Origin of the sequence: Pseudomonas sp. FEN, assembly GCF_904067045.1 — a bacterium.
Classification (GTDB): Bacteria; Pseudomonadota; Gammaproteobacteria; order Pseudomonadales; family Pseudomonadaceae; genus Aquipseudomonas.
In genome coordinates this window covers 265,001-322,671 of record NZ_CAJFDC010000036.1, presented here as the reverse complement: position 1 = coordinate 322,671, position 57,671 = coordinate 265,001, and the positions used below count along the sequence as shown (strand labels likewise).

Annotated in this window: 40 protein-coding genes, 2 tRNA genes, 3 rRNA genes and 1 pseudogene (1 of these 46 cut by a window edge); 15 read left to right on the top strand and 31 right to left on the bottom strand. The window is 61.5% G+C overall.

The genetic code is table 11. From position 1 onward, the window contains the following. Both PFEN_RS25105 and PFEN_RS25100 read right to left on the bottom strand, forming a co-directional pair. Window positions 1-1,843, bottom strand: the 5' portion of a protein-coding gene (locus tag PFEN_RS25105) for a CHASE2 domain-containing protein (protein ID WP_191489315.1). 464 nt of this gene lie to the left of the window's left edge; only the first 1,843 of its 2,307 coding nucleotides appear in the window; its start codon is at window positions 1,841-1,843; its stop codon lies beyond the left edge, outside the window. An 18-nt stretch (window positions 1,844-1,861) separates the two neighbouring features. Next, window positions 1,862-2,791, bottom strand: a complete 930-nt coding sequence (locus PFEN_RS25100) for a FecR domain-containing protein (protein ID WP_191490252.1) — start codon at window positions 2,789-2,791, stop codon at window positions 1,862-1,864. Between the two features lie 474 nt (window positions 2,792-3,265). Here PFEN_RS25100 and PFEN_RS25095 point away from each other — a divergent pair, with 474 nt between their 5' ends. Next, entirely contained in the window at window positions 3,266-3,979 is a 714-nt protein-coding gene (locus PFEN_RS25095) for a response regulator transcription factor (protein WP_191489314.1), read from the top strand. 9 nt (window positions 3,980-3,988) lie between these two features. Here the strand turns inward: PFEN_RS25095 and PFEN_RS25090 are convergent, their stop codons facing one another. From PFEN_RS25090 to PFEN_RS25045, 10 genes and pseudogenes are all read right to left on the bottom strand, one after another. Then, window positions 3,989-5,503, bottom strand: a complete 1,515-nt coding sequence (locus PFEN_RS25090) for a YdgA family protein (protein ID WP_191489313.1) — start codon at window positions 5,501-5,503, stop codon at window positions 3,989-3,991. Between the two features lie 268 nt (window positions 5,504-5,771). Beyond that, the gene (locus tag PFEN_RS25085; RefSeq protein ID WP_191489312.1) at window positions 5,772-6,407 is read right to left on the bottom strand and encodes an NADH:ubiquinone oxidoreductase subunit N; all 636 of its coding nucleotides are present in this window, start codon (window positions 6,405-6,407) and stop codon (window positions 5,772-5,774) included. A 102-nt stretch (window positions 6,408-6,509) separates the two neighbouring features. Continuing rightward, window positions 6,510-7,958 carry an efflux transporter outer membrane subunit gene (locus PFEN_RS25080; protein WP_191489311.1) on the bottom strand — a complete coding sequence of 483 codons (1,449 nt, stop codon included), beginning with the start codon at window positions 7,956-7,958 and terminating at the stop codon, window positions 6,510-6,512. Further along, window positions 7,955-8,854, bottom strand: coding sequence for an HlyD family secretion protein (locus tag PFEN_RS25075; RefSeq protein WP_191489310.1), 900 nt, complete (start codon window positions 8,852-8,854; stop codon window positions 7,955-7,957). Before PFEN_RS25075 ends, PFEN_RS25080 begins: the two co-directional genes overlap by 4 nt. After that, window positions 8,851-9,060 (bottom strand): DUF1656 domain-containing protein, encoded by a 210-nt coding sequence (locus PFEN_RS25070; protein WP_191489309.1) that lies wholly within the window; start codon window positions 9,058-9,060, stop codon window positions 8,851-8,853. The genes PFEN_RS25075 and PFEN_RS25070 overlap by 4 nt, the downstream gene beginning before the upstream one ends. Further along, window positions 9,057-11,141 (bottom strand): FUSC family protein, encoded by a 2,085-nt coding sequence (locus tag PFEN_RS25065; RefSeq protein WP_191489308.1) that lies wholly within the window; start codon window positions 11,139-11,141, stop codon window positions 9,057-9,059. The genes PFEN_RS25070 and PFEN_RS25065 overlap by 4 nt, the downstream gene beginning before the upstream one ends. Then, complete coding sequence (locus tag PFEN_RS25060; RefSeq protein ID WP_191489307.1) at window positions 11,138-11,596, bottom strand: MarR family winged helix-turn-helix transcriptional regulator; 459 nt, start codon at window positions 11,594-11,596, stop codon at window positions 11,138-11,140. Before PFEN_RS25060 ends, PFEN_RS25065 begins: the two co-directional genes overlap by 4 nt. Window positions 11,597-11,857: 261 nt before the next feature. Beyond that, a pseudogene (locus PFEN_RS30885) lies at window positions 11,858-12,068 on the bottom strand (cell filamentation protein Fic); the annotation flags it as partial. A gap of 195 nt (window positions 12,069-12,263) precedes the next feature. Continuing rightward, window positions 12,264-12,509 carry a DUF2789 domain-containing protein gene (locus PFEN_RS25050; protein WP_191489305.1) on the bottom strand — a complete coding sequence of 82 codons (246 nt, stop codon included), beginning with the start codon at window positions 12,507-12,509 and terminating at the stop codon, window positions 12,264-12,266. A 120-nt stretch (window positions 12,510-12,629) separates the two neighbouring features. Next, entirely contained in the window at window positions 12,630-13,091 is a 462-nt protein-coding gene (locus PFEN_RS25045) for an aminoacyl-tRNA deacylase (protein ID WP_191489304.1), read from the bottom strand. Between the two features lie 264 nt (window positions 13,092-13,355). Here PFEN_RS25045 and PFEN_RS25040 point away from each other — a divergent pair, with 264 nt between their 5' ends. Together PFEN_RS25040 and PFEN_RS25035 are read left to right on the top strand one after the other, a co-directional pair. Further along, on the top strand, window positions 13,356-13,937 hold the full coding sequence (locus PFEN_RS25040) for an NfeD family protein (protein ID WP_224771070.1): 582 nt from the start codon (window positions 13,356-13,358) through the stop codon (window positions 13,935-13,937). Window positions 13,938-13,939: 2 nt separating this feature from the next. Then, entirely contained in the window at window positions 13,940-14,707 is a 768-nt protein-coding gene (locus PFEN_RS25035) for a slipin family protein (protein ID WP_191489303.1), read from the top strand. Between the two features lie 205 nt (window positions 14,708-14,912). On the opposite strand, the gene PFEN_RS25030 is transcribed toward PFEN_RS25035, so the two are convergent. From PFEN_RS25030 to PFEN_RS25005, 6 genes are all read right to left on the bottom strand, one after another. Further along, a complete protein-coding gene (locus PFEN_RS25030) occupies window positions 14,913-15,902 on the bottom strand; it encodes a sulfotransferase family protein (RefSeq protein WP_224771069.1) in 990 nt (329 codons plus the stop codon). Next, entirely contained in the window at window positions 15,890-16,681 is a 792-nt protein-coding gene (locus tag PFEN_RS25025; RefSeq protein WP_191490250.1) for an aspartyl/asparaginyl beta-hydroxylase domain-containing protein, read from the bottom strand. The genes PFEN_RS25030 and PFEN_RS25025 overlap by 13 nt, the downstream gene beginning before the upstream one ends. 91 nt (window positions 16,682-16,772) lie before the next feature. Further along, window positions 16,773-18,287: a TolC family protein gene (locus tag PFEN_RS25020; protein ID WP_191489302.1), complete on the bottom strand. Its 1,515-nt coding sequence runs from the start codon at window positions 18,285-18,287 to the stop codon at window positions 16,773-16,775. 75 nt (window positions 18,288-18,362) lie between these two features. Next, window positions 18,363-25,274 carry an Ig-like domain-containing protein gene (locus PFEN_RS25015; protein ID WP_191489301.1) on the bottom strand — a complete coding sequence of 2,304 codons (6,912 nt, stop codon included), beginning with the start codon at window positions 25,272-25,274 and terminating at the stop codon, window positions 18,363-18,365. 120 nt (window positions 25,275-25,394) lie between these two features. Continuing rightward, a complete protein-coding gene (locus PFEN_RS25010; protein WP_191489300.1) occupies window positions 25,395-26,240 on the bottom strand; it encodes a sulfotransferase family protein in 846 nt (281 codons plus the stop codon). Between the two features lie 165 nt (window positions 26,241-26,405). Next, entirely contained in the window at window positions 26,406-27,938 is a 1,533-nt protein-coding gene (locus tag PFEN_RS25005; RefSeq protein WP_224771068.1) for a glycosyltransferase family 39 protein, read from the bottom strand. Window positions 27,939-28,232: 294 nt separating this feature from the next. Here PFEN_RS25005 and PFEN_RS25000 point away from each other — a divergent pair, with 294 nt between their 5' ends. Beyond that, window positions 28,233-28,823 carry a phage tail protein gene (locus tag PFEN_RS25000; protein WP_191489298.1) on the top strand — a complete coding sequence of 197 codons (591 nt, stop codon included), beginning with the start codon at window positions 28,233-28,235 and terminating at the stop codon, window positions 28,821-28,823. Between the two features lie 196 nt (window positions 28,824-29,019). Then, entirely contained in the window at window positions 29,020-29,331 is a 312-nt protein-coding gene (locus PFEN_RS24995; protein ID WP_191489297.1) for a DUF6916 family protein, read from the top strand. Here the strand turns inward: PFEN_RS24995 and PFEN_RS24990 are convergent. From PFEN_RS24990 to PFEN_RS24975, 4 genes are read right to left on the bottom strand one after another with little or no spacing between them, the layout of a single operon-like run. Beyond that, entirely contained in the window at window positions 29,328-29,819 is a 492-nt protein-coding gene (locus PFEN_RS24990) for a GNAT family N-acetyltransferase (RefSeq protein WP_191489296.1), read from the bottom strand. The two genes, PFEN_RS24995 and PFEN_RS24990, sit on opposite strands and share 4 nt — an antisense overlap. A 29-nt stretch (window positions 29,820-29,848) precedes the next feature. After that, entirely contained in the window at window positions 29,849-31,945 is a 2,097-nt protein-coding gene (locus PFEN_RS24985) for a site-2 protease family protein (RefSeq protein ID WP_191489295.1), read from the bottom strand. After that, window positions 31,945-33,267, bottom strand: coding sequence for an efflux RND transporter periplasmic adaptor subunit (locus PFEN_RS24980; protein WP_191489294.1), 1,323 nt, complete (start codon window positions 33,265-33,267; stop codon window positions 31,945-31,947). The genes PFEN_RS24985 and PFEN_RS24980 overlap by 1 nt, the downstream gene beginning before the upstream one ends. Beyond that, window positions 33,264-34,049 carry an efflux RND transporter periplasmic adaptor subunit gene (locus PFEN_RS24975; protein WP_191489293.1) on the bottom strand — a complete coding sequence of 262 codons (786 nt, stop codon included), beginning with the start codon at window positions 34,047-34,049 and terminating at the stop codon, window positions 33,264-33,266. The genes PFEN_RS24980 and PFEN_RS24975 overlap by 4 nt, the downstream gene beginning before the upstream one ends. 225 nt (window positions 34,050-34,274) lie before the next feature. Here PFEN_RS24975 and PFEN_RS24970 point away from each other — a divergent pair, with 225 nt between their 5' ends. Both PFEN_RS24970 and PFEN_RS24965 read left to right on the top strand, forming a co-directional pair. After that, window positions 34,275-36,446 carry an outer membrane assembly lipoprotein YfiO gene (locus PFEN_RS24970; protein ID WP_191489292.1) on the top strand — a complete coding sequence of 724 codons (2,172 nt, stop codon included), beginning with the start codon at window positions 34,275-34,277 and terminating at the stop codon, window positions 36,444-36,446. Window positions 36,447-36,452: 6 nt separating this feature from the next. Further along, window positions 36,453-37,166 carry a DUF3142 domain-containing protein gene (locus PFEN_RS24965; RefSeq protein ID WP_191489291.1) on the top strand — a complete coding sequence of 238 codons (714 nt, stop codon included), beginning with the start codon at window positions 36,453-36,455 and terminating at the stop codon, window positions 37,164-37,166. On the opposite strand, the gene PFEN_RS24960 is transcribed toward PFEN_RS24965, so the two are convergent. Both PFEN_RS24960 and PFEN_RS24955 read right to left on the bottom strand, forming a co-directional pair. After that, window positions 37,163-37,819, bottom strand: a complete 657-nt coding sequence (locus PFEN_RS24960) for a DUF4276 family protein (protein WP_191489290.1) — start codon at window positions 37,817-37,819, stop codon at window positions 37,163-37,165. The two genes, PFEN_RS24965 and PFEN_RS24960, sit on opposite strands and share 4 nt — an antisense overlap. Further along, on the bottom strand, window positions 37,816-38,916 hold the full coding sequence (locus tag PFEN_RS24955) for an AAA family ATPase (protein WP_191489289.1): 1,101 nt from the start codon (window positions 38,914-38,916) through the stop codon (window positions 37,816-37,818). Before PFEN_RS24955 ends, PFEN_RS24960 begins: the two co-directional genes overlap by 4 nt. Window positions 38,917-39,395: 479 nt before the next feature. Here PFEN_RS24955 and PFEN_RS24950 point away from each other — a divergent pair, with 479 nt between their 5' ends. The 3 genes from PFEN_RS24950 to PFEN_RS31660 all read left to right on the top strand — a co-directional run bounded on the left by PFEN_RS24950 (window position 39,396) and on the right by PFEN_RS31660 (window position 40,849). Continuing rightward, window positions 39,396-39,776: a DUF6124 family protein gene (locus tag PFEN_RS24950; RefSeq protein WP_191489288.1), complete on the top strand. Its 381-nt coding sequence runs from the start codon at window positions 39,396-39,398 to the stop codon at window positions 39,774-39,776. A 363-nt stretch (window positions 39,777-40,139) separates the two neighbouring features. Continuing rightward, complete coding sequence (locus PFEN_RS24945) at window positions 40,140-40,691, top strand: hypothetical protein (protein WP_191489287.1); 552 nt, start codon at window positions 40,140-40,142, stop codon at window positions 40,689-40,691. Further along, window positions 40,664-40,849: a DUF6124 family protein gene (locus PFEN_RS31660; protein ID WP_412071478.1), complete on the top strand. Its 186-nt coding sequence runs from the start codon at window positions 40,664-40,666 to the stop codon at window positions 40,847-40,849. Before PFEN_RS24945 ends, PFEN_RS31660 begins: the two co-directional genes overlap by 28 nt. A 224-nt stretch (window positions 40,850-41,073) precedes the next feature. Here PFEN_RS31660 and PFEN_RS24940 read toward each other — a convergent pair whose 3' ends face one another. Next, on the bottom strand, window positions 41,074-43,620 hold the full coding sequence (locus tag PFEN_RS24940; RefSeq protein WP_191489286.1) for an EAL domain-containing protein: 2,547 nt from the start codon (window positions 43,618-43,620) through the stop codon (window positions 41,074-41,076). Window positions 43,621-44,225: 605 nt separating this feature from the next. Between PFEN_RS24940 and PFEN_RS24935 the strand changes: the two genes are divergently transcribed. The 5 genes from PFEN_RS24935 to PFEN_RS24915 all read left to right on the top strand — a co-directional run bounded on the left by PFEN_RS24935 (window position 44,226) and on the right by PFEN_RS24915 (window position 51,480). Next, window positions 44,226-44,915 carry a GntR family transcriptional regulator gene (locus PFEN_RS24935; protein WP_191490249.1) on the top strand — a complete coding sequence of 230 codons (690 nt, stop codon included), beginning with the start codon at window positions 44,226-44,228 and terminating at the stop codon, window positions 44,913-44,915. A gap of 905 nt (window positions 44,916-45,820) precedes the next feature. After that, the gene (locus tag PFEN_RS24930) at window positions 45,821-46,600 is read left to right on the top strand and encodes a DUF3050 domain-containing protein (RefSeq protein WP_191489285.1); all 780 of its coding nucleotides are present in this window, start codon (window positions 45,821-45,823) and stop codon (window positions 46,598-46,600) included. Beyond that, window positions 46,597-47,526, top strand: coding sequence for a diiron oxygenase (locus tag PFEN_RS24925; RefSeq protein WP_191489284.1), 930 nt, complete (start codon window positions 46,597-46,599; stop codon window positions 47,524-47,526). The genes PFEN_RS24930 and PFEN_RS24925 overlap by 4 nt, the downstream gene beginning before the upstream one ends. A gap of 14 nt (window positions 47,527-47,540) precedes the next feature. After that, window positions 47,541-50,984 (top strand): amino acid adenylation domain-containing protein, encoded by a 3,444-nt coding sequence (locus PFEN_RS24920; RefSeq protein WP_191489283.1) that lies wholly within the window; start codon window positions 47,541-47,543, stop codon window positions 50,982-50,984. Window positions 50,985-51,012: 28 nt separating this feature from the next. After that, the gene (locus PFEN_RS24915) at window positions 51,013-51,480 is read left to right on the top strand and encodes an SRPBCC family protein (RefSeq protein WP_191489282.1); all 468 of its coding nucleotides are present in this window, start codon (window positions 51,013-51,015) and stop codon (window positions 51,478-51,480) included. A 205-nt stretch (window positions 51,481-51,685) separates the two neighbouring features. Here the strand turns inward: PFEN_RS24915 and PFEN_RS24910 are convergent, their stop codons facing one another. The 6 genes from PFEN_RS24910 to PFEN_RS24885 form a co-directional block, all read right to left on the bottom strand. Continuing rightward, window positions 51,686-53,566, bottom strand: coding sequence for a methyl-accepting chemotaxis protein (locus PFEN_RS24910; protein ID WP_191489281.1), 1,881 nt, complete (start codon window positions 53,564-53,566; stop codon window positions 51,686-51,688). A gap of 229 nt (window positions 53,567-53,795) precedes the next feature. Beyond that, a 5S ribosomal RNA gene (gene rrf, locus PFEN_RS24905) occupies window positions 53,796-53,911 on the bottom strand. Window positions 53,912-54,019: 108 nt separating this feature from the next. Then, window positions 54,020-54,135, bottom strand: a 5S ribosomal RNA gene (gene rrf, locus PFEN_RS24900). A gap of 171 nt (window positions 54,136-54,306) precedes the next feature. Continuing rightward, window positions 54,307-57,198, bottom strand: a 23S ribosomal RNA gene (locus PFEN_RS24895). Window positions 57,199-57,454: 256 nt separating this feature from the next. Then, window positions 57,455-57,530: transfer RNA gene (locus PFEN_RS24890), tRNA-Ala, on the bottom strand. A gap of 30 nt (window positions 57,531-57,560) precedes the next feature. Then, window positions 57,561-57,637, bottom strand: a tRNA-Ile gene (locus tag PFEN_RS24885). Window positions 57,638-57,671: the final 34 nt, after the last annotated feature.

Here is a 57,671-nt window from a genome sequence, read left to right as displayed (position 1 = left end):
GGTAAGCCTCCGACTCGGCCTTGGCCAGGTGCACGAAGGACTCGGTCAGGCCGAGGGCACGGCGCACCTGTTGTTCGATCTGCCCGTGCAGCAGCGTCTCGCCATCGTGCTCCCGGCGCACGTCCAGCAACGCCAGGATCGCCGAGTGCGGTGCCCGCAGGTCATGGGACAGAAAGCGCAGCAAGGTCGTGCGCTGCTGCTCGGCGTCGCGCTCGCTCGTCAGGTCCGCCAGGCTCAGCAACCACCCCATGCAGACCTCGCCCTCCGCCGACAACAAGGGCGCCAGGTCCAGACGCAAGGCCCGTTGCCGGATATCGCGAAACTCCTGGGGCAGCAGCGCCGACAGCGGCGGACGAACAGCCGCGTCGAGGCCCGCCAGCCCCAGGCGGGCCAGGTAGTCGAGGCCGTTTTCACCGACGGGAGAGCATCCCAGCAACGCGCGGGCGCTACGATTGGCCAGCAGCACCTGGCCCGCGGTGTCGGTGATCAGGGTGGCAACGGGCAGGCACTCCAGGCCGTCGGCCATGAACCGGCGGGTATCGCGGCTGCGATTGAGGGCCTGCTCCAACGCGGCGATGTTGCCCTGCAACACGTCGCCCCGGGGTGGGAGCGGCTGGCGCTGTTCCGGCAGGATCGCGGGTTCGGCATTCAGGCGCGCCAGCTCCCAACCAAAATAGGCGAGCAACGCACTCAGACGTCGCCAGTTCCACAGCAACCAGGCCAGCAGCACGCCGATCAGCGCGGCTCCCGGCGACCACCACAGGCCCAGTCGCAGCAGGCCCCAGGCGCCAAACAGCACCAGGCCCGCACACCCCAGGGTCAACCATAGCGCCTGCCGCGCACGCCACAGCAGCAACCCCAGCAACAGCGCCACGCTGGCCATCGACAACAGCACGGCCAACCAGGCTGGCAGCTCGACAATACTGCGCCGCTGCAAGAGGCCATTGAGGATGTTCGCCTGGATCTCCACCCCGGCGCTGGTGCCGGAACGCTGGGAAACCGGCGTGGCATAGCGATCGCCCAGGCCCGGCGCGGTGGCGCCGATCAGGATCAGGCGATCGCGTAGCAGCTCGGGCGGGACTTCACCGCGCAGCACACTGACGTAGGGCACGCTGGGAAACCCGTCCGTGGCGGAAATGAAGGGCACCCGGATAGCGTTTTCACGTTGCCAGCCGTGGATCCGGGACACACGCCCGGCACCCGGCATCGGCGTCCGTGCGAAAGCCGGCAGCGCCAACTGATAGGCCAGCCAGGCCAGTTGCTCATGGGGGTTGTCGAGCGGTCCCTCGCGCAGATAGACACTGCGTACCACCGCGTCGCTGTCCGCCTCGACATTGATATGCCCGACCGCCCGGGCACAGCGGCGCAGCGGCTCGACGGGGGCAATCTCGCGCAGGGGCATGGCGAAGCGCGGCACGCCCTCTCGCAGCAAGGGCAGGACCACATTGCCGGCGGCGCACAGCGCTTCAGCCAAGCGGGTATCGTCACCGGCACGATCCGGCTCACTGAAGATCACATCGAACAACACGCCACGCACCTCGGCCGCCCGGAGACGCTCGAGCAATTCGGCATGCACGCTGCGGGGCCAGGGCCAACGGCCCAGCGCCCGCAGGCTGCGCTCGTCGAGGGTGACGATCAGGATCCGTGGATCAACGGACAGCGCCGTCAGCCGACTCAGGCGATCATAGATAAAGGCGTTCAAGGCCAGGCTCTGGTTCAACGCCAGCACCGCGGTCAGGGGCAGGAGCAACAGCGTCACCAACAGCCACTCGCGCAACAAGCCGCGCAGCAGCCGCTGGGCCTGCGTCAACTCGCGATCGGCGCGCCGTCGCCAGACACTCATGAGCCGAACGCTCGCCGACTAGGGAGCATTCACTGTCCTGGGCCAGTAGTAAATATCGTAGACCCCGGTCTGGCCCTCAAGGCCTTGTTCGTCGAACGCTGACAGTCGCACATGGTAGAACGCCGCCTGCAAACCGCTGAAATGGATATCCGGCGTGCTGGAAAAGCGCTCTTGCTTGATATCGAGGAACGTCGCATCGGTGGCGACCTGCGCCCGATAGCGCCGGGCGCCGTCCAGGGGCTGGAGAAAGAGTTGCCAGACCGGCTGGTCGCCGCGCTGGCCATCCTGGCCGAGCAGCCGTGGCGCCGGCAGCAGGTCGACCGGCTCGAGTTCGCCCTGGTCCTGGATCTTCAGGCCCTGCCGGGCATTGACCCGCACCCGCGGCTCGGCCACGGCGGACAGCTTGCCGCGCGACTTGGCGCCAGGCGCCGGCGGTGCTTCGGAACGACTTACCGCTACCTGACCATCAAGCACTTCGACCAGCGCCTGGCCCTCTTCGCTGCGCGTGCGAAAGTGCGTGCCACGAACCCCGAGAACCCCGACCGAGGTCCGAATCTGGAAGCGATCATGATCGCTGAAACGCTTGATGACGTAGGACTCGACCTGACCCTGTTCGAGCAACACCTGGGGGACCGACTGCGTCTCGTCCAGTTGCAGGCGGACCTGCGAGCGGGACGGCAACACGATCCTCGAACCGTCGCCCAGCCTCAGGCTGACAAAGGCATCGGCCGCGGTTCTCAGCCCTTCGTGTTCATCCAGGCTCATCCCTTCTTCCAGGGCTATCTGCTTGCCCGTGGCATCGAGCTTCCAGGCCTCGCCCGCCAGGTGCAGCACCACCGCCGGAAAAGGTTGCGCACGACATTGCTGCTCGCGGTCGAGATAAGGCGCGCGGAGCGTGGAGGTTGCCGCCAGGACAGCCGGCCCCATCAGACAGAAGATGGCCCCCATCAGCAGGTGCGGGCCGAGCCGGGATGGAAGAACAGGAAAACGAGGCTGCGAAAGAAAGCGTTCGCTCATGGGCTTGGCCGCTCAGGCGCTCAAGGGAGCAGGATCGAGGAAACAAACGACGGCACACTACCATCCTGGTCAATCATGCCACAGGCCCCCCGCCCCCCGGACCACACTGTGTTGCTTCGTATGAATACACAGCAGGGTATGAGGGAAAAATGACCAAGGGAGGCCATCCTGACCTTCCCTTGGCGACGGTCCGTGTGGATCCGAACCGCCACCCGTCCGTGGGTCGGACTTGCTCCAAGTGCCCCTTTAGTGCTGGACCTACTCTATGGGCAAAACCGGGGTGCTCGGCGAATCTGCCAGAATTGTTCAGATTTGACGACCGACTTGCAGCCCTCCATTCAGGAGATAGCCTGTAGAGTCAGGTTTTAAAAGACAGCCCCGTCGCTACAGGAGACAGATCCAGACATGCGTGTCGCCATACTCGACGACGAGCCCGCCGAACTGCGGCGGGTCGAACAGACCCTGGGCCAGATGGCCGGTATCGGGGAGGCGCCCTGGACTCTGCAAGGTTTCGAGCGCGGCGAGGACCTGTTGCGCCAGTTGCGCCGGGAAACCTTCGATCTGCTGATTCTCGACTGGCAAGTGCCGGATCTCAGCGGCCTGGCGCTGCTCTGCTGGACCCGTGAGCACCTGGAGGCGCCGCCGCCGGCGATCATGCTCACCAGCCGCGATGCCGAGAGCGATATCGTCCTGGCCCTGGGCAGTGGCGCCGACGATTACGTGAGCAAACCGTTCCGCGCCAACGAACTCAAGGCGCGGGTCAATGCGGTGCTGCGCCGGCATGCCGGACCACGCGGCGCGACCGGCGAAATCGCGACCTTCAATGACCTGGGTTTCGACGATGCCGAACTGACCGTGACCCGCGCAGGCCGCCCGGTCAGCCTGACCGAGCGTGAATATCGCCTGGCGCGTTGCCTGTTCGCCAACCTGGGGCGACCGCTGTCGCGCGAGTATCTCTACAAGCGCTTCTGGCCCCATGAAGAAGTGCTGTCGTCGCGTCCCCTCGACACCCACATCTATCGCCTGCGCAACAAGCTGGGCTTGACCGCCGAACACGGCTGGCAGTTGCTGACGATCTACGGCTATGGGTATCGACTGGAAAGCGTCACTTCGGCTTGAACGCCGGGCTCAAGGCTGTTCACCGCCGCTCATGCCACCGAACTTGGTCAGCACCAGGGTGATGAAGTCTTCCACCGGCATCTTCTGCCCGTTGAAGTCTACCTGGCCACCCGCGTAGTGCAGCGTGGAGAGGATATCGTTGCCCTGCACGGTCGCCATCTCGGTGGACAACGCCATGGTGCCGGCCATTTCACTGGCCATCGAGGCTTGTTGGGCGATGGCCTTGGGGTCGGTCTGGCCCTGGATCTGCGCCTGCAGGCCAGCCAGGTCGGAGATCATCGGCTTGGACAGCAAGACCTTGGCATCCAGCTGCGAGATCAGTTGCTTGCCCAGCTCCACCGGCGGCAGTTCGGTGGACGACGGGTTGGTCAGGTCCACCAGCAGGCTGGCGCGGCTCTCGCCATTGGCGGTCTTGAACGAGAAATTTTCCAGGGCGATCTGCGGTTTGCCGGCCAACAATTGCTTGATGTTGGCTTCGACCTGGGTCTGCTGGGCCGGGGTCAGTTCCGGTACCGCCGCCTCAGGGTCTTCAGCCCCCGCCGCCTGGGCCTTTTGCAGCGCCTCCAACTGGACCTGGTACAACTTGATCAGCGATTGCATCGCCGGGATATCCAGATTTTTCGCCGTCCAGCTCATCTGGGCACTGCCCACCGGCTTGTCGTTGTAGTCAATGGATGCGACGTTATAGGCCAACCGTCCGGAGAGCGCATTGCCCGTCGCCTCCAGCGAGTCTTTCTGCTCGAAACCCTTGACCGTGACCACTGCGGGCGTGGTCCCGAAGGTGACCTTGGTCTCGCTCAACTCCAGGAGGTTCTGCCCCAGATAGAAACCGAAATCGCTCTTGACCAGGTCGCTGGCCAAGGTCAGGCCGCTCAGTTCGACCTGCACCGGCCCTTGCTCGGCGGACACCGCCGAGACCTTGAGGTTATCCATGTAACCGTTGGCTTTGATCTTGGCCGACAGGTCGCTGGCGCTCAAGTCCAGGCGCAACCCGGAGAATTTCACCGTAGTGGTGGCGTCCGGCGCGAAGTCCAGCGGCACCAGTTCGACATTGCCGTCCACCGAACGGTTGTAGCCCAGGGCGACCTGGCCCTTGAGCGGCGCGACGCCCTTGGCGGCGTCGAACCACGGGGCGGTGACCTCATTCTTTTCCAACTCGTAGTTGCTACTGAGCATCACCGGCAGCAGCTTCAGCGCCTTGAGACGCGACCACGGCAACGGCCCATGCTCGATATGGTCGACGAGCAGCAGCTCGATGTCCTTCTTCTCTTCGCCGACCTGCAGGTTCTGCAGCTTGAGCCGATAGTGCGCGGTGCTGGTGAACAGGTGACGATCAAGCGACACCAGCTCGATATTGGCGCTGCCACCGGCACTGGCCAGGGCGGTTTTCAACTGTTGGTTGGCTTCCTGGATCGAGTTGTTCAGTACCCCTTCCAACTGATTGCCGGTGTACCAAGCGCCAACGCTGCTCACCGCGCCGACCACCACGACAAAACCTAAAAGCAAGCCTGCTGATTTATTCATGAATTGACCCGATCGATGTCCGTTGTATGGAGAAATGCTGGTCTTCCTGACCCCTGACCGGAGCCGGCTCGACAATGCTCGAAAGGACGCAGGGTAGCATTTGCCGGAGCAGGCCCCAAGGCTTTGCCCGCAGGGCAACTGGCCACCATCTCAGTCCTAGTGACAAAATGGAAATGACTGATAGAACAGCGCGAAAACGGCGCGCTCGATGGCGCCCTTCCGCGCGCGCGTTATGACGGATCGGTTACCACGGGGGAGCAGGGTTTACTCAGGAATACTGGACGGCCATCTCATCCAGTTGATGGTCGAAGGTCTTCAACCGCGCGGTCCAGGTGTACACCAGCACTTCGAAGTCGCGGTTGATCACCACGCCGTCCGGCGAGTCATTACGCGGGTCGCAGACATCCAGTTGATGGCGTTCGCGGGCCATGGCCGTGGCGACATCGGACAATTCGCGAGCGTTGCTCAGCCAGTGGCGCTCGTCATGGGCTACTTCGCGGTCGAGTTTCAGGCATTGGTTTTTCAGCGTTTCGAGGCTTTTTTCCAGCGGGGTGCCGGTGAGTTCGCCCATGACTTCCTGGAAGGTCTGGCCCGGTTGCCAGTAGCTGCCCCAGAAATAGCGGTCGAAAACGGTTTCGACCCGGCGCAGGGCAACCTTGGTGTCCCAGACCAGCACCAGGGTCTTGCTCTGGGACAGCTGGCGTTTCTTCACCAGTTGCGCCTGGTAGCTGGACCAGGCCACCACGGCGATGGACATCACCGCGATCAATGCACTAGCACTGTCGAGAAAGACCAAGGCCTTGTCGATCTGGTGCGCCAGCATGACGCCATAGAAGTAGGTCGCCGAGAGCAGGACCAACGCGACCGCCACACACCAGAAACCAGGAGCATAAGGGTTTTTCATTATTAGAATCCCCACCGGGCTACGCTGACCACGATGGTTAGGATTTTCCCAACGCTCCCAACCAGCGGCGACCAGCCGATAGTAAGGAGCATAGCAACGGACTCAGGGTTTCGCGTGCTCGGCAGGTGGCGTTCGTCCGCTTTCCCAACCGCCGCCGAGGGCCAGGAACAGCTCGATCTGGCTCATCGCGACCTGGGTATTGGCCGCCGCCAGCTGGGCGCGCACATCGGTGTAGGCGCGAGTCGCTTGGAGGTCGGCGAGGAACGACGCGCGACCGGCGCTGAAGAAGCGGTGCGTCTGGCCCGCCGCCAGTTTGGCCGACTGCTCGGCATCGGCCAGGGCGTCGCGGCGGTCGAGCTGCGCGGTGTACTGGGCCAGGCTGGTCTGGGTTTCGCGAATAGCGTTGAGCACCACGCCGTCGAAGTGGGCCAGGACGCCCTGGGTGGTCGCCTCGGCTTCACGGATGCGCGCGCGGGCGCCGTTGGTCGGCACAGTCCAACTGATCGCCGGACCGAAACCCCAGCGATTGGTCGACGGCTCGCCCAGGTCCTTGAGGAAACCGACCGTCCCCACCGTGGCACCGATGCTGATGTTCGGGTACAGCTCGCCGGTAGCGACGCCGATGCTGGCGGTTGCCGCCGCCAGCCGACGTTCGGCCTGGCGGATATCCGGACGGCGCTTGAGCAACTCGGCACCGTCGCCCACCGGCAGCAACTGGACAATATGCGGCAGCGCGGCGCAATCGGCGACACCGGCCGGTAACTGCTCAAGCGGTTTGGCCAACAACATCGACAGGCGATACAAGCCGGCCTGGCGCGCCGCCTGGTAGCGCGGCAGCTCGGCGCGCAGGGATTTGAACTGGGTCTGGGAACGGGTGACCTGGGTTTCGTCGCCACGCCCGGCGTCGCGCAGCCGCTGGGTCAGTTCAGTGCTCTGGGCTTGCAGTTCGAGGGACTGTTCGGCGATCCCGCGCTCTTCGTTGGCCGCGCAGATCTGGGTGTAGGAGCGCACCACATCCGCCACCAGGGTGATACGGGCTACATCCCCCGCCGCCTGGGTCGCATCGGCATTGGCCTTCGCCGCCTCGATGCCACGCTGCAAGGTGCCCCACAGGTCGAACTGATAGGACGCGGAAATCGCGATATCGCCGACGTTGGCCACCGGGACCTTTTCCGGCAGCAGAAAGGCCTGGCCGGACTCCTGCAAACGCTGGGCCCCCGCCTTCACCCCGGCACTGAAGCCGCCAGCCGCCTCGGCCTCTTCCACCTGGGCCCGGGCCCGCGACAGACTCGCCGCCGCCACCCGCAGATCGGTGTTGGAAGCCAGCGCCTGACGGACCAGCTCATCCAGACGCGGGTCCTGGTACAGTCGCCACCAATCGCTCGGCACCGGTGCCGACACCACATTGTCGCCTTCGCCGGCAATGTGCCCTTGCAGGTCCTGGCGTTGCATCGCCGAATCCGCGGGCAGGTGGTAATCCGGCCCGACCATCGAACACGCCGAGAGCATCAGGCCCAGGCCCAGGGTCGCGACTTGTGCCAAGGTTTTCATTGCGCGGCCTCTTTTTTCGGCGCGGCCTTCTTGTCCTCGATGATCGACACCGTGGCGGTGCGTCCGGCGATCATGCGAAAGTCCGCCGGCACATCGTCGAAGGCAATACGCACCGGGATCCGCTGGGCCAGACGCACCCAACTGAACGCCGGGTTGACGTTGGGCAACAGGTTCGAGCCGCTGGTGCGATCACGGTCTTCGATACCGGCGACGATGCTTTCGACATGCCCGCGCAACCGCGCGCTATCGCCAATCACCCGAATGTCCACGCCCTGGCCGACATGGATGCCATCGAGCTTGGTTTCCTCGAAATAACCGTCGATATGGAAGGAACTGCTATCAACCACCGCCAGCACCGGGCGCCCGGCGGTGACGAACTCGCGCTCACGGGGCGCGCGGTCGTTGACATAGCCGTCCACCGGACTGCGGATTACCGAGCGGTCGAGGTTCAACTGCGCGGCATCCACCGCCACCTGGGCCTCGGCCAGGGCCAGTTCGGCCCGGGCGACCCGCGATTGACTTTCTTCCAGTTGCTCGCCGGCCACCAGGTTGCCCAGGCCACGGTTACGCTTGTTCTCGCGCTGGGCCTGGGCCAGGGTTTCCTGACGGTCGGCCATGGCCGCCCTGGCCTGGCGCAGCGCCAGTTTGAAGCGATCCTGGTCGATGCTGAACAGCACCTGGCCACGGCTCACCGGCTGGTTGTCGCGCACCTGTATCTGCTGGATCAGGCCGGACACATCCGGGGCAATCTGCACGATATCGGCACGGATATGCCCATCCCGGGTCCAGGGCGCGAACATGTAGTACATCACCAGGCGCCAGACCACCAGGCAGGCGAAGGTCACCACGAGCAAAGTCAGGACTACGCGGCCAATGGTTAAAAGAGGTTTTTTCATGTCATCAGGTATCGACTGAACGAATCCACAACGCCCAGTAACAAAGCGTAGAGACCGACGTTGAACAAGGCCCGGTGCCAGACCAGGCGGTAGAAGTGGAGGCGCGTCAACAGCCCGTGCACCACCAGGTACAGCACATACGTAATGCCCATCAGCACCAGCAGCGTGGGCAGGAACACCCCGCTGATATCCAGGTCACCGATCATAAAGGTGCTCCATCGATCCCATGGGGAAGGCTTTCCTGTTGCTCGGCGCTCGTCACGAACTCGACCCCCGGCAGCAACGCCAGGCGCAGCCCGCTCAAGGCGTGCAGCAGGTGCAGGCGGGTTTCGCCATCGTCCAGCCCCTGGGAGCTCAGGGCCCGTCGGGTGCGGTCCATGCTCATCAGCAATGCCGCGGGCGCCGGCAAGCGTTCGCGGGCCGTGAGACAGGCGCGGAAATATTCGCCGACCTCTTCCACCACCTGCTTGAGCAGCCCATTGGCCACCCCCAACACGCGCGGTGTATAGGCCAGCAGGTCGAGCAGGTTGAGCGCCACCCGCAACTCGCGCAGCGCCGCGCCGGAGTCCTGGCCGGTCATGGCCAGGCGCGGCAGGTGCTGCATCAGACGGTCGAGCATCTGCGCGCCCATATGCCGGTGTTCGGCCAGGGTAGCCGGCTCGGTCAGCGTGACAATGTCATGCCAACTGAAGCGAGTCAGGCGCTTGGCCGCGAACTCGGCGCCGAAGGGCCGGGCCACCAGGGTCCAGACAAAGGCGAACAGCAGCCCCACGGGGCCGGCCAGGTTCGAGTTGGCGAAGTTCAGGAAGTCCGCGTCGTAGGCGCCCTGGATACTGATGAAAGACGCGGTGTTGACGATGGTCAGCAAGGTGCCCAGGTAGAAACGCGGCTGCACGGTAAGGGTACCGACGCAGATAAAAGGCACGGCGAAGGCCAACACCAGCATCGGGAAATCGTGCAGGTTGGGCAGCACCACGAACAGGTAGAGGCTGGCGAAGATCACCGACAGCGCGGTCCAGAAAAAGAACCGATAGATCTGCGGTGCCGGGTCGTCCATCGCCGCGAAGAAACTGCACGCCACCGCTGCCAGGATCACCGCGCTGGCACCGTCGGTCCAGCCCAGCAGGATCCACAGCGTCGAGGCAATGATAATCGCGACGATGGTCGAAGCCACCGAATAGAACATCAGCCCACGGTCGAGAAAGGGGCTCAGCCGGCCCAGGCGCCAGTGCCGGTAAACGGCGCGCCAGGTGTCCTGGCTTTCGCACTGGATGGCGTGTTGCAGGCTGCGACAGTCCTGCCACAGGTCGATCCATTCGCCGAGGCGGTAAAGTGCGTTGGAGAACAGCAACTGGCGCCGGTCGTCCAGCTCCGCCGCCCCGGGCTGCAGGCTTTCCAGCTGGCTGCGCAAGGTTTGCCAGTGTTCGACCGAGGCGTCCTTCACGGTGCCTTGCAGCCACTCGCCAGCAGCCTCGAGCAAGGGCGCGAAACGGGCCACCAGTTCCGGCGTGCGCCGCTCCAGGGCGTACAAGGCATCGTCCAGGGCATCGACCACTGGCAACAAGTGAATCATCCGTCCACGCAATTCCTTGCTGTTGCGCACGGTCTGCGGCCGGGCACCCTCATGGGACAGCTGGCCGATCATCAATTCCAGGCTGTTGAAGGTCGCGACCATCGAGCCACGCAAGGCGCTGACTTCGTTGGCCTGCACGTTGCGCGAGATAAAGCGCAGGCTGTAGGTCGACGCGTCGCCGAACCACTTGCCGGCGGCATCAATGAATACCGGGGCCAGACGCCGGGGCCAGAACATGCTGCCGACCACCGCCGCCACGACAATGCCGAGAAAGATTTCCTCGGTCCGTGACACCGCCACATCGAACACGCCAAGGGGGTTATCCACCACCGGCAGGGCGATCATCGGCAGGGTGTAGCCGGCGAGCATCAGCGCGTAGCTGTTGGCGGTGCGCAAATGCAGCGAGAGAAACAGCAGGATACCGGTCCAGAGCGCGATCGCCACCACCAACAGAAAGGGTGTCTGCACGAACAGCGGGACGAAAAACACCGCCGCCGAGGCGCCGAGGAAGGTGCCGATCGCACGGTACAGGGCCTTGGAGCTGGTGGGGCCGACGAAGGGGCTGGACACGATGTACACGGTGGCCATGGCCCAGTATGGACGCGGCAACTCCATCAGCAGGGCGATGTACAGCGCGATCATCGACGCGGCGAAGGTACGTACACCGTAGAACCAGTCGCGGGCAGGCGGCATGCCGGTCCAGAAACCCTTCACGGATTCACCACTCCCAAGCTCTGCCCGGCCGCTTCGAAGGCGCGGATCACCCGCAGTGCCGCTTCCAGATCCGCCGTCTCGATACCCGCGAGCACTTCACTGCGCAGGCGCACCAACTGGGTTTCAATCTCGTGCATCAACTGCTCGCCGGCCTCGGTCAGGCTCAGGCATTTGGCCCGCCGGTCACTCGGGTCTTCGCTGCGCAGTACATAGCCGGAGTGGCACAACTGGTCGAGCAGACGCACCAGTGACGGACTCTCCATCCCGGCTTCCTGGGCCACGGTGACCTGGCGTACACCCGGCCCCATACGGCCGACGATCAGCAACGGCATGGCGCAGGCTTCGGAGATGCCATAGTTGACCAGCGTGGTCTGGCACACCCGGCGCCAATGGCGCGAGGCAACCACCAGACCGGCACTGATGTTCTTGTGCAACTGTTCGAGGTGCTTGGACACGGGGAGATTCGCATTGTTAGTTTGCTAACTATCAATATCTCGCATCGGCCGGGTGCTCGTCAAGTTTTGAAACAATTACTTCATTCAACCGGGTAAAGGCTCAGGGTTACAGGGACCCTGATGAGATAAAGCCTGGTTCACGGGTGCGGACAGGATTGATGATTCAGTGGGCGCAACGGAGGCAAAACGCCCAAGCCCGGGCAATACATGACCAGGCATGTCGCCGAACCCGAGAACGGCAAAAGCTGTAGAGCACAGTTGTTACTGCTCAGGTAAAACCTGCGCCGCCTGCTCTTCAATAAAATCAAAAACCGCCTCCGGCACACTATTGAAACTGCTTGCGCCGGAGCTTCGAGACCTTGCCGCCATTGTCCAGACACATCATCACCAACCGGGACAAATCGCTACCGCGCACGTCGTAGCGCTGGTTCACGGCTTTGACCACGCGGTCGTAGCGATCCAGAAACTCCGTTTACGCGTCACAGGCTTGATCATCGCTGAGCGCTTCAAGGCAAAAGCCTTTAACCCCAGCGCATCACGCAGGTAGGCATAACCGACCAATTACATTCTGGGTATCCACAGAAAAAACTGACTAACGCGATTAAAGCCCAGATTTTTTTATCTCTTCCCCAGATTTTTTTACATTTAGGGCATTTTCCACATTTTTTTACACCCCTCTCCCCTTCCTCAACAACACATCCAGCTGATCCACCACTTCCGCCCAGTCGGCATCGTCGAGAATCTCGCTCCGCAAAAAGTCCGCCTGACTCTTGCTCCAGAAAAACGCATCCGCCAGATGCAGCTCCGGCTTGAGCGGCGAATGGGTGGCGATAAAGCGATCGATGCTTTCAGGGTCGTCGGGCAGGCCCAGTTGCTTGAACAGGGATGGCAGGCTGTGGTCGGGTGATTCCATGGGGGGCTCCGGTATTCAGGACAAACGGCGGTGCCTGTGAGAGGGCTTCGCGAGCAATCGAGCGTCGACCGGCTGCTCCTGCAGGGAGGCACCGCGTGAGTAGAGGACAGTGTACGGGCCTCAGTGACAAACCTCGCACACCTCGGCATGGGGCACCAGTTTCAGGTACTGGTCCATTTGCATATGCACCAGATTGTTGTGGTTGCCTGCCTCCAGGTAGATGTCCTGCTGACGGGTCAGCAGTGGGTCGACCACCATCTTCAAGCCATAGGACTCGCCCAGCGCCGGCACGGCACCCCGTTCGCAATCCTGGAACAGATAGGCCAGGGTACTTTCCCGGGAGATCTGCCAGGTGCTGGCGCCACGGACCTTGCTCAGGTCCAGGTGCTGGCTGGCGGGTAATACCGCCATCAGGTAGTGGCCATGTTGGTCGTCAAGCACCACCGATTTGGCCATGCGTTCGGCCGGGATCCCCGCCAGGCGGGCGGTTTCCAGGCTGCTGGACGAATGCGGATGAGCGACGATGTCGAATTCGCAACGCGCCTGTTCCAGGCTGCGCTGCACGGTTTTTGCCATGCGCATGATACACCTCCGAGCCCTGTCGAATGCCCCAGGGCGATGGGTTTGCGGTCTTCCTTGTGTAAGAGTCTAGGCAGTTCGCCACGGGGCGTCGGCTTAACGTCAGTAACCGTTCCCGCTATCACCGCCTCCCGATAGTCGAGCCGGGTCTAACGCCGCGCGGGTCGGGATCGAGGCGGCGGAAGCTGTGAGCATGGGTTTATCCGGCGGGGCTCCGCCACTCGACTAGACTTTCAGGTGGGGGTAACGCACTCGCGGAGAATTCAAGTGAGCGCTCGTTGCTGGTGGGCCTGGCTGTTGTTCGGGTGGCTGATCGTCTGGCCGGTCGGGCCCCAGCTTGCCGAAGGGGCCGAGCCGGTCGTGAGCCTGCTCGTGCTGCCTATCACCGACTCCGGGTGTGCGTTGATCCTGCTGGGCATTGCCCTCATCGTCGTCGAAGCCCATCTGCCAAGCTTAGGCATGATCAGTTTCAGCGGTGTCGTCGCGGTCGTGGCCGGCCTGCTGATCCTGCTCGACCCACAGGTATTCGACGACAACACCGCACAACCGTTGAAACTCATCCTGATGTTGATCGGGCTGCTCTTGCTGGTCGGCTTGATCGTCGCGGCCCTCAAGGTCCGCCAGCGCCAGGTGGTCAGCGGCGACGCCGGACTGGAGGGCAGCCTGACCCCCATCACGGCCCTGAAAGCCGGTGATGCCTACGCCGGCTGGGTGCAGTTGCAAGGTGAAAACTGGCAGGTGCTGAGCCCGACACCGCTGCATCCTGGTCAACGGGTCCGGGTGATCGCGCGCAAGGGCCTGCTGCTGGAAGTGAAAGCCGTTGACGACCCGCCAAGGCGAGGAGATTGATCATGGTCCTGCAAATGGGTTCCGGCGCTCTGCTGGTGTTATTGCTGCTGATGCTGGCGGCATCGACCTTCCGTATCCTGCGCGAATACGAGCGTGGCGTGGTGTTCCAGCTCGGACGCTTCTGGCAGGTCAAGGGACCGGGGCTGATCATCTTGATTCCGCTGGTGCAGCAAATGGTCCGGGTCGACCTGCGCACCGTGGTCCACGATGTACCGCCGCAGGACGTGATTACCCGCGACAACGTCTCGGTAAAGGTCAATGCCGTGCTGTATTTCCGCGTGCTCGACCCGCAGAAGGCGATTATCCAGGTGGAGGATTTTCTCGCCGCCACCAGCCAGCTGGCCCAAACGACCTTGCGTGCGGTGCTGGGCAAACACGAGCTGGATGAACTGCTGGCCGAACGGGAAAGGCTCAACGCCGATGTCCAGCAGGTGCTGGACGCCCAGACCGATGCCTGGGGGATCAAGGTCGCCAACGTCGAGATCAAGCACGTCGACCTCAACGAGTCGATGATCCGCGCCATCGCCAAGCAGGCCGAGGCCGAACGTGAACGGCGGGCCAAGGTGATTCACGCCGAAGGTGAATTGCAGGCTTCCGAGAAACTGATGCAGGCCGCCGAGATGCTCGGGCGCCAACCGGGGGCCATGCAGCTGCGTTATATGCAGACGCTGTCGTCGATTGCCGGGGACAAGAGTTCAACCATCGTCTTTCCGCTGCCGATCGAGTTGTTGAAGGGCATGGCGGATCTGTCAGCGAAAGACAAGAGCTGACGCCCGAGGACTGCCGATCAAGAAATTCAGAAGCTGGCGCGGTCTTGTGGCGAGCGGGCTTGCCCGCGCTGGGGCGCGAAGCGGCCCCAAAATCAGCAACCTCATTGTGTCAGGCAGAACGCAGTCACAGGTTTTAGGGGTGCTTCGCACCCCAGCGCGGGCAAGCCCGCTCACCACAAATTTCGGCCCGGCTTGAGACTCCGCGTCAACGTTGACGGCCGTTGCGCGCCAGCGGGCGTCGGCCGGCCGCGCCTGGTGGATTGTGTTCCGCGCGCAAAACTTCCAGTGCCTGATAAGGCCCCTCGGCCCAGAACGCCACCCGCTCCTTGAGCCGTTCCGACGCCTCCTGGTGCTTGCCCTGGCTATCCGGCACAAACACTTGGTCCGGCTGCTTGGCGTGCTGCCGGGCGACAGCAAACACCTGGTCGCGCTGCCGGTCGTCGAGCCCGAAGAACTCACCCAGGTGTCCCGCCAACGCCCCCGGTAGTTCGTTGTAGTTGACCGCTAAACCACCAAAAGCCATGCAGTGTTCCCATCCCTGCTGAAGAATCCGCCCGAGGCGCGCGGCAATATAGTCTTCCCGCGAGTCATCCTGCCCAGGTGTATCCAGCGAACTGTTGCCGATCATCCCCGGCGCCATATGCAAGCCGGCCCGACGCACATGGGACACGGCGATTTCCAGCGGATCGCGGTACAGGAACAGCCAGGGCGTTTCGGGAAAGCATTCACGCAGCAACGGCAGCTCGCCGATATTCCAGGCATCCAGTTTGATCACCAGGGCCTGTTCGGTACCGCCCCGGCGCTGGCCGTAGGCCGCCAGCAGGCCACGCAGGGCCGCACGCCGCGTCTGCGGATCGAGCTCGCTCCGGAGCAGGCGGTCCAGGGGCGGCGGCTCGCTGAGTACGATGTGGTTGTCCAACTGCGCCAGCATCTGGCCGATCAGCGTCGAACCGCACCGCGAGGCGTGATAGATAAAGGCGCTCGGCGCCACTGCCGGCAATTGCCATTCACTGAGCACCGCCAACGGCGTCTCACGCCGAAAAGCCTGGTTGAACGGCAGTTGCAGCGCCTCATCCACCGAGTTGCCAAAGAACGGCAGATCCAGCCGGCGCTCGCCGAACCAGCACCAATCGACACGCCAATGCGCGCCCTCGCGCCAGACGCGGATCGGCAACCAGTCCTTCAGGCCGTCCATGGCTGATTCCAATGACGACGGCCCCGGGCCATGGCCGCGCGCAAGTCCTCACGGGTGAAGTGCAGGTCATGGGTGGCGGCCCGCTCCAGGGTTCGGGCAATAAAAGCTTCGCTGTCAGTTAGCGCCTGCAGCTCCCGGCACAGTTGCGGGTCACGCTCCAGCCATTGGCGAAACTGTTCGAGCGCCATGGCCGCCCGGCCGATGCCGGGCGTCGGGGTACTCGGCAGGCCCGCGACGATCTGCTGCTCCAACCAGGTACTCGGACGACAATCGAGCACCAGATGGACCCGCTCGTCATCGCCCCAGTTATCGACACTGTGCGGTCGCGCCAGATCGAGATACCAGCACTCGCCGGCCTTCATGGGGATGCATTGCCCGTCGAGGATGAACTCCACATCGGGCGGGCTGAGCAGAGGAATATGCAGACGCCGGTCGGCGTCCGGAGGCGCGAGGTCGTAATCGCGGTGTTCATGAATCCGTCCACCCGGCCCCAGCCGCAACAGGCGCGCCGAACGGATTTCCAGGGGCAGGCCCTGCAAGCCATAGGACCAGCGCGGGTCTTCCAGCCAGGATTTGCGCGCAACGGCCTCACCCCTGCCCGGCGCCAGCTCGCCCAGGGCATCGCTGGCGGAGATCAGCGCCACCCCGCTCCACTCGCCCGCGAAGTAATCGCGATTGAAATGCGCCACCCAGGCGCTATCGCGCAACTGCGCCAGGGCCTGCCGCAACAGTGGCAAATCCACCGCGACAGGCAGGCGGGAAAACGCCGGCCGGTTCAGCGGCCGGCTCCGTCCACGCGCACCCCATCGAGCACCCGCTCGATACAGGCCACGCGCTGGCTACGGCGGGTTGACCGCACAGGCAAGTCGGTCATTTTGCCTGGGCAGGGCTCACGGGTTCATCGATCCTGCCCGCGGCCCACTCGGACTCACGCGTGGCCAAGGCCCCGGCAATCGACTGGATCTTGGTCGAGGACACTTCCGGCGGCAGCGGATCCAGCCCGGCACTGGCAAAGATCTGCCCGTAGGCGTTGCGCAGGTCGGCATAGGCCAGGTCGCGGCGCAGGTCGGCCTGCAAGGTGTTGAGCTCGCCCTGGATCAGGTCCAGCTCGCCCAGTCCCGCCGCCTTGTAGCGGTTGCGCAACTGACCAACGATCTGTCCGTCGATACTCGACAGTTGCTGGCTGGTCTTGAACTGACGCAGCGCTTCACGGTAGTTGGCATTGGCCACGTAGAGCTGGGCCAGCACCGCGATGGACATCGCCTGACGACGTGCCGTGGCGACTTCTTCGCCGGCCTTGGCGACGTCGATGGCCGCCGGGGCGGAGATCACGTTGAACAGGTTCCAGGTGACCTTGACGCCGTAGTCGGCCCACTTGTCGTTGACCAGGAAGGAGTTGCTGTCGTAATGACCGCCGGCGGAGAACTCCAGGCCCGGCAGCAGGCGCAACATGGCCTTGCGGGTTTCGTTGGCGCTGATACGGGTCTGGTAGTCCTGCTCGCGCAGTTCCGGACGGCTGGCCAGGGCTTCCTGTTCCAGCTTGGTCATGTCGACCTTTAGCTCTGGAATCTCGTAGTTGTCCGGGGTCGCCAGGGTCAACTCGGTGCCCATGGGCAGGTTGATCAGGGTCGCCAGTTCGGTCTTGGCCAGGGTCAATGCCTTGCGTTGCTCCTCCAACTGGCGCGTGGCTTCGATCAGCGCGCGCTGGTAGCCCAGGGCCTGGATCGGATCGCCGATACGCTGGTCGCTCATTTTCTGGCTGTTGCCCTGGGCCTGCTCGACCCGCGCCATCAGGCTGTCGATCTGCTTGAGCAGGCGCTCGGCGGCCACGGCGCGCCAGTAGGCCGAACGCACATCCTGGACGATGGTGTTGACCACCTTGCGCCGTCGCTCCTGGACGATCAGTCGTTGGTCGCCCTGCTGCTTGGCGTTGATATAGCTCACGCCGAAGTCGAGCACGTTCCAGACCATGGTCAGATCGGCGACACGACGATCGCGGTCCTGGGAGGTAGACGGCTCCAGGGACTGGGTACCGGTACGAATACTCTGGCTGCTGGAAGCGCTGACGTTGTTACGCCCGGCGTATCCGGCGTCCAACGCCATGCGTGGCAGCATGTCGAAGCTGGCGAGGTCGAGCTGGCGCTTGGCCAGGGCCTCTTCCATGATCTTGAGCCGGCCTTCGAGGTTGTACTTCACCGCGCGAGCCATGGCTTGATGCAGGGTCAGCGGGCCGCTCAACGGCTCCTGATCCTTGAACATGTTCTGCAAATCGCTTTTGGCGCGTTGTTCGCTGACGCTACGATCGATCGGCTGGCTGGTGACGGCACAACCGCTGACTACCAGCGCCAACAAGCTGACGCTGAACAACTTATGACTTCTTCTCATCCCTAGCACCGCCCCTGACTACCACACTCTTTTTTATAGGCGCCGACATCCGTCGGCGCAGATCCCCAATATTGTTCAGGCCGACATTTCACTGAGGCCGACCTGCTCCAAAGCCCAGGCTAGTTCATGTACCTGTTTCTGCTCGGTATCTTTGATTTTCTGCAACTGCTGCCCCAGGGTTGGCGCGCCGAACGCGCCGCGCGCGCCCTGGGCCGGATCACCGAGACTCCTGCCGTTTCGGTCGAAGGCCTGGCCGGTCGAAGTGTCGCTATTGCTCGACTCGTGGTTGAAGATGGTCGACAAGGTACTGTTGCCAAACACCCCGCCATCGCCACCGCCAAAACCGAGGAAGCCACTGGCATTACCGTTGCCAGCGCCATCGGTGCTGAACACTTGGGCGATATAGCTCGGGGCCAGGGCGTTGTGATTGATGAAGATATTACCCACCGGCGGCAGGCCATCACCCGAGGTGCGCTGTTCGAACAACGGCGGAAAGCCCAGTGGCGCGCCGAGGCTGCCGGTTGGCACGATACTGATCTGCGGCAGTAACGGCTGGTTCGGCGCATCCGGTCGCGACACTGGCACCTCGACCCGGAACTGCGGATCGCCCCCCAACGCCACCGTGTTGACCGCAAAATTGTTGGAGTTGGCGAAGCCGGTGCCGGCGTTGCCGGCCAGGTCGCTGACCAGGCTGTTGTCCAGGGTGATGAAGTTGCTCGGATCGGTGATATTCGCCGTCGGCGTCAGGGTCGCGGTCCAGGTCTTGCCGCCATCGGCGCTGGCCAGGTTGGACAGGGTAGCGTTGGCCACGCTCAGCTCCGACAGGTCGAAGTGGCTGACTTTCTCGCTGAAGGTGAAGGTCACGACGGAGGTCTGGCCGGCGGTCAGGTTCGGGTTGGCGACGCTGATGGTCGCCGTCGGCCGATCGGCATCGAGCGCGTAGTTGTTGGAAATCGCGATGCCCGCTCCGGCATTGCCGGCGGTATCGTTGACCAGGCTGGTATCCAGCACGATCAGGTTGGTCGCGTCGGTGATGGCGGCCGTCGGGGTCAGCGTCGCGGTCCAGGTTTTGCCGCCGTCGGCGCTGGCCAGGTTGGACAGGGTGCCATTGGGAACACTGAGCTCGGACAGGTTGAAGCCGGTCACCACTTCGCTGAAGGCGATGGTCACCGTGGTGGTCTGGCCAATACCCAGGTTGTTGTTCGCCACGGAGATGGTCGCGGTCGGCCGCTGGGTATCGATGCTGTAGGTGTTGGAGTCGGTGCTGCCGCTGCCGGCGTTGCCCGCCGCATCCTGTACGCCGCTGTTGTCCAGGGCGATCAGGTTGCTGCTGTTGGTGATATTGCTGGTCGGAGTGAAGGTCGCCGTCCAGGTGATACCGCCGTCGCTGCTGCTCACCGCGCTCAAGGTGCCGTTGGCAACCGTCAGGTCGGCGTTGCTGAAGCCACTCACCGCCTCACTGAAGGTAATGGTCACCAGTGAGGTCTGACCGACTTTCAGCGCGCTGTCGGCAACCACGACAGTCGCCGTCGGACGCTGGGTATCGATGGCGTAGACGTTGGAGTCGGTGGTGCCCGTCCCGGCGTTGCCGGCCAGGTCCGTATAGCCCGTATTGTTCAGACTGATCACGTTGCCGGTGTGGGTGATATTGCTGGTAGGGGTAAAAGTCCCCGTCCAGGTGATACCGCCATCGCTGCTGCTGACGGCACTGAGCGTGCCGTTGGCAACGCTCAGGTCGCTGTTGTCGAAACCGCTCACCGCCTCGCTGAAGGTAATGGTCACCAAGGCGGTCTGCCCCACATTCAGGGCCGAGTGGTCGATCACCACGCTGGCCGTCGGCGCCAAGGTATCGACGCTATAAGCATTGGACAGGGTGCTCCCCGCGCCAGCGTTGCCGGCGATATCGCTGACCCCGGTGTTGTTCAGGGTAATGAGGTCGCCGGCATGGGTCGTGGCGGCATTGGGCGTCAGGGTCGCGGTCCAGGTAATTCCGCCGTCGCTGGAACTGACATTGCTCAGCGTGCCGTCGCTGACCGTCAGGTCGGCATTGCTGAAGCCGCTCACCGCTTCGCTGAAGGTGATGGTCACCAGCGAGGTTTCGCCGATCTTCAGCGCGTTGTCCGTCACCACGATGTTCGCCGTCGGCCGCTGGGTGTCGATGCTGTAGTTGTTCGAGTCGGTGATGCCGCTGCCGGCATTACCCGAGCCATTCTGCACGCCACTGTTGTCCAGGGCGATCAGGTTGCTGCTATCGGTGATATTGCTGGTCGGGGTGAAAGTCGCCATCCAGGTGATGCCACCGTCGCTGCTGCTGACGGCGGTCAATGTGCCGTTGCTGATCGTCAGGTCGGCGTTGCTGAAGCCACTCACCGCTTCGCTGAAGGTGATAGTCACCAGCGAGGTATCGCCGATCTTCAGCGCGTTGTCCGCCACCACGATGGTTGCGGTCGGCCGCACCGTATTGATGGTGAAGTTACCCGAGTTGGTGATACCGGTACCGGCGTTACTGGCCAAATCCGTATAGCCAGCGTTGTTCAGGCTGATCAGGTTGGTGGTGTCTTGAACGTTGCTGGTTGGGGTGAAGGTTGCCGTCCAGGTCACGCCACCGTCGCTGCTGCTCACCGCGCTCAAGGTGCCGTTGGGCACGCTCAGGTCGCTGTTGTCGAAACCGGTCACCGCCTCGCTGAAGGTGAAGGTCACCAGCGAGGTCTGCCCGGCCGCCAGGGTCGGGTTGGCGACCACGATGGTCGCCGTCGGGCGCACGCTGTCGATGTTATAGCCGTTCGAGCTGCTGGTGCCAGAGCCGGCGTTGCCGGCACCATCGACCACGCCAGTGTTGTCCAGAACGATGTGATTGTTGTTCTGGGTGATACCCGCCACCGGTGTCAAGGTCGCGGTATAGGTGATGTTATCGCTGGTGCTCAGGCCGCTCAGGGTGCCGTTGTCGGTGGTCAGGTCGGCCAGGCTGACGCCAGTCACCGCCTCGCTGAAGGTGATGGTCACCAGGGACGTGCCGCCGATGCCCAGGTGGTCGTTCGACACCACCACGGTGGCGGTCGGGCGCTGGGTGTCGATGGCGTAGTTGTTGGAAACGCTGCTGCCGCTGCCGACATTGCCCGAAACGGCCGCCTGGACGCCGGTGTTGTCCAGGGTGATCTGGTTGCTGGCGTCGGCGATGCCCGCCGCCGGGGTGAACGTGGCGGTCCAGGTGATGCCGCCATCGCTGCTGTGCACCGCGCTCAGGGTGCCGCTGCTGATCGACAGGTCGGCATTGGTGAAACCGCTGACGGCCTCGTTGAAGGTGATGGTCACCAGGGAGGTGTCGCCGATCTTCATCGCCGGGTTCGCCATCACGATGGTCGCCGTGGGGAGCACGGTGTCGATGGTGAAGTTCGCCGAGTTGGTGGTGCCCGCGCCGGCGTTGCCGGCGAGGTCGGCGATACCCGTATTGGCCAGGGTGATGGCGTTGGTCGCGCTGCTGGTATTGCCGTCAGGGTGGAAGGTCGCGGTCCAGGTGATACCGCCGTCACTGGTGCTCAGTCCGCTCAGGGTACCGTGGCTCGCGCTCAGGTCGGCCAGGGTGAAGCCGGTCACCGCTTCGCTGAAGGTAATGGTCACCAGCGAGGTTGCGCCAGCGGTGAGCGTCGGATCGGCGACCACGATGGTCGCGGTCGGGCGCAGGGTGTCGATGGCGTAGTTGTTGGAGTCGGTGGTGCCGGTGCCGATGTTGCCGCTGGTGTCGCTATAGGCGGTATTGTCCAGGGTGATGACGTTGGTGGTGTTGGTGATGCTCGCATTCGGGGTGAAGGTCGCGATCCAGGTCACGCCACCGTCGCTGCTGCTCACCGCGCTCAGGGTGCCGTTGGACACCGTCAGGTCGGCATTGGTGAAACCGACCACGGCTTCCGAGAAGGTAATGGTCACCTGCGAGGTCTGGCCAATATTCAGGGAGTTGTTCGCAACCACTATGGTCGCGGTCGGACGCACGCCGTCGATGGCCACGTTGTTCGACGTGGTGCTGCCGCTGCCGGCGTTGCCCGCCATGTCCTGGACCCCGGTGTTGTCCAGGGTGATGTGGTTGCTCGCGCTGACGATAGCCGCCGTCGGGGTGAAGGTCGCGGTCCAGGTGACGCCGCCGTCGCTGCTCTGCACCGCGCTCAGGGTGCCATTGCTAACCGTGAGATCCGCGTTGGTAAAGCCGGTCACGGCTTCGCTGAAGGTGATGGTCACCAGCGAGGTCTGGCCGATCCCCAGGTTGGTGTTGGCGAACACGACGGTGGCGTTCGGCCGCTGGGTGTCGACAGCGTAGGTGTTGGAGTTGGTGGTGCCACTGCCGGCATTGCCTGCCGTATCGCTGACCCCCGTGTTGTCCAGGGTGATGACATCGCCGGTTTGGGTCACGCTGGCGGTCGGCGTCAGGGTCGCGGTCCAGGTGATGCCGCCGTCGCTACTGCCCAAGCCGCTCAGGGTGCCACCACCAACCGTCAGGTCGGCGGCGGTGAAGCCGGTCACCGCCTCGCTGAAGGTAATGGTCACCAGCGACGTACCGCCGATATTCAGTGCATTGTTGGCCACCACGATGCTCGCGGTCGGCCGCACGGTATCGACCGCATAGGTATTGGAGGTGGTCGTGCCGGTACCGGCGTTGGTCGCGGTATCGGTATAGAGGCTGTTGTCCAGGGTGATGACGTTGCCGCTGCTGTTGTTGCTGGCGCTCGGCGTCAGGGTCGCGGTCCAGTGGATATTGTCGCTGGTGGTCAGGTTGCTCAGGGTGCCGTTGGAGGCCGTCATGTCGGCCAGGCTGAAACCGCTCACCGCTTCGCTGAAGGTAATATTCACCGTCGAGTTGACCGTGGTGCTCAGCGTAGGCGCGACTACTGAGACGGTCGCGGTCGGACGCACGGTATCGATGGCATAGTTGTTGGACGAGGTGGTGCCGGTTCCCGCCGTGCCCGTCGATGTGGCGGTGACGCCAGTATTGTCGAGGACGATGTTGTTGGTGGCGCTGGTGACACTCGAGTTCGGTGTAAAGGTCGCGGTGTAGGTGATGTTGTCGCTGGTATTCAGGGTGCCCAGGGTACCGTTGCTAATCGTCAGGTCGGCGCTGGTAAAGCCAGTCACTGCCTGGTTGAAGGTAATGGTCACCAGCGAAGTGCTGCCGATATGCTGCGAGGTGTTGCTGACCACGATGGTTGCGGTCGGCGCCGGTGCATAGGCGGTGTTCGCCGTTCCGCCGATATCGTTGAACAGGCCGTTGACTGCTATTGGTTTGTTGCCTGCCGAGGCGTTGGTGGCCAAGCCACCGTTACCACTGGCACCGGTGTTGGCCGAACCGCCCAGGGCCGCGAAGTTGGCCGCCGTGATCAATACCGTGCCTTTATTCCAGATGGCACCGACACCCAGGCCACCGTCACCGCCATTGAAACTAGTGCTGCTGCCGTTCGCCGAACCGCCGCCGCCACCGCCGCCGGCACCGATGTTACCGGTAATCGAGCTGGTGCCGACGATGGTCAGGGTGGCGCCGCTGGCGTTGTAGATACCGCCAGCCGCTCCGCCGCCCTTGCCACCGGCACCATCCCAACCGGAACCACCCCCACCACCGCCGATCGACAAGGCGCCAGAAACCGCCGTGCCACCATCGGAGCCGTTGGTATAACCCCCGACACCGGTCGAGCCGGCGCCACCACTGCTCGAACCGCCGTGACCGCCCATGGTATAGGCGCCCCCCCCGGTCCCCCCCTGGTTGGTTGTGCCTACAGTACCGGTGTACAGGCCGGCCCCGGAGTTGCCGCCATTCCCGCCAATGCCCCCACCCACCGCGCCGCCACCGCCGCCGCCGCCGCTGGCATTGGCACCGCTCGCACCGCCACCACCGCCGCCGCCTGAGGCCGCGTTCGCCGTCACGCTGACATTATTCAGGGTCAGGTCACCGAAGTTACTTATCCCCGCCCCCAACAAATTGGCCGCAGTGGCACCACTGTTATTGCTGCCACCATTGCTGCCATTGCCGCCGTTGCCAGCCGCCAGGCCCTTGGTAATGATCAGGCCGTCCAGGGTCGCGGTGACCCCGGAGTTGATCCTGATCACCTGGGTCTTGTACTGCCCGCTGAGGGTTACATCGGCAACGCCGTCGTGGTTCAGGTCGCCTTCGACGGTAAGGTTCTTGCTGATGATCAGTTGCGAATTCAGGTTGACCGTCATGCTCGTGTTGAAAGTGACGATATCGCCCGCCACCGCGCTGCTCAGGGCCGAGCGTAGTGAACCGGCGCCGATGTCGGCGTTGCTGGTCACGGTAATGGTCGACAGGCCGTACTGGTAGGCGGCCATGGCGTCGGCCGAGAGCACGTTGTGGCTTTCGATGGTGCCGGTGGAGATTTCCAGGGTCCAGTCGCCGCCCAGACCGGTGCGGTTGGTCGACGCCGCGATATCGCGCCCGGTGTATTGCGCCAGGGAGTCGACAAAGCCGATACCCTTGTCGCCCGCGGCAGTGTTGCAAGCGTAGAGCAGGATATCGCCGCCGACATTCATGTCATTGCCGATACGCGCCAGCACATCGGCCCGCGCCGCGACGTTATCGGACGAAAGATAGGTGCTGCCCAGCCACAGGTCGCCGGAGTTGCCGTGGGCGACGATCTCCACGGTGCTCACGCCCTGGTGGGTGTCCAGGTAATCGGCGATCTGTTGCAGGCCGTCCTTGCCGGCCTGCAGCACCACCACCTGGGTGCCGGGGGCGACGCCCTTGAGCAGCGCACTGAAGTCCTGGACCCGCGAGTCGACGAAGACCACCGACTGGCCGGGTACGGCCGCCGGCGCCGGGGTCGGCGTGGCATCGGATTGTGGGTGGGCCTCGGCGGGCGCGGTCGCATGATCGGTGGCCGGTGCCTTCGCCGCATCGGTGGTCGCGTGGCTGGCCGGCTGCGCGGCCTCGGCCACGGTGGCGGCCACGGCGCCGTCGAACAGCATGCGCGGTTCGAGCGGAATAATCATGGGTGAAACCAGGGTTCTCACGCCTTCAGACCGCGATTTCTGTTTGCTCCACCACATGCTTCACCTGCACTCGAGCGCTCACACGCCCAAAGGATTTTTTGTTGGAATAAAAAACCGCGATCAACTGACCGCGGTGTTGGTTTTCATGCGAATGACATTCGCGGCGCTGGCCGAACCATCGTTCCAGAACGACAACTCGGCATATTTTTCGAACAGGTCCGGCGGCAGGATCGTGCGCCGTGGCTCCAATGCCACCTTCGGCTTGACCTTATGCAGGCCGGCAACCCCGAGGGCTTGGTCGAATTCCGGGGCGTCATACACCAGGTGCTCGAAATCATGTTCGAACCAGGGCTCACCGATAAAGTCGTAGACCAACCGCAATACCCGCTCCGGGGCCTGGGACAGCAGGTCGTAATCGATCAGCAGCAACGAATCGGCGTGTTCGCCGTAATAGGCTTCCTTGAGCGCGGTCCAGGCGAACCCGACCAGGCGATTGCGCTGGGCCAGGGTCTCGCAACGGCTATAGACGGTGTTGCGCTCGATATCGTCGTTGAACAGCTTGGTGTTCTCGAAGGGGTTGGCGTGGTACAGCCGCTCGAGGCTGTCCATGACCCAGGCGACATTGCGCACGCAGGCGATGACTTTGGACTGGGGAAACAGGTCCATCAACGCGGGCAGGCGCGCGGACCATTGGCGATTGGTATCGAAGATCACCGATTGCTCGGTCTTGTCGGCGTAATAAGACTCGAACAGGCCACGCAGCAAGCGACGACGCATGTCGGTGTCGATCACCGCGCCGAACTCGCTGCCGGCGCTGCACTGCTCCAGCACGCTGTTGAACAAGGTGCCAACCGGGCTGCTCATGCCGGCATGAAAACGCGGATTCTGTAAGAGAATGGCAGACAGCAGGGTCGACCCTGAACGCGGCAAACCGGAGATAAAGTGAAAACTGCTCAATCCCTTCACCCTAGACGTAAGTCCATTTATAGGACAAAGCGTAGCGTAAGGTTTTGTTTCAGACTAGTAGTAATTCGACATCATTCGTAGGGTCTTTACGTCGAAAAGGCCCAAAACAATGGCTGTTATGGGCCTCGAATTCGATCTAACAGCTCTATCCAAGGCTTCTTACGGTTAGCGCTCGCTACACGAAGTGTGACAGATCTCATACAGAACCGCCTGGGTATCACCGCCCGCATGTTGGTCAATTTTTCGCCAACTGGCCGGAATCGACGGGAATTCATCCGGCGCCACCCGACTCATCACCAGCCAGACCCGACCGTTACCCGGCGGCAGGTCCTCCAGATGATCGAGGTAGATACCGGCGTTTTCATCGACCAGCGTACCGAAACCGTAGCTGTTGGGCCGGGTCGACGCGCCCTTGGCGGAGGGTGGCGTGTACAGCCGCGGTGTAGTCGCACTCTTGTCGTAATAGCCCCAGGTGAGATACCAGAACATATCGCCCAGCACGACCTGGTCGCCGGCGACCGTATGACGGTTCATGTACTCGACCATATTATTGAACTGGTCGTCGACGTCGACGATGTAGTTGTTCCTCAGGCCCACGCCCTCCACCGCCAGGATCGCCACCAGCAGCAGCATGGCCAGGCCCTTGAAGCGCTGCGCCAGGCGGTCGATGGCCAGGGCCAGAATGATCGGCAGACCGAGGGCCGGCACAGTCAGGTAGCGCTCGATGAACACCGGTGAGATAAACGAGATGGCGAACACCAGCACCAACGGCAGCGCACTATAGATCACCATCAGAGTCTCGAAGTGATAACGGCTGCGATCATTCCAGATGACGAACGCCGTCACCGCCGCCATCACACCTGGCAAGGTGACGAACAGCCACAGCGGCATGCCCTCCCCGTCGTCCTGCGCCATCAGTTGCCAGATCATCGACGGCAACGAGCGCAAGGTGACCGGAGGCTCCCAGCCGACATCGCCACCGACCTTCAGATCCTCCATGTGCCGCAGCAGGTCAAGCAACCCCGGCAACCAGGGCAGGAACAGCAGCACGATCGCCACGTTGGCCAACCACCACTCGCGGCGGGCGATATAGCGATGGGCGCTGCCGGGCTGCCGGCGGATCACCAACAGATAGAGCCAATGCGAAAGCACGCACAGCGCCGAGAAATAGTGGGTATAGAAGGCGGCGGCCATCAACAGCGCGTAGATCACCAGATAGCGCTGACGCGCGGGTTCGCGGACCCAATACACCAAGGCAATGGTCGCCCCCAGCAGCCACACGCCCATCAGCGAATACATGCGTATTTCCTGGCTGTAGCGCACGGCCGTGGGTAACAGGGCCAGCAGCAGGCAGGCCAGCATCGTTGCCCGCCGGCTGGCGATCAGGCTTGTCAGCCAGGTGCCGAGGAGCACCGTGACCACCCCGGGCAGCGCGCTCATCATCCGAATCGACAGGATGGAGTCGCCGAACAGGCCGATCCAGACATGCAGCAGCATGAAGTACAGCGGCGGATGGACATCGTGGGCCGCATGGAACCAGATGCCGGCCAGCGGATATTGGGCCAGCAGCAGGCTGGAGCCTTCGTCGCCCCAGATCGCCGCAGCCGTCAGTTCATAAAGGCGCAATGCCAGGGCCAGCAGCACAAGGGCGATCAGCCAAGGTTCGCGAAGTAGCTGGACAAGCGGTGGCGAATGCATAACAGGCTGACAGTAAAGTCGCTTTGCTACTTCATCATTACTCGGAACGCCCATCACCATCCTCTAAAAATCGACAACTTCACCCGCCGGGGGGTATGACGCGGTGATTGTAGGCTAGAACGATACCGACTTGCCTGACTGTTCCAATCACGACCTCGACCATGCAAAAAACCGGGCAAGGGCCGAGGCAGGGTCTACGCTTTGAAACGGTGCATAACAGACCCGGACAAGCGACCCATACCCTCGCCCATCGGGCATTGCACCTCACTTAACGCAGCTGAAGGATAAGGATCTATGGAAGTATTTCTCGGCACTATCCAGATGTTCGGCTTCAACTACGCGCCCTATGGCTGGGCACTGTGCAACGGGCAATTGATGTCGCTCTCGCAGTATCAGGCGTTGTTCGCGGTGATGGGCACGGCCTATGGCGGCAATGGCCAGACCAACTTCGGTCTGCCCAACCTGCAAAGTCGGCTGGCCATCGGCCAGGGAACCGGATCGAACCTGTCGACACGGGTCATGGGCGAATTCAACGGCACCGAACAGGTGTCCATTCTGAGCAGCAACCTGCCCCCTCAAGTGATCCCGACCACCGGCCTGACCGTCAACACCACCGTCAATCTGGCGAGCACACCCAGCAATCCAGTCAATGCGCCGACACCCACCCACGCCTATATTGGCGCGTCCATCGCCTCCGGGCCGCCCTCGGCCTCGATCTACTCCGACGCGCAAGGCGCATCGCCGGTCGCCCTGAAAGGTGTCAGCAACGCCTTCAGTGGCACCCTGTCCACGCCCGGCGGCAGCCAGCCGCTGGGGACGATGAACCCGTTCCTGGTGGTGAACTTCAGCATCGCCCTGCAAGGGGTATTCCCTTCTCGCAACTGATCAGGAGTGCGCTTGAACGCGCCACAAAACCTGTAGGAGTTGGGCTTATCGGGGCGCCGCACCGCCGCGAAACTTTTGGCGCTCTCACGGGCCTCTTCGCGAGCAAGCTCTACTCCTACAGGGACCGTGATTGGCCTTAACTGACCGGCATTGAGCCAAATGCCCCGGCTCTTGCCGTGTATGACGGAGAATATCGATGCTGCAACAGGTTTCAAGTGAACACTTCCAGTTGCTGATGAAACAGCACTGCCCACTGCACCTACCCGATGGCAGCCAGTTGCCCATCGAGATCGAAGCGGTCGAGCTGCGCCCGCAATCGCGCCTACCGGGAAATACCCGGACGCCCTTCAACGTAGCATTGCGCAGCCTGGAGCCGACGGCATTCGTCGACGGTCTGTGCGCCCTGGAGTTACCACAACTGGGCCGGGTAGACACCGTGTTCGTCTCCCGCGAGCCGCCCCTGGGACGCGACCCGACCCTGGGTTACTTCAATATCGTCTTCAACTAGGTACCCGGATACCAGACCAACCGCTCAGCCGCCGGCGAGCTTTCCTCGACCCGAAACCCCAGCGCCAGGTAATGCTGGCGCGCCTGGGGGTTACTGGCCCAAACCACCGTCGCCACCGGGCAGCGCACCTGTTCGGCGGCTTTCTGCACCCCTTGCAGCACACTGCGACCAAAACCCTGGCCGCGCGCCGCAGGGATAAACGCCAGGTACAGCACGCGGATTTCATTGGCGCCGAAATCGGCGCTGAGCACACCGATCGGGGTGTCGAGCTTTTCCACCACATAGTGGATCGCATCGGGGAAATTTTCACCGATCCCCTGCTCCTGTACCTGGAACTGCTGGGCGATCACTTGCTCGACCAGCTCGGGCTCGGCGTCGATCCACTGCAACTCAGGACGGGCCGACTGGTAAAGACTCTGCAAAAAAGGCGCATCGCTAGGCCGTGAGGGCCGCATGGACAAACCGGCGGCCGACGAATTGTGCAACATCGGTTGTACTCCCTGAACCGTTGTACTGACTAGAAACCACTCTCCCGCACACCGAGGGCGGCCATGCGTCGCCAGGCCATACCCAGCAACGACTCACTGCGCCCTTGCAGCACCGCCACGCCGCGCAATGGATGGATCGGCGTCGGCACCTCCTCCAGCAACCGCAGGCGGGCGCCGTATTGCGCCTGCATCGGTTCCGGCCGGCGATTTTCATCGCGGCGCACGGCAATCGGACCGTGGTGGTCGGAGGTCAGGGCTTCCTGGTCGATGGCCGCCACGCCATTGGCGTCGACATCCAGCAGCTCCACCGACCAGGCCGGGCGCATCGGGTCGTCGGCGACAAAACGCCCCTGCGCCCCTGGCGCGACCCGCCACAAGTCCTCTTCGGCCAGATAGCCGCGCAAACGCGTGCCGTCCTCGACGACCCGCGCCAGCGGCTCCTTGGTCGAAACCCAGCGCCCGGCGATCAAATTTGGCATCAGGTCACGCACCTGGCCGGCCTGTGGCGCACGCAACAGCAGACGCTCACGCCGGGCCTGCAAACCACGGTATTCGGCCACGGCCTCGGCCAGGCGCTGTTCGAGCACGCCGACATCCGCCGCGGTTTCGCTGCGACCGGCCTGACGACGCATCTGCAATTGCAGGATATCGATTTCACGCCGCACGATGATCGACCGCGAGTCGACATCCGGCGACTCCAGCTCCACCAGCACCGCGCCCTGCTCGACCACCTGAGCGTCATGCACGTTGACCTGTTTGACCCGCGCGGCCACCGGCGCGTGCAGGGCCGTGACCCGCCCGGCCTCCAGCATCACCGGCAGTTCCACGCTGCTACGCCAGGGCACCGCCACCAGCAACAGCAGCGCCAACAACACCAGGCCGCTGAACAGCACGCGCGGGGTATGCGCCTGCTCGCGCCGTGACCACCATTCACGGGTTTCCTTGAAAATCGGCAGGAAGATGAACCAGCCCAGCTCCACCATCATCAGGAAAATACCCAGTAACTTGAAGAACAGGTGATAGACCGCCAGGGCGATCCCGAAAAACAATACCGCGCGCCACAACCAGGAGAGGAAGCCCCACCACAGCAACCGCCGACGCATGGCCGGCGGCCAGGGCTCGGGGGCCGGCTCGTCGTAGCCGAACAAGGCCTCGCGCAAGCGCCAGCGACACAGGGCAAAGGCACGGCCCTGGAGGTTGTCGATTTCCCAGAAGTCGCTGAGCAGAAAATAACCGTCGAAGCGCATGAACGGGTTGAGGTTGACCGCCAGGGTGGTCAGCCAGGTGGCGCTGGCGAGCATGAACGCCGCCGTGCGCGCCGCCCCGTCCGGCAGCAACGACCAGGCCAGCAGGGCGATACAGGCCAGCAGCATCTCGGCCAGGACCCCACCGGCACCGATCAACAAGCGCGCCTTGCGGTCGTTGATCCGCCAGGCATCGCTGACATCGGTATAGAACAACGGCAGCATGACCATGAACGCCACGCCCATGCTTTGCACCCGACAACCGGCGCGCTTGGCCATGAAGGCATGGCCGAACTCATGGCAGAGCTTGGCGAAAAACAGCGCCACGCCAAAGGCCATGGCCCCGCCGAGGCTGAACAGGTGCGGAAAGGTCGAGAGAAAGCGCTCCCAGTCCCGCGAGACCAGGAACACCCCCAGCCCCAGGGTGGCCGGCAAGCCGTAGCGCAACAGGCGCGGGCCGAAACGTTGCAGCCACGGCCAGGCACGATTGAGAAAGGCATCCGGGCGCCACAGCGGAATGCGGAAAAACAGGTATTGGTGCAACGCCATCTGCCACAGGCTCTGGCGTGCGGCGGCGGCTTTCCAGGCATAGCTGGCGCGTTGTTGTGGGTCCAGCGCGGCGATCAGGTCATGGGCGCGCAAAAAACCCAGCATCTGCTCCAGTTCCGGATCCCCCAGCGGCAGGCCAGGCTCGCGATTCGCCGCTTGCAGCACCTGTTCCGGATCGCCCAGCGACCAATGCCGCAGCAGACGGATGGCCTGGGCGCCGAGCTTGAAATAGCGCCCACGCACCGGGTCGGCCAGGGTCCAGCGCGGCGAACCGTCCAGCGCCGGGGAGGCCGCCGTGAGCTGCAGATCCGCGCGCAGGCTGGGCAGGTTCATTACAGCCCGACACTCTGGCGCAGCCCGGCCAATGGCCGGCGCAGCAGGTACAGGGCCAGCGGCGCGCGCTGGCCGAAGAGTTTCGCCGTGCCACGCAAGCCGATACGCGGTACCGGGCTGTCGGTGAAGCCGGCATCCAGGCGATACGCCAACTGCCCGGCTGGAGTCGATTGCGCCTCGTAGGCCACCCGCTCCAGTTTGGCCGAGTGCCGCTGCAACGGATCGCTGTCGAGGAACAACGCGACTTCGGCATCGGGCTCCAGGACGATGGCATCGCCGACCGCCAGCTCGATGCGCAGTTCGGCCTGGTTCGGGTCGGCGATTTCCATCAGTCGCTCACCGGTCTGTACCGGCTTGCCGGTCCAGCGCTCGGCGTCGGCGAACACGGCGATACCGTCACGCTCGGCGCGCACTTCGCTGCGTTTGAGCAATTCGGCAGCGTAATCGCGTTCGGCACGTTTCTGCTCGACCCGCGCCGCCAGCAAGTCGATCTTCGAGCTCGACTCGGCATCGGCAAAGGCGCGCTGGGCATTGGCCTTCAATTCGGCTTCGGCCACCCCCAGGGCGCGCTGGGCGACATCGGCCTGGGCCTTGAGGGTGGTGCTTTCGAAGCGCACCAGCAGGTCGCCGCTCTTCACCGTCTGGTTCGGTTTTACCAGGAATTCGGCAATCACCCCGTCCAGCGGTGCCGCCACCACCCGGCCGGCCAGCGGCACGACTTCCGCCGGCGCCAGCACCGACTGGCGCACCGGGATCAGCAGGCTCAGCAGCGCCAGGGCAACGAGCAGCGCCTGGCGCTTGCGGGTAAAGCGCAAGCGCCACGGTCGGCGTGGCTGCAAAGCCAGCCAGGCATGGCTGTAGGTGTCGCCCAATTGCGCCAGCAGCACCTGCTCGGAAGGACTCCAGGGGTTGTCGCGGGCCAGCCAGATCCCGCCAAAGACTTCGCCCTTGTGATCGAGCAGCGGCAACCAGAACACTTGCGGCGCCGACAGACTTTGCCAATCCTCGCGCACCGAGGCGCTGAAGGCGTCCATCGGCACCACGGTCGCCGGCTTGGCCCGTTCCAGCTTGAAAATTTGCGCCACGGCCTGTTCGACGAAGGCGACAAACGGCGCATTCGGTTCCACCGAGCTGACCCCGGTCACCGCCCGCACCTTGCCGGCGATCAGCAGGGCGGCGTGGCGAAAGCCGAACAGCGCCTGGCCGTCGTTGACCAGGCTATAAGCAAGTTGTTCGGTGGTACGGGCGGCGCGGGTCAGGCGTTCAAGGTCGAGGAACTGGGCGAACACCCGTTCCACGGCGCCCGCGACGGGCGCGTTCACTTCAGCGCCTCGAAGCGCGCCGTGCCGCTCATGCCCGCCAACAAGCCCTCGGCCTTGGGCAGGCTGGCCACCAGCAACAGGGTCTGGCTGCCTTCATCGATCCGCGCGCCCAGGCGCTTGATGGTGGCGGTCAACGGCTGGCCGGTTTCGTCCGGGACGAAGCTGAAGGTCTGCCCGGCCTTGAGCTTGCCCATCCAGCGCGACGGCACCAGCAGGTGGATTTCCAGGGTCCGGTTGTCGACGATCTCGAGCATCGGCGCACCGGCCGAAACGCTTTCGTAGCGCTGCACCTTGCGCTGCACGACCTGGCCGTCATAGGGCGCGATCACGCTGCAACGCTTGACCTGCACCTGATAGACCTGGGACTGGGCCTGGGTTTCGGCGAGCTTGGCCTCGGCGCGGGCCACTTCGAAGCGGCCGACGGAGTTCAAGGAAGCCAACTGTTTATTGTGAGCCAGTTCCTCACTGGCGCCGCGGCTGGCGGCCTGGGCGGCATTGAGCTGGGCCTGATAGGCCGAACAGTCGAAACGGGCCAGGGTATCGCCCTGCTTGAAGGACTCGCCTTCCGTGAACGGCAATTCGACGATGCGCCCCGACAGCTCGCTGGCGAGCATCGCCTGGTCGCGGGCGCGCAACACACCGCGGGCTTCGCTGGTAGCGGCGGCGTGCGTCGCGGCAGCATTATTATTATCCAGCAATGGATCGGTCTCGGCCGGCGTCTGCGCCTGAACCAGACACGCCATGCAGGACAACCCAAACAAACTCACACGCAAACACCACATAAAAAGGGACTCCTTGTCGGACAATCGCGAGTCTACGGCAGCCATGGCAAGCGTCAAGCCAATTGCCACTATCCCGATCGAAGAATCGGATTGCCGCCGATGTGCGGCAGCTCACAGGCTGCAACGCCGCGCAGGCTACAAGCATAGGTGTTATGCCTGAGCTTCGGTATTATTCGCGCCACTCCCGGCCTTGGTGCCGCTCGTTCACGGAATTAGGGACAATTCATGCGTATCGGTCTTCTGACATCTCTGACCCTGGCGGTGAGTGCCAGCTTCTGTTCACAGGCCTCGGCCAGCTCCGACAACACCTGCTACCCACACTGGTCGATGCTCAAGTACAGCCTCGATGTCTGTAGCAATCTGACCTTCCTGAGCCCGGGCAACGACAGCCGGGTCAACCTGCGCCTGCTGCTGTCCGACCAGGGCTCCCTGCCCCTGGCGCCCAACCCGCTGAGCGAGGAAGACCTTGATGCCGGTTTTGGCCCGGTGCCATTCGCCAACAGCCGCCTCGACGCGGCTCCCGCGCCGGTCGTCCGCAGCGCACCGGGCACGCCCGTCGCCTCTCCTCTCGACGAGGCCCTGGGGAAGCTCGGTATCACCCGCGAAAGCGATAGCATCATCAGTCTGTTGTCTGGCGAGGGCGGACGCTGCCGCAGCAATGACGTCGACAGCGCCACGGCCTTTATCAACCAACTGCTGAGCAGCACCGAGCTGACCGACCCCGAGCGTCAGGCCCTGGCCCGCGCTCGCGTGCACATGCTCGACACCTGCGCCTGGGACCCGGCCCAGCGTGATAGCCTGGTGCCCGCCGTGCAATCGGCCCAGGGCCAGGCGTTTGCCAGCTACCTGCGCGGCGCCATCGACTTCTACGCCGGACGCTTCGCCGAAGCGACCCAGGCGTTTGCCAGCCTGAGCGACAACCCGCACCCCTGGCTGAAGGAAACCGCGCAGTACATGCAGGCGCGTACCGCCCTCAACCTGGCGCAACAGAACACCTTCGACAGCGGCGGTATGCCGACCCAGGAAGAGGCTGATGCAACTCAGTTGAAACTGGCCGAAGAGGGTTTCGAGCATTACCTGAGCACCTGGCCCCAGGGCCTCTACGCGACCTCCGCCCGGGGCCTGCTGCGCCGGGTCTACTGGTTGGCGGGGAATGCCGAGAAGCAGGCGGCCGAATACCTCTGGCAACTGGACCAGGCCAAGGCTGAACAGCGCAATGTGACGCCCGATGAGCTGGTGCAGGAGATCGACAACAAGATGCTGTTTGGCGGCGGCAAGGTCGAGCAACCGTTGTTCCAGGCCCTCGACGACCTGATGGGCATGCGCCCCGGTTACGGCGAAAACGCCGCGCCCAAGCTGACCCTGGAAATCCTGCAGGCGCAGAAGCCGATCTTCGCCGCGCAACCGGCGCTGTACGACTACCTGCAGGCGGCGTTCCAACTGTATGTCGCGAAGAACCCGGACCAGGCGCTCAAGAGCCTGCCGAGCGAGATCCCGGCGAAACTCGACTACCTTGCCTTCAGCCAGCAGATGCTGCGCGGCCTGGCCCTGGAAGCGAAACAGGACTGGAGCGGCGCTGAAGCCCTCTGGCTGCAACTGCTGCCGCAAGCCCGTCAACCGCTGCAACGCGAACAGGTCGAACTGGCCCTGGCCAATCACTACGAACGCAGCCAACAACTGGCCAAGGTCTTCGCCAGCGACTCGCCGATCAAGACCGCGCAAGTGCGCGCCATCCTGCTGCGGCACATCGCCGATGCCAGCCTGCTGCGCCAGGTCGCCCAGGGCGCGCCGTCCACCGAGCGTGACACCGCCTTGTTCGTGCTGCTCTACAAGGACCTGCGCCTGGGCTATTACGCGGATTTCGCCGCCGACCTCAAGCAACTGCCCACTGAACCGGCCGAGAGCAAATTGGGTACGGTCCTGGGTTACACCGACAGCGGCGGCCGGCCGCTCAAGCTGTTCCGCTGGGACGGCGCCAAGGCCGAATCCGGTTATGCCTGCCCGAGCATCGGTGAAACCGCGGCCACCCTGCAAACCAACGCGAAGCAGCCGCAGGCGCTGAACTGCCTCGGCGAATTCATCCTGCGCAACAACCTGGACGGCATGCCGCTGGACAGCCAGCGTAGCGCCGATGAATTGGGCGGGACGCCCTCCCTGTTCAAGGGCGCCACCTTCTCGCGTCTCGACGGTTACCAGAGCGTGATGGCCGATGCCAAGGCACCGTCCACCGACAAGGCCTATGCGCTGTTCCGCGCCATCAACTGCTACGCGCCCTCGGGCTACAACAGTTGCGGCGGCAAGGAAGCGACGCCGGCGCAACGCAAGGCCTGGTTCAAGCAGCTGAAAACCAGCTACGCCAGTACCCCGTGGGGCAAGTCGCTGCAGTACTACTGGTAAATGCCCATGGGACGCTGGCGCTGGCTGCTGCTGGCCGGGCTGCTGGCGGTCGCCGATACCCGGGCGGCGGTCGATGCGCGGGACTACGACAGTTTCTGGCTGTGGAGCGGCGTCGCCCCGCAGCCGGTGCTGAGCCAGGCCCGCAGCCTGTACATCCTGCAAGGTCAGGTCAGCGAATCGCGCCGCGCGCCACAGCGGACGGTCAACTTTATCGCCCAGGGCATCGCGATTCCGCGCCTGACCCGGGGCGAGGTCTGGGTGGTCTATCGCGCCCATACCCTGCATTGGCCGGAGTCGGTCTATCGGCAGTTGCTCGGCCAGGTGAAACGCTGGCAACAGGCGGGCAACCCGGTGGTCGGCATCCAGATCGACTTCGACGCGCGTACCCGCTATCTCGATGAATACGCCGCCTTCCTGCGCGACCTGCGCCAGCGCTTGCCGACGAACTTGCGCCTGAGCATTACCGGGCTGATGGACTGGAGCAGCAATGCCGACCCCAGCGCTATCGCCCAGCTCAAGGGCGTGGTGGATGAGGTGGTGGTGCAAACGTATCAGGGGCGGCACAGCATTCCCGATTACGCCGCGTACCTGCCACGGCTGAACCGGCTGGGCGTGCCCTTCAAGATCGGTTTGATCCAGGGTGGCGAGTGGCAGGCGCCCGGGTATTTGAAGGGGAGTGAGTGGTTTCGCGGGTATGTGGTGTTTTTGCAGAATCCCTAGCCAGCCATTGCATCCAACCTGCACAGCCATGCGTCGAAATGCGGGCAAGCAGCGCGCATCACGTCCAAACCAATATCGCAGGCGATCAAAGGACCGTGAAACGTCTTCTGGTAATCGGGCATTGCTTTAAGCATCCGCTTTGACGGGGCTGTATTCGGGCTGTCATTGATGTCTTCGGGCGTCGCGTGCGCTGCGGTTATCGCACTGAGCGTGGACACAACCGTTGCATCATCGACCCATTGGCCGAACTGCTCGGTCCCGGCGAACAGCAGCGCTTCAAACTCATGCACCAGCAAGTTCGGAATAAAATTTGGTTCACTGATATCCAATGCCAACTGCGCTTCCAGAAAAGCTGCTTTCTGTGCACCAGTGCCCTGAGTTGGGAACCTTGCCGAACTCTTGCCCGGAAAATCGGTGGGCAGTGCATAGAGATCAAAAAGCGTCGAGACATACGCCGCTCGATCCTGTCGACACAAGCGGACCAGTTGTGGCTTGACCTTGGCGTAGCTCACCACACCGCCTTTGTATCCTGGACTGGTACTGACAATGATCGACGTGATGTAGACACCCAGACGGGCGTAATGCGGCATTAGCAGTTCCCGCACGAAGGCCTCTTCCGTTTGGCCTTCAACCAGCAAAATCAGGCGATTCATCGGGACGGCCTCCCGCCCAGAAGATTTTTCTTCCAGAGATCGCCCAGGCTGTACTCCTCCAGCCATTCGGCCAACAGGCTTTCATCGGGGCGCTTGAACACAGATGCGCCATCCACCTTGTCCACGACGATGAGGTCGTGCGCATCGAACTCATTCACCAACTCGACCGATTGTGTCGAGATGATCAATTGGTGCTTCTGCGCCGTGGACTTCATCAACGCCCCCAGAGTAGTGATTGCAAAAGGATGCAACCCCAGCTCGGGCTCATCGATCAATATGGCGGAAGGCATGAAGCTTTCGGGCTGCAGCAGCACGGTTGCCAGGCAGATAAAGCGCAACGTGCCATCGGATAACGCACTGGCGTTGAAGGGCACATCCTGTCCTTTCTCCGTCCATTCGAGTTGGATCTTTTCTTTGTTATCCACGGTAGGGCGCAGATGAAAATCACCAAAGAAGGGAGCCACCAGTTGGATCGATTTGACGATGCGCTTGTAGTGGGCCTCGTGATGATTTTTCAGACGATAGAGAAAGGCCGCCAGATTGCGCGCATCGTCACGCAGGTACTCGTTGTCGTTGATCCCATGGATCTGTTTGACCCAGGCGCTTTGGCTCGTATCGTGAAAATGGTAGAGGCGCCAGCTACGCATGGCCGGTACCACATGCTCGTAAATCCGTGTCTTGCTCTTTTGCGCTTCTGCATAAGACTCAAAGTGTCCGGTCATCGGGCGCCAATCGCCCGACCCATTCCACCAAAGCGCCTCATAGGCAAACATCATTCGATTGTCTTGAGTCGGCTTAAGCGTGAATTTATAGCCGTTATTACCAAAATACAGCTCTGCCTCCAGCTTCTCGCTTTTCTTGCGCCCAAAGTGCAGGAGGGCATCCGGACCACCCGCGGCTCCCACAGTGGCTTGCAATTGCTCATCAAGGATTCGGTTGATCAAACGGAAAAAACCGATGAAGTTGGATTTACCGGCACCGTTGGCCCCAATCAGGACGTTGATTTTGCCCAACTCGATATCGCATTCCACGATCGACTTGTAGCCGCGCAAGACCAACCGCGATAGCTGATCCGAGTCATACACTTTCTTGATCATTTGCATATCCCGAATGGCGGTACACGCCGAAATATAGGGCATACCGTGTCAAATACCGGACATTATCGCTAGAACAGGCAAGTGTTGCACCCGCGAATACTCGTCACGACTGAAGTGAAAACCTCACACGGCCCGCTTCCAAGGGGGGTACATCACCAGACAATTCCCTTTCCCTTGCCTGAAGTTTCCTAGAAAATCCTTTCGCCTTGCGCCTGCTGGAAGCGGTCACTAGTCTTCGTTCTATCGCTGCAAAATCAGTGATCGGGCGTGAGAACCCGTGCTCAGTATGCGCATCAGCGCCACTTTCGTTACGAACGCCTTTTCATCTGAAAACGCTTCATGGCGGCTGTGCGCAGGCAGACCTCGGTCTGGCCGGTTGCCTACTGTCCGGTATTCTCACCCTGTGTACAGCTGCCACCCTTTGCCGCGTGAGAACGGCAATCGATGGCCCCTCATTACCTACATGTAGGAGCTGGACCATGGATAAAAGACTTACACCGGACCCGCCGATCAGCTTCCCGGCGTCACGTCGCGCAAAGATCGGAAAACCTCACTTCGACGCCGCCACCGAACGCGCCTTTGCCCACTACGGGCTACCGCTGAGCGACGATCCGCTCAGGCCCCACAAGACCTTCTCGCCCTCGCCCGCTCGCAGCGCGTCGTCACTCAGTGTGGAAGACAAGCTGGTCAATGCGCTGTCGATTCTGCAATCGGCGGCGGCCACGGCTTATGAGTCCGCCGATCAACTCGACGGGGCGAAGCGCAAGTTGGCGATGGGGACCGTGCATTTGATCGAGCTGGCGCAGTCGTGGGTGGACTCGCTGATCGATGAGACGTCTACAGCAGGAAATGTGGGCTGATCCAGGGCCTGTGTTGTCATTAAGGGCGCCTGGAAAGTTGAGGACAAGCGAGGTCCTGTGGCGAGCGGGCTTGCCCGCGCTCGGCTGCGAAGCAGTCGCAAAACCGCTTATCTCGGTCTGCCTGACAGACCGCGTTCATCGGTTTCAGGGCCGCTTCGCGCCCCAGCGCGGGCAAGCCCGCTCGCCACAAATCTCGGTCTGCCCGATAGGTCGAGTGGTGGAACAGGTGCCAGGCAAACGCCAGCCGATCTTTCAAGTGGTGCATGCCGGTGGTTTTTCCCGCAAACAATCAGGAATGCGGCGCTATCCGGTTGGGAACCAGGGATTTAGCGTGGCTGGCTCATTCTCGAGAAGGATTTTGTGATGCGTTATCTCAAAGTGACCGCCCAGGACCTGAGTGGCAACGGACAGGCGGATAGTGTGCTGTTGCGCTTTTACGAGAAAGTCTGCGGACAACCCGACAATTTGAAATTCAAGGCTGCGGCACTGGATATGACGGGAGATGGTCGTGTCGACTTGAGGTTTGGCGATGTCACCGGTGATGGCAGTGAAAACTATCTGGACGAGATATTGATCAAGTTCTTCGCTGACGCCTTTCTGAAGCTGAACTGGTTCAATCGCGGAAAGAGCTGGCACCGTTACGTGACGCTACGGGTTAAAACGTTTCATGAGGATGGCAATCCCGAGCTGGTCAGTCTGAATTTTCATCAAGGCAGTGCTGTACCGATAAACCAGACGCTGGTCTACCGGGCTGCTGTCGGCGAGATGGTTGACATGAAGGTGACAAAGGTCATCAGAGCGGATGTCGATACGAACCGGGATGGTCTTATTGATGAAAAGGACCAGGAGTTGAGCCGTCTGCTGGCCTTTACCTTCCTGAATTTCAAGTGGTACTGCAGCCCCTTGCCCCTTTGACTGTAAGACCTGTTGCCCGTCGACTATATGAATCCTCCGATCAACTCGACGGGGCGAAGCGCAAGTTGGCGATGGGGACCGTGCAGTTGATCGAGTTGGCGCAGTCGTGGGTGGATTCGCTGATCGATGAGACGTCTACAGCAGGAAATGTGGGCTGATCCAGAGACTGCGGCGTTGCTGAAGACGCCTTCGCGGCGATGCGGCGTCCCGACAAGCTCCGCTCCCACAGGTAGTTATCGGTCGTACACAAATTCCAGGTTCGACACAAACTTACTGTGGGAGCGGAGCTTGCCCACGAAGACAGCAGGACAGCTACCACAAAATCAGCGGATGTATATCAACGCACCAGAGGCCGCAACTGAGTGACCTCGGCAATGGAGTCTCAGGCATTAAGCCGGAAACTCTCCAGCCACGATCCCAATTCGCAGCCCCGCATCGGCTTGGAAATCAGAAACCCCTGCGCCACCTCATAACCCTGGGCCTGGAGAATCCTTTGCTGGGCCAGGGTTTCCACGCCCTCGGCCACCACCCGCAAATCCAGGCTCTCGCCGATCCGGATCACCGCCTCGCTCAAGGCCTGGCTGGTGTCGTCGGTTTCCAGGTCATGGACAAAACTGCGATCGAGCTTGAGCTCCTTGATCGGCAAGCGCCGCAGGTAGCTCAAACTCGAATAGCCCGTGCCGAAGTCATCCATGGCCAGGCGCACCCCAAGGGCATGGACCTCGTCAATCGTGCACAAGGTATCGGGGTTGCTGTCCATCAACACATTCTCGGTGATCTCCAGCGTCAGGTCCGCCGCCACCAGGCCGTTCTGCGACAAGGCCCGGCTGATGAAGTGCGGCAAATCACGGTTGTGGAAATTGGTCGGCGAAAGATTCACCGATATGCTCGGTACCTTCAAGTGCTGACGGCGCCAACTGGCCAACTGTCGGCAAGCTTCACGCAACGACCATTGGCCGAACTCGCCGATCAGGCCGCACTCCTCGGCCAGGGGAATGAACGTGCTCGGCAGGACATCGCCAAATTGCGGATGCCGCCAACGCGCCAGGGCCTCGACGCCACACAGGTCCTGGCGGTTGAGATCGACCTGCGGCTGATACACCAGGTGCAGTTGTTTCTGATCAATGGCCTCACGCAGGGCTGCCTCCAGGGTCAGTCGGCCCTTGGCCATCTGATCCTGCCCGTGGCTGAAGAAACTGACACGGCCCCTTCCGCTGGTCTTGGCCTGGTACATGGCGATGTCGGCCCGTTGCAACAAGACCTCCATGTTCCGGCCATCCTCCGGAAACATGCTGACGCCAATGCTCGCGGACGGTTTGAGGGTCACGCCGGCGATCTGGCACGGAGCGCTCAAGCTGCTTTTGAGACCGACGATAAGATCGGTCACTTGCTCCAGCGAACATTGCGGCAGCACCAGCACAAACTCATCACCCGACAGTCGACAGACAATATCCTGCTTGCGCCGCCGCTCATTCAAACGTCGGGCGATCATGCACAGAAACTCATCGCCCGCCGAATGTCCGAGGGAGTCGTTGACCTGCTTGAATCGATCCAGATCAATGAATATCACCGCCAGGCTGCTCTTGTTGCGCACCGCATCGGCAATCGCCTGGGTAGCCTTGGCATGCAGCATATTGCGATTGGGCAGCCCGGTCAGGTCATCGTAAAAAGCCAACTGGCGAATATGCGCGCGGGACTCTTCGCGCTCCAGGGCCAGAGCGCAGAGGTGGATCGTGGCGTTCACCAGTTGGTGATCGAGTGGGCTCGGCTCACGGTTCTCGCGGTAGTAGAACGCGAAGGTCCCTAACACCCGGCCGGCACTGGATTTGATCGGTGTCGACCAACAGGCCTTGAGCCCCAATGGGGTCACCAGATCGCGAAAGCCGGCCCAGAACGGATGATGGGCAATGTCCGTCACGCTCACCGGCACACCGCTGAACGCCGCCGTACCGCAAGAGCCGGTCTGCGGTCCGATGGGCAACCCCTCCAGGGCCTGGGAGTAATGTTCAGGCAAGCTCGGCGCCGCCAGGGGGTGCAGGGTCCCCGCTTCATCGACTCGCAGGATCGAGGCCACCACATCGGGCGCAATCCGCTCGACTTCACGACAGACCAACGTCATCAAACCCGCCAATGATTCCTCTTGAACCATGGCCTCGAGCACTTTGTGCCGCAGGATCTCCGGCATCCGCGTGTGGGTCACGTCAATCAGCACGCTGACGGTATTGGTCAACTGGTTGAGGTTATCGATCACCGGGTAGGTGCTGACATTGCACCAGACACGACGGCCATCATGCCGATAACCGAACTCCTGTGAGTGATAGGTTTCGCCTCGCGCCAGTTGAGCACGGATAGTGGCAATGTCTTCCAATTCGAAATAGGGCGCGATGAGATTGATCGGGGTTCGTCCCACCACCGCGGCCGGGTCATAGCCGAACATCTGGGTGAAGCCACCGTTGACGTAGAGAATCTGCCATTGGCCATCGGTGATGATGATCGCATTCTCGGTGCTATCGACCACCAGCGACAGCAGAGACAGATGCTCGCGCTCCGCATGCCGGGCGGTAATGTCCTTGATAAAGGCGGTGTACATCAGTTGGCCAGCGGCCTCGACCTTGGAGATCGACATCGCGCCCCAACGCCGGGCGCCGTCCTTGCGCTCGATCAGTACATCGCGACTGGTGCCGACGATCTCGTTGATTCCACCGTGTCGATTGGCATCGATGCAGCCATCGGGCTCCGCACGGGTCAACTGTGGCACCAGCATACCGACGTGCCGCCCGATCACCTCCTCCCGACTGTACCCCCACAATGCCTCCGCGGCACCGTTGAACAGGGTGACCCGGTTCTGGCTGTCGATGACCACGACACTGTCGATGCTCTGTTCAAGGGTCTGGATGGAAACTTGGGATAGATCCTGAATATCAGGCATGGCGATAGCCCACTCACGGGAAGGAAGACAAATACAGTGTCGGGCTCCGTCCCAGATGCTTTAGGCGTTCGCTGATCTCTGCCCAGTTTTGCAGCGATCGGAAGAGGGTTAAAGGAAGACACCGGTGTCGGTGCCGGAAAGAGTAAGGTCATAATCTATACACTGGTGTCAATATGCCGCCACCCGATCATCGGATGATTGACATAAGTCAAAGAAGCCTGAAGGACAGTTGTAATATCTTCGTCGCGACCCCGCGACGAAGATATTCTTGAAAGTATTCTTATTATCTTTAACTCCAGCATTTTTCCGCATCGCCCCAAGACCTGTCCGACACACTCGGATAGCTTGAACACGTGAGTCTTGGAACCTTGTGCAAAACTCTGGAGCAGCGGGAAGCAATACGCATTGCCAAGAGGGCGAGTCCCTACAGCCACTTGGGAATCGATTGATAGTTTCAAAGGGGGCTGGTGAAAGAGAATGGCACCATGCAATCATCCGTCATAGCGCGCGTCAGGCGCAGAAAGTGGTCGGTTTGACAAGCACCCAGGCAGCTTCTAGTGTGCCATCGGATCCCCTTTCAACCTTGTCCAGAACAGAGTATGCGCGTGGCGGAAAAACCCAATCCCTTGAACAGCGTTCACGTCAATGGACCCATACCCGCCCACCTGGCCCGGGCCGTGATAGAGGAGACATTGCGCAACGCGATCCTGGACGGACGTCTTCCCTGTGGCCTGGCCCTGCGCCAACAGGAATTGGCGACGCTGTTCGGCGTCAGCCGCATGCCCGTGCGTGAAGCCCTGCGCCAGCTCGAAGCCCAGGAACTGCTGAATGTGGTGCACCACAAGGGGGCCGTGGTTGCGCCATTGATCGTCGACAACTCCATCGAAGCCTATGACCTGCGGATCCTGCTGGAAACCGAGGCCCTGCGCCTGTCGGTGCCCTTGCTCAATGACAACGACTTCAAGCAGATCGAGACCTATATCGATCTGTTGGAAACCGAACAGGACTACACCCAGGTCGGACGGCTCAACCGTCTATTCCACATGGCTCTTTACAGCAAGGCGCCCAATCACAAGCTGCTGAAATTGATCGAGCAAGGCCTGGTGGAAGAAGAACGCTTCCTGCGTTTCAACCTGTCGGCCATGGGCCTGGGCAAACTCTCCCAGGATGACCATCGCGCCCTTCTCAGTTCCGCCCGGGCCGGCGATATCGAGGTGTGCGTGGAGAACCTGCGACACCACCTGCAACGCGCCATCGAAGTGATTCTGCGCTATCTGGCCCAGACCCGGTCTTGAGCCCCGGGGCCGATGACCCTAGCCGCCCCCCTGAACCCGGCAGGGTGAGGCCCACAGGGTTCACGGCCGACTGTTTTACCGACGTGCACGTCGGCCCGCGGGTCGACAAGACAATACGTGATGCCGGTGAACGACAACGGCGCGCCGACAATCTGTCATCACCTGTTTTGCATGATTCGTGAGATAGATCCTGGGCCCACGCCCCGCCACGCGGGATGACCCTATCTATTCACCGCTTCGGACAGGTTTCGCCGCTTCCGGCGATAGCAGAACTGCCCGTTTGGGCACAGGCTTGCTCACCGATAATGAATTGACGGGCGACCTACGGCTCCGCGCATGCAACTTTCGGATACATCACTCATTCAAGGAGCACTTCCACACGCTGGGAGTACGGATTAACCGTGTCTCGGCCACGCCTATCAAATTATTAGCAACAGCCCATTGAGAGCCATATGGATGAGGCATTCAATCATTCATTCAAATTCTGATCGTTATTATTCGGAAGGGGCACTCTCACCCCTAAAAACACGGCATCGCCAGTGTTATCGGTGACACTCAGCCATAAAAAAACCAAACTTACAATTGTTATAAAAATAACTTGATCCGTGCTGAATATTTGTATTAATTTTTAATGGCTTTCGGGCAAACCCTGTCGCCAAGGCCTTTGCCAGCCTAGACATACGCGCCCTGTAACACCAAACAAAATACGCTCAAAAAGCTTGCACGATGGCGCCTGGGCGCATTTTAAACAGGTAATGATTCCTCTCGATGCTTTCAATTTCTTATTGAGGACTCTGCTCGCCTAGCCGTTAGCAAACGCCACACTGCTCAACAGCCGGACCGATAGAAAACGCCAAGCAACACTTCACAATCCTTTTAACTTAGCGGACACCTGGTGATTATTAATGAGCGCACTAAAGCCCCTTCTGCATGCCAGAAAAGAACAGTTGACCCAACATCCTGTATTCAGTGAAATCCATTCACTGTCACTACTTCGACGCTTCATGGAAGTCCATGTCTTTGCGGTCTGGGACTTCATGTCGTTAACCAAGCGTTTGCAACAGGAGCTGACCTGTACCACCTTGCCCTGGCTACCACCCAAGGACCCCCAGGCCGCGCGTCTGATCAATGAAATTGTCCTCGGAGAGGAGTCGGACCAACGCGCAGGACACGGCCATTGCAGCCACTTCGAGCTGTATCTGGAGGCGATGCGCGAAGTCGGCGCCAGCACGGTCGCCATCGAACGCTTCATTGAGCTGCTGCGTGAAGGCGTGGCCGTCGAAACCGCGTTGCGCACGGTCAATGCCGCGCCAATGGTGATCGGCTTTGTCAGAAACACGCTCGATATCGCCCTGCATGCCTCGGCTCACCGGGTGGCCGCGGCCTTTCTACACGGGCGGGAGAGTGTTATCCCACAGATGTTCCAGCGGATTCTCGATGAATGGGGCATCGATCAAGCTCTGGCCCCGACGTTGCGCTATTACCTGCAACGCCATATCGATGTTGATTCCGAGGACCATGGTCCGGCGGCCGAACACCTGCTCGAGCGCCTGGTGGATGGTCAGCCGCAGCGCGAAGCGGAGATCTACAGCACCGCCCTCGCCGCCGTGGACAGCCGCATGGCGCTCTGGGACGGTTTGCTGGAGAGCTTGTGCACCACCGCGGTGGAGGTAACGGTCTCATGAATGCCATCGACTACAGCACCTTCGCCGATGCCTGGGAGAGCCGCGCCAGCATTCGCACCCGGCCACGCCGCCTGCTCGAAGACGATGATCGACTGATCTATCCGCTGAGCCGCCAACCACTGGTCAGCAGCGAGAGTTTTCTGACCCTGTGCCCCGGGCAAAGGGATTTCGTGCTGCTCCAGAGTCTCTACAAATTCATCAATGACGTGGTGATTTTCGAGACCGATATCGTCGACCGCACTGCCCGCAGCATTGCCAAGGGGCGCTTCCCGATCAGCTTTCCATTCGCCTGTCGCTACGCCGCCATGACGGTGGTGGTGGACGAGGATTACCACGCCCTGGTGGCCATGGACTTCATGCAGCAGACCGTGGCCATGACCGGCATCGAGCCCCTCGATCTGCCGGATGAAATCGAGTTGAGCCGGGCGATACCGGCAGCCATCGGCATGGCGCCCGAACACTTGCGGGCGGCCATGGAGCTGATCTGCGTGGCGATCTCGGAAAACACCGTGACCAACGATGTCGCGGCCTTTGCCAAGGACGACACGGTCAAGCCCTCGATCAAGGGGCTGATGGCCGACCACCTGCTCGACGAGGGTCGACATGCCGGATTCTGGACCCGCCTGGTGCGCATCTATTGGCAGACCGCGAGCGAGACGGACCGCGACCTGATCGCGCAGATCCTGCCGGTGTTCATCGTGCATTACCTGACCAACGACATCCAGAAGAGCTTCGACTTCCGCGTGATCGAGCACCTGCCGGTGGCCGAGGAGATCCGCCAGGCCCTCAGGCGCGAGGCATCGGGGCTGGCGTATCCGATCAATCGCCACCATCCGCTGGTGATCAACATCGTGCGCTTCCTGCGCAACAGCTCGCTGCTCGATTCGCCCTGTGTTCAGGACGCCTTGAGCGACTACCTGATCTAGCCAAGGAGATCATCATGAGACGTCTCACCCTTTTGCTCGTCGGCAGCAGCCAGGCGCTGGATGAATTGCTCCGCGAGCTGGAACAGCACGGTCATTCGATTCAACGCCTGAGTCACGCGCAGGCCATCGAAGCACAACCGCCGGGCGCGGCGGATCTGTTGATCGAAGATGGCAGCCTGGCGCTGCCCGCCAGCTGGCGACGCGACCTCGGTGCCTGCACACATCTGGCCCTGCGCCTGGAGCAGGGGCCCATGACAGTCCAGGGCCTGCCCGAACTCCGGCTACTCTGCCGGTTGGTCGAGGACCGCGGCAGCCGCCTGATCCAGCGCCTGGGCGTTGACCAGGACGGCTCCGGAAACGGCCAGGCGCTACGTCTCTCCGCGGTCCAGGCCCTGGTGGAGCGAGTGGCCTTGCAGGTCAGCCGCTACTCCCGTGATGCCGAACACTTTACCGACGCCGCCACGCTCCCTTCAGTGTCGCAGTTGCCGGAACAAGACCTGGGCAGGCTCGAGACCCTGGCCTTCGAGCACCGCTTCAACCGCACCGAGCGCCCTGAGTTACTGGCCCTGGCCCAGCGCCCGGTCATCGAACATATCGAAGCCAGCCTGCTGCGCTTCGCCGCGCGCCCCGCGCTGACCCTGGACGGGGTGTCGCTGACGTACCGGGAACTGCACGACCTGAGCCGGACGATTCAGCAGGGCCTGCGGGCGCGGCTCGATGCGTTGGGGCCGTTCTCCGAGCCGCCGGTGATCGGCCTCTGCCAGCACAAGAGCGCCGCGCTGTACGCCAGCATCCTGGCGATTCTCGGTACCGGTGCGGTGTATCTGCCGCTCGACCCAGGCCACCCGCTGCAGCGCCAACTGTTCGTGCTGAAGGATGCCGGCGCTGTCTTGCTGCTGCACGATGGGCAATTCCCGCTGGCCGAACACCTGCCGGCCCTGGATGTCAGCACCCTGCCGCGCAATCCGATAGACCAGCCCCTGGTACGCCAGGCCCTGGCAGCGCAGGCACCCTGCCTCGCGCTGTACACTTCGGGCACGACCGGACAACCCAAGGGCGTGCTGCTCAGTCAGCACAACCTCAGTCATTTCACCGCCTGGTATGCCGACTATGTGCAGCTCAGCGAAAGCAGTCGGGTCCTGCAGTTTTCCACCTTGAGTTTCGACTCGTCGCTGATCGATATTTTCCCGACCCTGGTCCGGGGCGCGGAGCTGGTGGTGCCCAGCGAGGACCAGCGCCGCGATCCCTTGCAACTGCTGGCGCTGATTCGCGGGCAACAGCTCAGCCATGCCTTCCTGCCCCCGGCGCTGCTGAGCATCCTGCCGTTGGATACGCCCCTGGGCCTGAGCCACGTGATGACCGGCGGCGATGTGTGCGAACCGGATGTGATCGAAAAGCTCGCCGCGCACTGTCATTTCTACAACCTCTACGGGCCCACCGAAAGCACCGTGCTGGTCACGGCCAGGCGCTTCCAGGCCGGCTCCGGCAATCGCAGCCTGGGCCAGCCCATCGCCAACAGTCAGGTGCTGATTCTCGACGAGCAGTGCCAGCCGGTGGCCGAGCAGACCGTTGGCGAGTTGTACATTGTCGGTCCCGGGGTCGGCATCGGCTACCTGAACAATCCCGACAAGACTGCCGACAGTTATCTGCATCTGCCCCTGGGCCAAGGGGCCAGCCTGCGCGCCTACCGCACCGGCGACATGGCCAAGTGGACCGGTGAAGGCATCGAGCTGTGCGGACGGCGTGACAATCAGGTCAAGATTCGCGGCTTCCGGGTCGAGCCGGAGGAGATCGAGCAATGCCTGCGCGACAGCCGGCTGTACCGCCAGATCGCGGTGGTCATCGATCCCCGGCGGCGGGTGCTGGCCTTCATGGCCCAAGCGCAATCCCCCGGCGGCCAGGCTGCGCTCAGGCAACACGCCGAACGTTATCTGCCGGACTATATGCAACCGCTGGTCTACACCGAGCTTGCCGACATGCCCTCGGCCAGCAACGGCAAGATCGACCGTGCGGCGCTACTGAAGCTGCCGGTCGAAAGCCCCGAAAACAGCCGCCGCCGGTTACCCGCCACACCGGACGAAAGCCGTCTGCTGGCGCTCTGGGCCGAGTTGCTGGAACTGCCCGCCGAGGATATCTCCACCGACGAAAGCTTCTTCAACCTGGGCGGCCACTCGATCCTGCTGTCGAAAATGCTGCTGGGTATCCGCGAGCAGTATGGCCGAGGTATTTCCATCAATCGCTTTATCGAGGAACCGACCCTGTGCCGGCTGGCGCTGTTGGTCAGTGGCGATGCCACCACCCAGGCCCTGAGCGAGCAGGTCTTCGTCGATGCCTCCCGTGAACTGGGCCTCAACGTGTTGCCGGCGGAGCGCGCTGGCGACGTGAACAAGGTGCTGGTGACCGGCGCCAACAGCTTTGTCGGCGTGCATCTGGTCGAAGCGCTGCTGGCCGGCGGCGCCGTCGAGGTCGCCTGCCTGGTCCGCGACAGCGCGGCGGAACCCGCGGCGCAACGCTTTGCCCGGGCCCTGCGGGAGAACCGCCTGGAGCACCTGGACCTGAGCCGAGTACGGGTCCATGCCGCCGACCTGACCCGCCCGCTGTTGGGACTCGCCCCGGCGGTCTACGAGCGGATTGATCGGGAGTACGGCGCCCTGGTGCATAACGCGGCCAACGTCAACCATGTACTCGACTACGAGTCGCTGGCCCCGGACAACGTCGATCCACTGTTCGAATGCCTGCGCCTGTGCGAAGGCCGCAGCAAGAAGATCTTCAACTTCGTCTCGACGCTGTCGGCCTCCAGCAGTATCGATGCCCAGGGTCGGGTGCTCGAACAGCCGGCGGCCCCGACACCGCCGATCTACATCAGGAACGGCTACAACCTGAGCAAGTGGGTCGGCGAGCGGATCCTGCAACGGGCTCGCGAACAGGGTGTCTGGGTCAATCTCTACCGGCCCGGCAACATCAGTTTCAACAGCCGCACCGGGGTCAGCCAACCGCACAAGAATCGGCTGATGCTGATGCTCAAGGGCTCGTTGCAACTGGGTCAGGTACCCGCCCTGGAGCTCAACTTCGACCTGATGCCGGTGGACTTCCTCGCCCGTTTCATCGCCGTGCATGGCCGTCGATCCAACGGTCACGGGGTATTCAACCTGCATAACCCGCAACCCTTGAGCTGGACCGATTACCTGGCCTCGTTCCGCGAAGCCGGCCACGACTTCCAACTGGTCAGCGTCGCCGACTGGCAACGCCAGTTGCATCGGGTCGACAGCGGCAATGCGCTGTTCGAAGTGCTGGGTTTCTACCTCAATGGCTTCGAGGAGGACATCGGCGATATCTCGGCGATCGGTCATGCCCATGCCGCCGCCGGTGTGCATGCCATGGGCGAGCAGTACCCGGCCAAGACCCCGGCGCTGCTGCGCAAGGGCTGCGACTACCTCAAACAGATCCAGTTCATCTGATTCATCCCCACCCACAAGGAGTTACATCATGAATAACCTGCAACCCGATAGCCTGATCCGCAACCCACAAGGCAGCCCGCTGGTTTCATCGGTGGAGATTGCCCGCGATGCGGCCACGGTCTGGGCGGTGGTCGGCGATTTCGCTGGGTTCGCGGCGTTCATCACGGCGCTGGAACGCATCGAAATGACCGGCGAAGGCGTTGGCTCGCTGCGCAAGAAGTTCTTCAAGGACGGCAACCTGGTGGTCGAACAGCTCAACTCGCGGGACGAGCAGGCGCGACAGATGACCTGGACGACGATCTACAACACCCTGGGGGTCGGCCAGCTATGGGCGGCGATGAGCGTCGAAACGCTGGATCCGGGGCGCTGCCGGGCCACCTGGACCATCATTGCCGAGCCGGCCACGGGTGGCGAGGCGGCGCTGCCGGGGTTCCGCAGCTTCGTCCAGGGTTTTGCCGATGATGCGATGAACAACGTGCGGACGTTGTTGGCCTGATAGACCGCGTTATCGTTCATCGGCGGCAAGCTGACTCCTACATGGGGTCTCTGCCGCTCACGAAACCGGGAACGACAGATGACCTGTGGGAGCGGTGCTTGCCCGCGAAGCTTTTGGCGCCCTTGAAGGCGCCTTCGCGAGCAGGCTCTGCTCCCACACAAGCTCTGCTCCCACAAGGGAGCGGATCAGCCCAAGTATGGCGAAATCAGATCCGGAAACTGTCCACCAACTGCTTCAACCGCCCGGCCTGCTGCGCCAACGCATCGCAATCCTTCAGGGTTTCATTCAGGTTGGCCACGCCTTGCAGGTTCAGCAGGTTGATCTGGTTGATATCAACGTTGAGGGTTTCCACCACCGCGGTCTGCTCCTCGGTCGCCGCCGCCACCGACTGGTTCATGCCGTCGATCTCGGTAATACGCTGGGTCACGCTGACCAGACGCGCACCGGCCTGGTTGGCGACTTCGACGCTCTCTTCGCTGGAAACCTGGCTGGCGTTCATGGTGGTCACCGCCTCTCGCGAACCGACCTGCAACGAGGTGATCATCTTGTGGATCTCTTCCGCCGACTCCTGGGTACGATGAGCCAGGTTACGCACCTCATCGGCCACCACCGCGAAACCGCGTCCCGCCTCCCCCGCCCGCGCCGCCTCAATGGCCGCGTTGAGGGCCAGCAGGTTGGTTTGCTGGGAGATACCCTTGATCACATCGAGAATGTGCCCGATGTTGTCGGTGCTGGCGTTCAGCGTCTCGATCTGGGTACAGGACAGGCTGATCTTCTGCGACAGCTCGGTCATCGCCAGGATGGTTTTTTCCACCACCTGACGCCCGTCGTCGGCCTGTTCGCTGGCACCGCTGGCGTGTTGCGACGCATCGGCGGCATTGCGGGCGATCTCCTGGGTGGCCGCCCCCAGCTGGTTGATCGCCGCCGCCACGCTGGTGGTCCGCGCGCTTTGCTCGTCGGAACCGATGATTGAGGCATTGGACGAGTTCATCACCCGCTGGGACAGGTCATGCACCTGTCGCGTGGCCGAGGACACCTCGCTGATGGAGGCGTGGATCCGCTCGACAAACTGATTGAAGGAGCTGGCGAGTTCGCCGAATTCATCTTTGTTCTCGATGCTCAGCCGCCGGGTCAGGTCACCTTCGCCTTGGGCAATATCCTGCATTGCACGCCCCATGGCGGTCAACGGACGCATCAGGAACTGGATCAACAGGGTCAGTAATACGGCAATCATTGCCACGGCAATGAACATCGCGATCAACGCCGAGGTGCGGAACTTACTCAACGGCGCGTAGGCTTTGCTCTTGTCGATGGACAGACCGATATACCAGTCTGCCGAAGGTAGCCCTACCACCGGCGTGAACGAGAGGATCTTTTCCTGGTTGTTCAGGGTGACTTCCTGGTCGCCCTTGGCGATGCGCAAGGCAGAACCCGGGTAGATGTCCTTGAGATTCTTCATCACCTGGTCCTTGTCCGGGCTGACGATCACCTGTCCGTCACCACTGACCAGGAAGGCCTGGCCGATGCCACCGAAGTCCACCGAGTTGATGATCTTCACCAGGGTTTCCAGGCTCAAGTCACCGCCCACCACACCAAGCAGTTGCCCATTGCTTTTCACCGGGATAGCGATGGTCACCACCAACCCACCGACCGAGGCCATGTAAGGCGGCGTGAGCATGGTCTTGTCCGCGACCACGGCGGACTTGTACCAGGGGCGCTGACGCGGGTCATAGCCGTCGGGCATCTTCGCGTCGGGCCGCTGGGTGAAAGTACCGTCGGTCTGGCCAACATAGGTGAACTGGAAGTTGCTGGTCAACGCCGGTTGATCGACCAACCCCGCGAAGTCGGCCTTGCTGCCCTGATGGGCAATGTTCTGGGCCAGGTTCTCCAGCACCAGAATCCGTCCGCCCAGCCAATTCTGCACGCTGCCAGCCGTCTGGTCGCCAGCTTGCTGGATGGATGACTCCAGGTTCTGCCGAATGGTGCTGCGCTGCAGATAGTCGTTGTACAACGTGAACAGCGCGAAGGCGAGAACCACGACACCGGAGGCGGCCAACAGGATTTTATGGCTGAATTTCAGATTCATTTCATGGACTTCTTATTATGCCGAAAGTGGGGATGCGTGCGGGTGCAACACTCGTTGGGGGCGCAGGCAGCGTTCTATGACTGCTCCACTTTGGTGCACGCATCATTCACCATACTGTCGGCACCATGGGATGAAAACTTAGCTCATTTCAGGAAATGTCTGGAGGATTTTTTGCACGCGCAAAACAAAACCCCCGTCTGCGTGAGCAGACGGGGGTTTCGGAATTCAATCTTGACGATGACCTACTCTCACATGGGGAAACCCCACACTACCATCGGCGATGCATCGTTTCACTGCTGAGTTCGGGATGGGATCAGGTGGTTCCAATGCTCTATGGTCGTCAAGAAATTCTGTGGCCAGACCCGCCGGTGCATGGCGAGTCAGCAAAATCATGGACTTCTACTTAAAACAAAACCCCTGATCGCGTTAGCAATCAGGGGTTCTGGAATTTAATCTTGACGATGACCTACTCTCACATGGGGAAACCCCACACTACCATCGGCGATGCATCGTTTCACTGCTGAGTTCGGGATGGGATCAGGTGGTTCCAATGCTCTATGGTCGTCAAGAAATTCGGTAGCCAGCTCGTTTTCTCTTGCGAGATCACGCTCCAGCAAATGGGTATGTGACAGCTCGGTGTTTTGTGAGTCGCAAACTTTCGGTTCGTTTCGTCTTCACACACCGCAATCTGGTGCTCCTTCGCTCTTCAGCTCGAAGCCTGCAAATTGCTTGGGTGTTATATGGTCAAGCCTCACGGGCAATTAGTACAGGTTAGCTCAACGCCTCACAGCGCTTACACACCCTGCCTATCAACGTCGTAGTCTTCGACGGCCCTTCAGGGAACTCAAGGTTCCAGTGAGATCTCATCTTGAGGCAAGTTTCCCGCTTAGATGCTTTCAGCGGTTATCTTTCCCGAACATAGCTACCCGGCAATGCCACTGGCGTGACAACCGGAACACCAGAGGTTCGTCCACTCCGGTCCTCTCGTACTAGGAGCAGCCCCTCTCAAATCTCAAACGTCCACGGCAGATAGGGACCGAACTGTCTCACGACGTTCTAAACCCAGCTCGCGTACCACTTTAAATGGCGAACAGCCATACCCTTGGGACCGGCTTCAGCCCCAGGATGTGATGAGCCGACATCGAGGTGCCAAACACCGCCGTCGATATGAACTCTTGGGCGGTATCAGCCTGTTATCCCCGGAGTACCTTTTATCCGTTGAGCGATGGCCCTTCCATACAGAACCACCGGATCACTAAGACCTACTTTCGTACCTGCTCGACGTGTCTGTCTCGCAGTCAAGCGCGCTTTTGCCTTTATACTCTACGACCGATTTCCGACCGGTCTGAGCGCACCTTCGTACTCCTCCGTTACTCTTTAGGAGGAGACCGCCCCAGTCAAACTACCCACCATACACTGTCCTCGATCCGGATAACGGACCTGAGTTAGAACCTCAAAGTTGCCAGGGTGGTATTTCAAGGTTGGCTCCACGCGAACTGGCGTCCACGCTTCAAAGCCTCCCACCTATCCTACACAAGCAAATTCAAAGTCCAGTGCAAAGCTATAGTAAAGGTTCACGGGGTCTTTCCGTCTAGCCGCGGATACACTGCATCTTCACAGCGATTTCAATTTCACTGAGTCTCGGGTGGAGACAGCGCCGCCATCGTTACGCCATTCGTGCAGGTCGGAACTTACCCGACAAGGAATTTCGCTACCTTAGGACCGTTATAGTTACGGCCGCCGTTTACCGGGGCTTCGATCAAGAGCTTCGCGTTAGCTAACCCCATCAATTAACCTTCCGGCACCGGGCAGGCGTCACACCCTATACGTCCACTTTCGTGTTTGCAGAGTGCTGTGTTTTTAATAAACAGTCGCAGCGGCCTGGTATCTTCGACCGGCATGGGCTTACGGAGCAAGTCCTTCACCCTCACCGGCGCACCTTCTCCCGAAGTTACGGTGCCATTTTGCCTAGTTCCTTCACCCGAGTTCTCTCAAGCGCCTTGGTATTCTCTACCCAACCACCTGTGTCGGTTTGGGGTACGGTTCCTGGTTACCTGAAGCTTAGAAGCTTTTCTTGGAAGCATGGCATCAACCACTTCGTCATCTAAAAGATAACTCGTCATCAGCTCTCGGCCTTGGAATCCCGGATTTACCTAAGATTCCAGCCTACCACCTTAAACTTGGACAACCAACGCCAAGCTGGCCTAGCCTTCTCCGTCCCTCCATCGCAATAACCAGAAGTACAGGAATATTAACCTGTTTTCCATCGACTACGCTTTTCAGCCTCGCCTTAGGGACCGACTAACCCTGCGTCGATTAACGTTGCGCAGGAAACCTTGGTCTTTCGGCGTGGGTGTTTTTCACACCCATTGTCGTTACTCATGTCAGCATTCGCACTTCTGATACCTCCAGCAAGCTTCTCAACTCACCTTCACAGGCTTACAGAACGCTCCTCTACCGCATCACCTAAGTGATACCCGTAGCTTCGGTGCATGGTTTGAGCCCCGTTACATCTTCCGCGCAGGCCGACTCGACTAGTGAGCTATTACGCTTTCTTTAAAGGGTGGCTGCTTCTAAGCCAACCTCCTAGCTGTCTAAGCCTTCCCACATCGTTTCCCACTTAACCATGACTTTGGGACCTTAGCTGACGGTCTGGGTTGTTTCCCTTTTCACGACGGACGTTAGCACCCGCCGTGTGTCTCCCATGCTCGGCACTTGTAGGTATTCGGAGTTTGCATCGGTTTGGTAAGTCGGGATGACCCCCTAGCCGAAACAGTGCTCTACCCCCTACAGTGATACATGAGGCGCTACCTAAATAGCTTTCGAGGAGAACCAGCTATCTCCGAGCTTGATTAGCCTTTCACTCCGATCCACAGGTCATCCGCTAACTTTTCAACGGTAGTCGGTTCGGTCCTCCAGTTAGTGTTACCCAACCTTCAACCTGCCCATGGATAGATCGCCCGGTTTCGGGTCTATTCCCAGCGACTAGACGCCCTATTAAGACTCGCTTTCGCTACGCCTCCCCTATTCGGTTAAGCTCGCCACTGAAAATAAGTCGCTGACCCATTATACAAAAGGTACGCAGTCACCCAACAAAGTGGGCTCCCACTGCTTGTACGCATACGGTTTCAGGATCTATTTCACTCCCCTCTCCGGGGTTCTTTTCGCCTTTCCCTCACGGTACTAGTTCACTATCGGTCAGTCAGTAGTATTTAGCCTTGGAGGATGGTCCCCCCATATTCAGACAAGGTTTCTCGTGCCCCGTCCTACTCGATTTCATGACCAAGAGATTTTCGCGTACAGGGCTATCACCCACTATGGCCGCCCTTTCCAGAGCGTTCCGCTAATCTCAAAGCCACTTAAGGGCTAGTCCCCGTTCGCTCGCCACTACTAAGGGAATCTCGGTTGATTTCTTTTCCTCAGGGTACTTAGATGTTTCAGTTCCCCTGGTTCGCCTCTTGCACCTATGTATTCAGTACAAGATAACCATCTTATGATGGCTGGGTTCCCCCATTCAGACATCTCCGGATCAAAGTCTGTTTGCCGACTCCCCGAAGCTTTTCGCAGGCTACCACGTCTTTCATCGCCTCTGACTGCCAAGGCATCCACCGTATGCGCTTCTTCACTTGACCATATAACCCCAAGCAATCTGGTTATACTATGAAGACGACATTCGCCGAAAATTCGCAAAACTCTTAAGAGTCACTCACAAATTTTACCTTAGCCTGAGCCGTTACCAGTGAAAGTAACGTCCAGTCTATCTTTCTATCACATACCCAAATTTTTAAAGAACGATCTAATCAAAGACTAGAAATCAACATTCACCATCGCAGTGATGGAATGCTCATTTCTAAGCTCTAACAACAGAAACAGCAAAACAGCAGTAAGTGGTGGAGCCAAACGGGATCGAACCGTTGACCTCCTGCGTGCAAGGCAGGCGCTCTCCCAGCTGAGCTATGGCCCCGTATTTCTACAGGCTTTTCCCACACAAAATTGGTGGGTCTGGGCAGATTCGAACTGCCGACCTCACCCTTATCAGGGGTGCGCTCTAACCAACTGAGCTACAGACCCAATTTCGGGCTGCTTCTAATCGTCTTCTTCAATG

Bases quoted from the DNA above. Each gene is read 5' to 3' on its own strand.
- PFEN_RS24930 (WP_191489285.1), top strand. From the start codon at position 45,821: ATGAGCGCACTAAAGCCCCTTCTGCATGCCAGAAAAGAACAGTTGACC.
- PFEN_RS25015 (WP_191489301.1), bottom strand. From the start codon at position 25,274: ATGATTATTCCGCTCGAACCGCGCATGCTGTTCGACGGCGCCGTGGCC.
- PFEN_RS24990 (WP_191489296.1), bottom strand. From the start codon at position 29,819: ATGTTGCACAATTCGTCGGCCGCCGGTTTGTCCATGCGGCCCTCACGG.
- PFEN_RS24995 (WP_191489297.1), top strand. From the start codon at position 29,020: ATGCTGCAACAGGTTTCAAGTGAACACTTCCAGTTGCTGATGAAACAG.
- PFEN_RS24910 (WP_191489281.1), bottom strand. From the start codon at position 53,566: ATGAATCTGAAATTCAGCCATAAAATCCTGTTGGCCGCCTCCGGTGTC.
- PFEN_RS25035 (WP_191489303.1), top strand. From the start codon at position 13,940: ATGGTCCTGCAAATGGGTTCCGGCGCTCTGCTGGTGTTATTGCTGCTG.
- PFEN_RS25020 (WP_191489302.1), bottom strand. From the start codon at position 18,287: ATGAGAAGAAGTCATAAGTTGTTCAGCGTCAGCTTGTTGGCGCTGGTA.
- PFEN_RS25085 (WP_191489312.1), bottom strand. From the start codon at position 6,407: ATGAAAAACCCTTATGCTCCTGGTTTCTGGTGTGTGGCGGTCGCGTTG.
- PFEN_RS24965 (WP_191489291.1), top strand. From the start codon at position 36,453: ATGGGACGCTGGCGCTGGCTGCTGCTGGCCGGGCTGCTGGCGGTCGCC.
- PFEN_RS25050 (WP_191489305.1), bottom strand. From the start codon at position 12,509: ATGGAATCACCCGACCACAGCCTGCCATCCCTGTTCAAGCAACTGGGC.
- PFEN_RS24920 (WP_191489283.1), top strand. From the start codon at position 47,541: ATGAGACGTCTCACCCTTTTGCTCGTCGGCAGCAGCCAGGCGCTGGAT.
- PFEN_RS24940 (WP_191489286.1), bottom strand. From the start codon at position 43,620: ATGCCTGATATTCAGGATCTATCCCAAGTTTCCATCCAGACCCTTGAA.
- PFEN_RS25090 (WP_191489313.1), bottom strand. From the start codon at position 5,503: ATGAATAAATCAGCAGGCTTGCTTTTAGGTTTTGTCGTGGTGGTCGGC.
- PFEN_RS24950 (WP_191489288.1), top strand. From the start codon at position 39,396: ATGGATAAAAGACTTACACCGGACCCGCCGATCAGCTTCCCGGCGTCA.
- PFEN_RS24985 (WP_191489295.1), bottom strand. From the start codon at position 31,945: ATGAACCTGCCCAGCCTGCGCGCGGATCTGCAGCTCACGGCGGCCTCC.
- PFEN_RS24970 (WP_191489292.1), top strand. From the start codon at position 34,275: ATGCGTATCGGTCTTCTGACATCTCTGACCCTGGCGGTGAGTGCCAGC.
- PFEN_RS24925 (WP_191489284.1), top strand. From the start codon at position 46,597: ATGAATGCCATCGACTACAGCACCTTCGCCGATGCCTGGGAGAGCCGC.
- PFEN_RS25070 (WP_191489309.1), bottom strand. From the start codon at position 9,060: ATGATCGGTGACCTGGATATCAGCGGGGTGTTCCTGCCCACGCTGCTG.
- PFEN_RS24960 (WP_191489290.1), bottom strand. From the start codon at position 37,819: ATGAATCGCCTGATTTTGCTGGTTGAAGGCCAAACGGAAGAGGCCTTC.
- PFEN_RS24945 (WP_191489287.1), top strand. From the start codon at position 40,140: ATGCGTTATCTCAAAGTGACCGCCCAGGACCTGAGTGGCAACGGACAG.
- PFEN_RS25095 (WP_191489314.1), top strand. From the start codon at position 3,266: ATGCGTGTCGCCATACTCGACGACGAGCCCGCCGAACTGCGGCGGGTC.
- PFEN_RS25030 (WP_224771069.1), bottom strand. From the start codon at position 15,902: ATGGACGGCCTGAAGGACTGGTTGCCGATCCGCGTCTGGCGCGAGGGC.
- PFEN_RS25080 (WP_191489311.1), bottom strand. From the start codon at position 7,958: ATGAAAACCTTGGCACAAGTCGCGACCCTGGGCCTGGGCCTGATGCTC.
- PFEN_RS24975 (WP_191489293.1), bottom strand. From the start codon at position 34,049: ATGTGGTGTTTGCGTGTGAGTTTGTTTGGGTTGTCCTGCATGGCGTGT.
- PFEN_RS25100 (WP_191490252.1), bottom strand. From the start codon at position 2,791: ATGGGGGCCATCTTCTGTCTGATGGGGCCGGCTGTCCTGGCGGCAACC.
- PFEN_RS25000 (WP_191489298.1), top strand. From the start codon at position 28,233: ATGGAAGTATTTCTCGGCACTATCCAGATGTTCGGCTTCAACTACGCG.
- PFEN_RS24955 (WP_191489289.1), bottom strand. From the start codon at position 38,916: ATGATCAAGAAAGTGTATGACTCGGATCAGCTATCGCGGTTGGTCTTG.
- PFEN_RS24915 (WP_191489282.1), top strand. From the start codon at position 51,013: ATGAATAACCTGCAACCCGATAGCCTGATCCGCAACCCACAAGGCAGC.
- PFEN_RS25005 (WP_224771068.1), bottom strand. From the start codon at position 27,938: ATGCATTCGCCACCGCTTGTCCAGCTACTTCGCGAACCTTGGCTGATC.
- PFEN_RS25045 (WP_191489304.1), bottom strand. From the start codon at position 13,091: ATGCGCATGGCAAAAACCGTGCAGCGCAGCCTGGAACAGGCGCGTTGC.
- PFEN_RS25075 (WP_191489310.1), bottom strand. From the start codon at position 8,854: ATGAAAAAACCTCTTTTAACCATTGGCCGCGTAGTCCTGACTTTGCTC.